33 protein-coding genes, 1 other RNA gene, 9 pseudogenes and 1 riboswitch (1 of these 44 running past the window's edge) are annotated in these 43876 nt (G+C 67.4%); of the genes and pseudogenes, 25 read left to right on the top strand and 18 right to left on the bottom strand.

Annotation, left to right across the window (positions count from 1 at the left end):
- Together OR16_RS23840 and cobA are read left to right on the top strand one after the other, a co-directional pair.
- Positions 1–437, top strand: a 437-nt coding sequence (locus OR16_RS23840) for an elongation factor 1-alpha C-terminal domain-related protein (RefSeq protein ID WP_006160617.1), incomplete at its 5' end; no start/stop codon positions are given.
- 47 nt (positions 438–484) lie between these two features.
- Positions 485–1255 carry a uroporphyrinogen-III C-methyltransferase gene (cobA, locus tag OR16_RS23835; protein WP_006160615.1) on the top strand — a complete coding sequence of 257 codons (771 nt, stop codon included), beginning with the start codon at positions 485–487 and terminating at the stop codon, positions 1253–1255.
- A 42-nt stretch (positions 1256–1297) separates the two neighbouring features.
- Here the strand turns inward: cobA and OR16_RS23830 are convergent, their stop codons facing one another.
- The 3 genes and pseudogenes from OR16_RS23830 to lptF form a co-directional block, all read right to left on the bottom strand.
- On the bottom strand, positions 1298–1696 hold the full coding sequence (locus OR16_RS23830; RefSeq protein WP_006160613.1) for a sirohydrochlorin chelatase: 399 nt from the start codon (positions 1694–1696) through the stop codon (positions 1298–1300).
- 53 nt (positions 1697–1749) lie between these two features.
- Positions 1750–2904, bottom strand: coding sequence for an LPS export ABC transporter permease LptG (gene lptG / locus OR16_RS23825; RefSeq protein WP_043420833.1), 1155 nt, complete (start codon positions 2902–2904; stop codon positions 1750–1752).
- Positions 2901–4026: pseudogene (gene lptF / locus OR16_RS23820) on the bottom strand (LPS export ABC transporter permease LptF). Before lptF ends, lptG begins: the two are co-directional and overlap by 4 nt.
- A gap of 139 nt (positions 4027–4165) precedes the next feature.
- On the opposite strand from lptF, the gene OR16_RS23815 reads away from it, so the two are divergent.
- From OR16_RS23815 to OR16_RS23805, 3 genes are all read left to right on the top strand, one after another.
- A complete protein-coding gene (locus OR16_RS23815; RefSeq protein WP_006160610.1) occupies positions 4166–5719 on the top strand; it encodes a leucyl aminopeptidase in 1554 nt (517 codons plus the stop codon).
- Positions 5720–5805: 86 nt separating this feature from the next.
- Positions 5806–6267 (top strand): DNA polymerase III subunit chi, encoded by a 462-nt coding sequence (locus OR16_RS23810; RefSeq protein WP_006160609.1) that lies wholly within the window; start codon positions 5806–5808, stop codon positions 6265–6267.
- Positions 6264–6851 carry a hypothetical protein gene (locus OR16_RS23805; RefSeq protein WP_006160608.1) on the top strand — a complete coding sequence of 196 codons (588 nt, stop codon included), beginning with the start codon at positions 6264–6266 and terminating at the stop codon, positions 6849–6851. The genes OR16_RS23810 and OR16_RS23805 overlap by 4 nt, the downstream gene beginning before the upstream one ends.
- 83 nt (positions 6852–6934) lie before the next feature.
- Here OR16_RS23805 and ilvD read toward each other — a convergent pair whose 3' ends face one another.
- Positions 6935–8608, bottom strand: coding sequence for a dihydroxy-acid dehydratase (gene ilvD, locus OR16_RS23800; protein WP_006160607.1), 1674 nt, complete (start codon positions 8606–8608; stop codon positions 6935–6937).
- Between the two features lie 165 nt (positions 8609–8773).
- Between ilvD and OR16_RS23795 the strand changes: the two genes are divergently transcribed.
- The 8 genes and pseudogenes from OR16_RS23795 (at position 8774) to OR16_RS23760 (ending at position 17386) form a co-directional block, all read left to right on the top strand.
- A complete protein-coding gene (locus tag OR16_RS23795) occupies positions 8774–9793 on the top strand; it encodes a LysR family transcriptional regulator (RefSeq protein ID WP_006160606.1) in 1020 nt (339 codons plus the stop codon).
- A gap of 68 nt (positions 9794–9861) precedes the next feature.
- A pseudogene (gene lgt, locus OR16_RS23790) lies at positions 9862–10637 on the top strand (prolipoprotein diacylglyceryl transferase).
- 23 nt (positions 10638–10660) lie between these two features.
- Positions 10661–11374 carry an HAD family hydrolase gene (locus tag OR16_RS23785; protein WP_006160601.1) on the top strand — a complete coding sequence of 238 codons (714 nt, stop codon included), beginning with the start codon at positions 10661–10663 and terminating at the stop codon, positions 11372–11374.
- A gap of 213 nt (positions 11375–11587) precedes the next feature.
- Entirely contained in the window at positions 11588–12328 is a 741-nt protein-coding gene (locus tag OR16_RS23780) for a GntR family transcriptional regulator (protein ID WP_006160600.1), read from the top strand.
- Between the two features lie 27 nt (positions 12329–12355).
- Positions 12356–13810, top strand: coding sequence for a malonyl-CoA decarboxylase domain-containing protein (locus tag OR16_RS23775; protein ID WP_006160599.1), 1455 nt, complete (start codon positions 12356–12358; stop codon positions 13808–13810).
- A 101-nt stretch (positions 13811–13911) separates the two neighbouring features.
- Positions 13912–14931 (top strand): annotated as a pseudogene (locus OR16_RS23770) (Bug family tripartite tricarboxylate transporter substrate binding protein).
- 52 nt (positions 14932–14983) lie between these two features.
- Positions 14984–15766 carry an enoyl-CoA hydratase/isomerase family protein gene (locus OR16_RS23765; protein ID WP_006160597.1) on the top strand — a complete coding sequence of 261 codons (783 nt, stop codon included), beginning with the start codon at positions 14984–14986 and terminating at the stop codon, positions 15764–15766.
- 110 nt (positions 15767–15876) lie between these two features.
- A pseudogene (locus tag OR16_RS23760) lies at positions 15877–17386 on the top strand (malonate--CoA ligase).
- A gap of 125 nt (positions 17387–17511) precedes the next feature.
- Here the strand turns inward: OR16_RS23760 and OR16_RS23755 are convergent.
- The 6 genes from OR16_RS23755 to OR16_RS23735 all read right to left on the bottom strand — a co-directional run bounded on the left by OR16_RS23755 (position 17512) and on the right by OR16_RS23735 (position 21101).
- Positions 17512–18213: an SIMPL domain-containing protein gene (locus OR16_RS23755; protein WP_006160595.1), complete on the bottom strand. Its 702-nt coding sequence runs from the start codon at positions 18211–18213 to the stop codon at positions 17512–17514.
- A gap of 107 nt (positions 18214–18320) precedes the next feature.
- Positions 18321–19133, bottom strand: coding sequence for a sulfite exporter TauE/SafE family protein (locus OR16_RS23750; protein WP_006160591.1), 813 nt, complete (start codon positions 19131–19133; stop codon positions 18321–18323).
- Positions 19134–19217: 84 nt separating this feature from the next.
- Positions 19218–19712 carry an EVE domain-containing protein gene (locus OR16_RS23745; protein ID WP_006160589.1) on the bottom strand — a complete coding sequence of 165 codons (495 nt, stop codon included), beginning with the start codon at positions 19710–19712 and terminating at the stop codon, positions 19218–19220.
- 185 nt (positions 19713–19897) lie between these two features.
- Positions 19898–20108: non-coding RNA, 6S RNA (ssrS, locus tag OR16_RS40525), on the bottom strand.
- 313 nt (positions 20109–20421) lie between these two features.
- Positions 20422–20763, bottom strand: a complete 342-nt coding sequence (locus OR16_RS23740; RefSeq protein WP_006160587.1) for a cell division protein ZapA — start codon at positions 20761–20763, stop codon at positions 20422–20424.
- Positions 20760–21101, bottom strand: coding sequence for a hypothetical protein (locus tag OR16_RS23735; protein ID WP_006160586.1), 342 nt, complete (start codon positions 21099–21101; stop codon positions 20760–20762). Before OR16_RS23735 ends, OR16_RS23740 begins: the two co-directional genes overlap by 4 nt.
- A 208-nt stretch (positions 21102–21309) precedes the next feature.
- Positions 21310–21506, top strand: a riboswitch (cobalamin riboswitch).
- Between the two features lie 98 nt (positions 21507–21604).
- Here OR16_RS23735 and OR16_RS23730 point away from each other — a divergent pair.
- From OR16_RS23730 to cobC, 7 genes and pseudogenes are all read left to right on the top strand, one after another.
- Positions 21605–23545: a TonB-dependent receptor plug domain-containing protein gene (locus OR16_RS23730; protein WP_043420830.1), complete on the top strand. Its 1941-nt coding sequence runs from the start codon at positions 21605–21607 to the stop codon at positions 23543–23545.
- Between the two features lie 15 nt (positions 23546–23560).
- On the top strand, positions 23561–24559 hold the full coding sequence (locus OR16_RS23725) for a FecCD family ABC transporter permease (protein WP_006160584.1): 999 nt from the start codon (positions 23561–23563) through the stop codon (positions 24557–24559).
- A gap of 5 nt (positions 24560–24564) precedes the next feature.
- Positions 24565–25398: an ABC transporter ATP-binding protein gene (locus tag OR16_RS23720; protein WP_006160582.1), complete on the top strand. Its 834-nt coding sequence runs from the start codon at positions 24565–24567 to the stop codon at positions 25396–25398.
- Positions 25395–26022, top strand: a pseudogene (gene cobO / locus OR16_RS23715) (cob(I)yrinic acid a,c-diamide adenosyltransferase). Before OR16_RS23720 ends, cobO begins: the two are co-directional and overlap by 4 nt.
- Before the next feature lie 72 nt (positions 26023–26094).
- Positions 26095–27044, top strand: a pseudogene (locus OR16_RS41745) (nicotinate-nucleotide--dimethylbenzimidazole phosphoribosyltransferase).
- 40 nt (positions 27045–27084) lie between these two features.
- Positions 27085–27849, top strand: coding sequence for an adenosylcobinamide-GDP ribazoletransferase (locus OR16_RS23710; protein WP_043420842.1), 765 nt, complete (start codon positions 27085–27087; stop codon positions 27847–27849).
- Complete coding sequence (gene cobC, locus OR16_RS23705) at positions 27834–28409, top strand: alpha-ribazole phosphatase (protein WP_006160581.1); 576 nt, start codon at positions 27834–27836, stop codon at positions 28407–28409. The genes OR16_RS23710 and cobC overlap by 16 nt, the downstream gene beginning before the upstream one ends.
- Positions 28410–28420: 11 nt before the next feature.
- Here cobC and OR16_RS23700 read toward each other — a convergent pair whose 3' ends face one another.
- The 4 genes and pseudogenes from OR16_RS23700 to OR16_RS46245 form a co-directional block, all read right to left on the bottom strand.
- The gene (locus OR16_RS23700; RefSeq protein WP_006160579.1) at positions 28421–29329 is read right to left on the bottom strand and encodes a cobalamin-binding protein; all 909 of its coding nucleotides are present in this window, start codon (positions 29327–29329) and stop codon (positions 28421–28423) included.
- Positions 29330–29350: 21 nt separating this feature from the next.
- Entirely contained in the window at positions 29351–30403 is a 1053-nt protein-coding gene (gene cobD, locus OR16_RS23695) for a threonine-phosphate decarboxylase CobD (protein ID WP_006160577.1), read from the bottom strand.
- Positions 30400–31407, bottom strand: coding sequence for an adenosylcobinamide-phosphate synthase CbiB (gene cbiB, locus OR16_RS23690; RefSeq protein WP_006160575.1), 1008 nt, complete (start codon positions 31405–31407; stop codon positions 30400–30402). Before cbiB ends, cobD begins: the two co-directional genes overlap by 4 nt.
- A pseudogene (locus OR16_RS46245) lies at positions 31407–31520 on the bottom strand (bifunctional adenosylcobinamide kinase/adenosylcobinamide-phosphate guanylyltransferase); the annotation flags it as partial. The gene cbiB and the pseudogene OR16_RS46245, both read right to left, overlap by 1 nt.
- Before the next feature lie 301 nt (positions 31521–31821).
- Between OR16_RS46245 and OR16_RS23680 the strand changes: the two are divergent.
- Positions 31822–33272: pseudogene (locus OR16_RS23680) on the top strand (cobyric acid synthase).
- A 157-nt stretch (positions 33273–33429) separates the two neighbouring features.
- Positions 33430–34080 carry a ParA family protein gene (locus OR16_RS23675; RefSeq protein WP_006160572.1) on the top strand — a complete coding sequence of 217 codons (651 nt, stop codon included), beginning with the start codon at positions 33430–33432 and terminating at the stop codon, positions 34078–34080.
- Here the strand turns inward: OR16_RS23675 and OR16_RS23670 are convergent.
- Entirely contained in the window at positions 34061–34612 is a 552-nt protein-coding gene (locus OR16_RS23670; RefSeq protein WP_043420840.1) for a GNAT family N-acetyltransferase, read from the bottom strand. The genes OR16_RS23675 and OR16_RS23670 overlap by 20 nt on opposite strands.
- 224 nt (positions 34613–34836) lie before the next feature.
- Between OR16_RS23670 and OR16_RS41740 the strand changes: the two are divergent.
- Positions 34837–36009 (top strand): annotated as a pseudogene (locus OR16_RS41740) (PepSY-associated TM helix domain-containing protein); the annotation flags it as partial.
- A 203-nt stretch (positions 36010–36212) separates the two neighbouring features.
- Here OR16_RS41740 and panC read toward each other — a convergent pair.
- The 3 genes from panC to OR16_RS23645 all read right to left on the bottom strand — a co-directional run bounded on the left by panC (position 36213) and on the right by OR16_RS23645 (position 38315).
- Positions 36213–37061: a pantoate--beta-alanine ligase gene (panC, locus tag OR16_RS23655; protein ID WP_006160569.1), complete on the bottom strand. Its 849-nt coding sequence runs from the start codon at positions 37059–37061 to the stop codon at positions 36213–36215.
- 137 nt (positions 37062–37198) lie between these two features.
- The gene (locus OR16_RS23650) at positions 37199–38080 is read right to left on the bottom strand and encodes a segregation and condensation protein A (protein ID WP_006160568.1); all 882 of its coding nucleotides are present in this window, start codon (positions 38078–38080) and stop codon (positions 37199–37201) included.
- A gap of 46 nt (positions 38081–38126) precedes the next feature.
- Positions 38127–38315: a DUF3460 family protein gene (locus tag OR16_RS23645; RefSeq protein ID WP_006160566.1), complete on the bottom strand. Its 189-nt coding sequence runs from the start codon at positions 38313–38315 to the stop codon at positions 38127–38129.
- Between the two features lie 243 nt (positions 38316–38558).
- On the opposite strand from OR16_RS23645, the gene OR16_RS23640 reads away from it, so the two are divergent.
- Both OR16_RS23640 and OR16_RS23635 read left to right on the top strand, forming a co-directional pair.
- Complete coding sequence (locus OR16_RS23640; RefSeq protein WP_006160564.1) at positions 38559–40415, top strand: autotransporter assembly complex protein TamA; 1857 nt, start codon at positions 38559–38561, stop codon at positions 40413–40415.
- Positions 40416–40491: 76 nt separating this feature from the next.
- Positions 40492–43876, top strand: partial view of a translocation/assembly module TamB domain-containing protein gene (locus OR16_RS23635; protein ID WP_043420821.1) — the 5' portion only. Its footprint extends 794 nt past the window's final position; the window shows 3385 of its 4179 coding nt (coding positions 1–3385); its start codon is at positions 40492–40494; the stop codon falls past the right edge of the window.

The following is a 43876-nucleotide window of genomic DNA, read 5'->3' as shown; positions in this document are numbered from 1 at the left end:
CCAACGGCGTGGCCGAATCGGCCAGCGTGGGCGAGACGGTGACCGTGCGCCTGTCGGAAGACGTGGATGTGTCACGCGGTGATATGTTCGTGGCTGCCGACGCGGACAGCGTGTCGGCCAAGAAATTGACCGCCGACCTGTGCTGGTTCGACGATGAATCGCTCAATCCGGCCCGCAAGTACGTGCTCAAGCACACCACGGCCAGCGTGTTCGCGCGCGTGTCGTCGGTGGATCGCGTGCTGGACGTGCATACGCTGCTGCATGAGACCGACCGCCACGAGATCGGCCTGAACGATATCGGCTCGGTGCAGATTTCGCTGCAAAAGCCCATCGTCTGCGACAACTATGGCGACAACCCGGCGACCGGCGCTTTCGTGCTGATCGACGAAGCCACCAACCACACCGTGGCCGCTGGCATGATCCGTGCATTCGCCTGAGGCGAGTGCATAGACAAAACGATCAAGTGAGCGCGAAGGAGCAAGGCATGGGCAAGGTCTATCTGATCGGCGCGGGTCCCGGCGCCGCGGACCTCATTACGGTGCGCGGTGCACGGCTTTTGGGCGAAGCCCAGGTGGTGCTGCACGATGCGCTGGTCTCGCCCGAGATGCTGGCATGGTGTCCGCAGGCGCAGCTGATCGAGGTCGGCAAGCGCTGCGGCCAGCGTTCCACCGCGCAACTGTTCATCAACCGCCAGATCGTGGATCAGGCCAGCAAGTTCGAGCGCGTGGTGCGCTTGAAGGGCGGGGATCCGATGCTGTTCGGCCGCGCCGACGAGGAGCTGCAGGCGCTGGAAGAGGCCGGCATCGAGTACGAGATCGTGCCGGGCATCACCGCCGCGCTGGCGGCCGCTTCCGCGATCCGCAAGCCGCTCACCAAGCGCGGCGTGTCGCGCAGCGTGGCCTTTGCGACCCAGTCCAAGGCGGCTGACACGATCGATGTGGAGGCCGATGTCAAGGCCGATACGGTGGTGTATTACATGGGCCGCGACCAGGCGGCATCCATCGCCGCGCAGTTGATCGCGCACGGCAAGCCGGCTTCGACGCCCGCCTGGGTGGTTGAGGCCGCTACCTCGGCGCACCAGCGCAGCCGCCAGTTCACGCTGCGCCAGATGGCGGCGGGCGAGGCGGCGGCCTGGATCAATCCGGTCCATCCCAGCCTGCTGATGATTGGCGAAGCGCTGGCTTCGCGGGCAAGCGAGGTGGTGCCGCAGGATGCGCAGGGCGACGTTTCATACGCGGAAATTCGCGCGGCCTGAAGCACTGGCGTGCCAAAGAAAAAACTTTGGGCGTTGCGTGCGTCAAGGTCTGGTGCCGGTCAACGTGCCCGCGCAGTAAGCCGCAATCGCATCCAGCACGCTGTCATCCTCGCCCACCGCCGCCGCGCAGCGGATCGTCACGCCCGGAAGCTTGCCCCGGCAGTCGTCCAGCAAGGCCGGCAGGTCCCGCCGCAGATGCCCGCCCTGGCCAAAGAACACCGGCACCACATTGATATCAGTAATGCCGCCGGCAGCCAGCTCTGCCAGCGCATCCGGCAGCGAGGGCGCCATCAGTTCCAGGAAGGCCAGGCGCACCGCGCAATCCGGCAGCGCAGCCGCCAGCTTGGCATGCAGCCGGTCAAATGGCTCGCGCCAGCGCGCATCGCGCGCGCCATGGCCGAACAGCACCATGGCTTGGCGGGGCAGGGAGGTCATGGTCATGTTCAGGCCTTAAATCCACCTTGGTGTCGCCTTATTGTCGCCTTGGTGCCGCCTTAATGCCGGTCCACCCAGCGCAACGCGCCAAGCGCCACCAGCAGGTACAGCGTGCCGGGGATCAGCGCCGAGACGATCGGCGGCCAGGTATGCAGCAGCCCCACGTGCGAGAACAGCGTGTTGGACAAGTGGAAGGAGAGCCCCAGCATGATGCCGCCGAACACCTTCACGCCCACCGCGCCGGCCCGCGCGTGCAGGTAGGCGAAGGGCAGGGCCAGCGCCACCATCACGAACAGGGTCAGCGGATAGATCACTTTCTTCCAGAAGGCGATCTCGTAGCGCTGGGTATCCTGCTTGTTGTCGCGGAGGTGGCGGATATAGCGGAACAGGTCCACCGTGGACATCCGCTCCGGCTCCACCAGCAGCACCGACAGGATCTGCGGCGTCAGCTCGGAGCGCATGACCATGGTGGGCACGCTGCGCTGCTCACCGCGGAAGGCCGGTGCCAGGGCGTCCGCATTGCCCGGTGCGCCCGTTGGCAGCTCCAGGAAGTGGGTCTCGGTCACGCCGGTGAGCTGCCAGGACTGGCCGCCCTGGTAGCGGCCTTCCTTGGCCACGCGGATCACGCTCAGGCGGTATTGTGCGTCGAACTCATAAATGGTGACGCCGGTGATGCTCTGGTCGGGCCGCAGGCCGGCCACGTTGACGAAGCGCGTGACCTCATGGCCCAGGGAGGCATCGCGGTCGCGGTCCTTGACCCATACGCCGGAGCGAAAGCCGGCGGAAACCGTGGCGCCCAGCGCTTCGAGCTTGACCTTCTGCGCGTACTGCTCGGCCTTGGGGCCGATGAACTCGCCGAAGATGAACGTGGCAATGGCCAGCGGAATCGCCAGCTTGAACAGCGAGAACAGCGCCTGGCGGGTATTCAGGCCCGCCACCCGGAAAATGGTGTACTCGGACTGGCTGGCCAGTTGCGAGAACACATAGATGGCGCTGATCAGCACGGCGATCGGCAGCACCTCATAGATGCGGGTGGGCGCCTGCAGGATGACGTGGAAGAACGCCACCAGCGAGGTGTAGCGGCCGGCCACGCTCTCCAGCTCGCTGAGCATGTCGAAAAACACGAACAGCGCCAGCACCGCAAACAGGATAAAGGCGAACACGCCGTAGATCAGCCGCCCGAAATAGCGCTCATAGACGCGCAATACCGTCATGCCTGGCTCCCCCGGTTGCGGCCCTTGCGGGGCAGGCCGAACACAGCGCGCCAGCCACCCAGGCTGCGGTTCTGGCGGTAGCGGAACAGCAGCACCGCGCCCAGCAGGGCGATCAGGTGGAATGGCCACCAGGCCATCGAGAACGGGATGGAGCCGGAGCGCACCCAGGCCTGGGAGAGATTGATCACGTTACTGTAGGTCAGGTAGATCAGCACCGCGAAGACCAGGGGCGTGTAGCGGCCCAGGCGCGGGTTGACGTAGGCAAGCGGGATGGCGATCAGCACAAAGTTGAAGGCCAGCAGGGGCAGCGACAGGCGCCACAGCAACTCGCCCAGGTTCTCGTTGGTGGGGCTGCGCAGCAGGTCGATGGTGTCGCGGCTCTTGGTCGGCAGGTTGGCCTCCGACTCAGGTGGTTTGTTGTCCACCTTGACCGCGTACTGGTCGAACTCGACGATGCGGTAGTCGATCTTGCCGGGCGTGCCGGCATAGCGGCGGCCGTTCTCCATCACCACCATGCGGTCGCCGTTGGGCATGGTCCGGAACTGGCCCTGGTGGGCCAGCGCCACGCCGATCTTGTCGGCCTCGGCATTGGCCACAAAGACATTGCGCGCATGCTTCATGTCGGCGTCGATGCCTTCGATGAACAGCACGTAGTTGCCCTTGGCCGGCTCGATGAAGCGGCCGGCGGCAATCATGGACAGCACGCCGCGCTGCTCGAAGCGGTCGCGGAACAGGGCGCTTTGCTGGTTGGCCCACGGCCATGCGAACATGCCCAGCAGCAGCGACATGATGATGAAGGGCGCGGCAAACTGCAGCACCGGCTTGACCAGGTCGCGCAGCGAGATGCCGGCCGAGAACCACACCACCATCTCCGAGTCCTTGTACCAGCGCGTGAGCACGATCAGGTCGGAGGATGAACAGGGTGGCGGACAGCAGGATCGACAGGTAGCCAATGGTGGCCAGGCCGATCAGCATCAGGACGTCATTGGGGCTGGCCTGGCCATTGGCGGCCATGCCGAGAATACGGATTACGAGCGAGGTCAGCATGAAGGTCAGCATGACCAGGAACACCGCGCCAGCGGTGTAGGCGAGCTCGCGACGCAAGGCTTGTTGAAAGATCATGCGGAGTCGGTTCCGGGCTGCCGGCCGGCGCGGGCGATGTCGGTGCCGCGGTGCCTGCTAGCAAGCATAGCGGACCAGCGGCAGCAAATCGCGGATAATAGGAGCTTTCGTGGTGGACGAGCCCCTGGAAGGAAGCGCGATGGAATTTAGCACAAAAGCCTTGGATTGGAGCAAAGCGGGCCAAAATGGTTTCCTGGCAACCAAGACCGATTGTCTGGTGGTGGGCCTGTTTGAGGGACAGAGCCTGGCCGGTGTGGCCAAGGCACTCGACGTAGCAACCAAGGGTTTGGTTTCCCGGCTCGTCAAGCTGGGCGATTTCGAAGGCAAGCGCGGTACCCAGCTGATGCTGCACGAAGTGGCCGGCGTGGGCGCCGCCCGCGTGCTGCTGGTGGGCTTTGGCAAGGAAGCGGAGTTCGGCGACAAGGCGTTCGCCGAGGCCGTGCGCACCGCGCTGCGTGCCTTGTCCGCCACGCGCGCCGCCAATGTGCTGTGGTGCCTCGCCCAGCAGCAGGCGCCCCAGCAGGCCGGCAACGCCCGTGACCTGTCCTGGCGCCTGATCAGCACCGTGACGTTGATCCGCGAAGCCGGCTACCGCCTGCTGGAGCGCCATCCCGGCCTCAAGCGCGCCAACGCGAAGGGCAACGGCGCGGACAATCTCCCTGGCCTGCGCAAGGTGGTGCTGACGGTGGACGCGGTGGACGCCAAGGCAGCCGCCCAGGCCGTGGTCCGTGGCGCGGCCATTGCCAGCGGCATGGAGCTGACCAAGGATCTGGGCAACCTGCCGTCCAACGTCTGCACGCCTACCTACCTGGCCAATACCGCGCGCGGCATCGCCAAGCGCCACAAGCTCAAGGTGGAAGTGCTCGGCCGCAAGCAGCTCGAAGCCCTCAAGATGGGCGCCTTCCTGGCGGTCACCAAGGGCGCGATCGAGCCGCCCCAGTTCATCGTGCTGCGCTACGACGGCGCCTCGGCCAAGCAGGCGCCGGTGGTGCTGGTGGGCAAGGGCATCACCTTCGATACTGGCGGCATCTCGCTCAAGCCTGGCGAAGGCATGGACGAGATGAAGTACGACATGTGCGGCGCCGCCTCGGTGCTGGGCACGCTGCAGGCGGTGGCCGAGATGGGCCTCAAGCTGAACGTGATCGCGGTGGTCCCCACCTGCGAGAACATGCCGTCCGGCAACGCCACCAAGCCCGGCGACGTGGTCACCAGCATGTCCGGCCAGACCATCGAGATCCTCAACACCGATGCCGAAGGCCGCCTGGTCCTGTGCGACGCGCTGACCTATGTGGAGCGCTTCAAGCCGGCCGCCGTGGTCGACGTAGCCACCCTGACCGGCGCCTGCATCATTGCGCTGGGCCACGTCAACAGCGGCCTGTACGCTCGCAACGACGGCCTCGCGGACCAGCTGCTGCAGGCCGGCCGCAAGGCCATGGACACCGCCTGGCGCATGCCGCTGGACGATGACTACCAGGACCAGCTCAAGTCCAACTTTGCCGATATGGCCAATATCGGTGGCCGCCCGGCCGGCAGCGTGACCGCCGCCTGCTTCCTGGCGCGCTATACCGAGAAGTACGACTGGGCCCACCTGGACATCGCCGGCACCGCCTGGAAGAGTGGCGCCGCCAAGGGCGCCACCGGCCGCCCGGTGCCCCTGCTGGCGCAGTTCCTGATGGACCGCGCCGCCGCCTGATGCTGCGCGCGAGCCGGCGCCGCCTTCTGGCGCCGGCTCGCCTTGCACCGGGTCCCGCCTAGTATTCACAGGACTGGCTTTTACCCATGACGCGTATCGATTTTCACAGCAACGTGCCGGACAAGCTCGGCTACGCTTGCCGGCTGATCCGCAAGGCGTACGGCGCCGGCCAGAAACTGGTGGTGCATGGCGCGCCGGAACAGCTGGCGCAGCTCGATGCGCGCTTGTGGACGTTCTCCGCGCTGGATTTCCTGCCGCATTGCGGCGTGGACAGCCCGAACGCCGAGGTGACGCCGATTGTGCTGGCGGCCACGCTGGACCAGGCCCCGCACCATCAGTTGCTGATCAATCTCAGCGCTGAGCCGCCGGCGCAGTTCGCGAGCTTTGAGCGCATGATCGAGGTGGTCGGCAGCGACGCCGACGACCGTGCCGCCGGGCGCGAACGCTTTCGCCTGTATCGCGAGCGCGGCTATCCGCTGGCGCACCACGATATCGCCCAGGCAGGCCAGGCAGGCCAGGCAACACAGGGTAAGGGGGATGCCGCATGACCGAACGCACCACCTCGCGGGTGATCCCGCGCATCGGGCCCAACGACAGCATTCCGCTGCTGACGGAGGTGATCGACCTGCCCACCGACGGCGCCAGGCAACCGGCGCCGGATGCGCCAAGGGCGCCGCAGACGGTGGCGTGGTCGGACGCCGGCGCCAGCAGCCCCAGCCATGCCCAGCCCGCCCATGACATGACCTGGCCCGGCCCGGTCACCCATGTCGTCATGCCCCGGGAGACCGGCGAAGGCATGGCCGCTCCCGAGATTCCCGCTCTGCACTCGCCAGCCCCGTCCACCCAGGACGGCGCCTACTCGGCTTCCCATGCCACGCACCACCCCAGCCCGCCGCCCAGCCCGGAAGAGCTGCGCGCGGTGCGCAGCGAGCTGCTGACCCGCGTGATGATGCGGTTTCGCACCGAATGGCCGCAGGTGGTGGAGGCCCATACCGAGGCCACGCTGCAGTCGCGCCTGGCCCCGCTGACCGCGCAGCTGGCGGCGGAACTGACGCAGGCGATGGAGGCCCGGCTGGTGGAATGGCTGGACGCCACGCTCGAAGAGATCGAGCGCGACCCGGGCGGGATGTGAGGAAAATCCACCGCACCATAAAAAATGCCCGCGATCGCTCGCGGGCATTTTCACTTTGACGATAGGGCTTAACGCGCCAATCCTCAGTCCGTCACAGCGCCCTTGCTGGCGGTCGATGCCAGCTTGGCGAACTTGGCCAGCACGCCACGGGTGTAGCGCGGTGCCGGCTGCTTCCAGGCGGCGCGGCGCTTGGCCAGCTCTTCTTCGCTCACGTTGAGTTCCAGCAGCAGCTTGTGCGCGTCGATGGTGACCGAGTCGCCTTCCTGCACCAGCGCGATGTTGCCGCCCACGTGCGCTTCCGGTGCGACGTGGCCGACCACCATGCCCCAGGTGCCGCCCGAGAAGCGGCCATCGGTGATGAAGCCGACCGACTCGCCCAGGCCCTTGCCGATGATGGCCGAGGTGGGGGCCAGCATTTCAGGCATGCCGGGGCCGCCCTTGGGGCCCAGGTAGCGCAGCACCAGGATGTCGCCGGCGTTGATCTTGTCGGCCAGGATGGCGTCCATGGCGCTTTGCTCGTCCTCGAACACGCGGGCCGGGCCGGTGATGACCGGGTTCTTCAGGCCGGTGATCTTGGCGACGGCGCCTTCCGGTGCCAGGTTTCCCTTCAGGATGGCCAGGTGGCCTTCCTTGTAGAGCGCCTTTTCGATCGGCATGATCACGTCCTGGTCGGCGCGCGGGGTGTCCGGCACGTTTTCCAGTTCCTCGGCCAGGGTGCGGCCGGTGATGGTCAGGCAGTCGCCGTGCATCAGGCCTGCCTTGAGCAGGATCTTCATGACCTGGGGAATGCCGCCCGCGCGGTGCAGGTCGGTGGCCACGTACTGGCCCGACGGCTTCAGGTTGCAGATCACCGGCACCTGGCGGCGGATACGCTCGAAGTCGTCGATGGTCCATTCCACTTCGGCCGAGTGGGCGATCGCCAGGTAGTGCAGCACGGCGTTGGTGGAGCCGCCGGTGGCCATGATCAGCGAGACCGCGTTCTCGATGGACTTGCGCGTGATGATGTCGCGCGGCTTGATGTCCTTCTTGATCGCCTCGACCAGCACGCGTGCCGATTCGGCGGCGCTGTCGACCTTTTCCTGGTCCGGGTTGGCCATGGTCGACGAGTACAGCAGCGACATGCCCAGTGCCTCGAACGAGGAGCTCATGGTGTTGGCGGTGTACATGCCGCCGCACGAGCCCGACGACGGGCAGGCGTTCTTCTCAACGCCTTCGAAGTCTTCCTGGCTCAGGCGCCCGGCGGTGAACTCGCCCACGGCCTCGAACGACGACACGATGGTCAGGTCCTTGCCCTTCCAGTTGCCCGGCTTGATGGTGCCGCCGTACACATAGATGCCCGGCACGTTGGTGCGCGCCAGCGCGATCATGCCGCCCGGCATGTTCTTGTCGCAGCCGCCGATCACGACCACGCCATCCATCCACTGGCCCTGGGCCGCGGTCTCGATACAGTCGGCGATGACTTCGCGGGAGATCAGCGAGTACTTCATGCCTTCGGTGCCCATCGACATGCCGTCCGAGATGGTCGGGGTGCCGAAGATCTGCGGGTTGGCGTCGGAGGCCTTGACGGCGGCAACCGCCGCGTCGGCCAGGCGTTGCAGGCCGGAGTTGCACGGCGTGATGGTGGAGTGGCCGTTGGCGATGCCCACCATCGGCTTGTCGAAGTCTTCCTTCTTGTAGCCCAGCGCGTAGTACATCGAGCGGTTGGGGGAGCGCGCCACGCCTTGCGTGATGTGCTGCGAGCGTTTGTTGTATGCCATGGGAATCTCCGGGGGAAGTGTGCCGGCTTGCGCGGGGCGCCTCAGGGGTTCCGAGGACCGGGCAGGCTCTTGCCATGTTGTGGACGAGAGCATGCCGCTTGCCTTTTATCGTGTCAAATATATTATTCAACCTTTATTGAGTCGAAAAACATATCAGGAGTCCCCGTGGACCTGCGTCAGTTGCGCTACTTCGTTACGGTGGCGGAGGAGTTGCATTTTGGCCGCGCCGCACGGCGCCTGGCCATGACGCAGCCGCCGCTGTCCCAGCAGATCCAGGCGCTGGAGGAGGAGATCGGCGTCCAGCTGTTCGCCCGCACGCGGCGCTCGGTGGCGCTCACCCCGGCCGGCCAGCAGTGGCTGCCGGAGGTGCGCCGCGTGCTGGCGGACGCCGCCGCGCTGCCGGGCCTGGCCCAGCGGCTGGCGCGCGGGGAGGCTGGCACGTTGTCGCTGGCCTTTGTCAGCACGGCCGACTACGGCATCCTGCCCGATCTGCTGCGGCGCTTCCGGGCCAGGCATCCCAATGTGCAGCTGCAGCTGCGCGAGGCCACAAGCGATATCCAGCTGGAGGCCCTGATCGACGGCGGCATCGACGCCGGGCTGGTGATCCGCCCGCAATTGCCGGCCATGCCGCATGGCGTTGCCTACCTGCCGCTGGTGCGCGAGCCGCTGGTGCTGGCCGTGCCGGAAGGCTGGCGCCCGGACGGCGCGGCGGCGCAGGAGGGTGTTTCGCTAAAAGATGCGGCGCACGAGCCGCTTATTATCTTTCCCCGGCGAAGCGCGCCAGCGTTTTATGACATCATTACGGGCTGTTACGCGCGCGAAGGCCTCACACCGGTGATCGCCCAGGAGGCCATCCAGATGCAGACCATTGTCAGCCTGGTATCCGCCGGCATGGGGGTGGCGCTGGTGCCGGCCTCGCTGTGCAACCTTCGCCGTACCGGTGTGTCCTACCTGCCGTTGCGCGATGCCGGGCCCGATATCGAAACCGGCCTGGTGTGGCGGGAGGCTGGTGCCGACAGTGTGAGCCCCGTGCTGCGATCGTTTATCGAGATCGCCGGCGCGCTGGCCTCTGCCATGACGCTGACGCAAAAGGCTGGCATAAAGCCGGGCACGGAGTCCGGCACTGAGTCTGGTACTGAGTCTGGCATTGTCGCTGCGGCAAGGCACCTGACGGACGCAGCCTGAACCCTGATGCCGCGCCGGACGCCAAGTTGCCCGCGCGCGGCCTCCTTACAACCCTAACCACGGCAAACATGCTGATTCATCCCCAATTCGATCCGGTTGCGATTCATCTCGGCCCGCTTGCCATCCGCTGGTACGGGCTGATGTACCTCGCCGGGTTCATCATGTTCCTGTGGTTCGGCCGCCTGCGCATCCGCCAGCCGCATATCGCGGCCCAGGGCTGGACGGTCAAGGACCTGGACGACATGCTGTTCTTCGGCGTGCTGGGCGTGATCCTGGGCGGGCGGCTGGGCTATGTGTTCTTCTACAAGGCCGATTACTACCTGAGCCATCCGCTTGAGATCTTCAAGGTGTGGGAGGGCGGCATGGCCTTTCACGGCGGCTTCCTGGGCGTGATCGTGGCGATGTGGCTGTTCGGCAAGCTGCGCGGGCGGCACTGGATGGAGGTCACCGACTTCATCGCGCCGATGATCCCCTGCGGGCTGGCGGCCGGGCGCATCGGCAACTTCATCAACGGCGAGCTGTGGGGCCGCCCCACCGACCTGCCGTGGGGCATGATCTTCCCGCAGGCCGGCGACAACATTCCCCGCCATCCATCCCAGCTCTATCAGTTTGCCGGCGAAGGCGTGGCGCTGTTCATCATCCTGTGGCTGTTCGCCAGGAAGCCGCGCCCCATGGGCGCGGTCTCGGGCGTGTTCCTGATCGGCTACGGCGGTTCATCCTGGGCCTGCTGGCACTGAACTTCTCCATGGGCCAGTGGCTGAGCCTGCCGATGATCCTGGCTGGCATCGCCATGGTGGTTTGGGCCAACCGTCACGGACAGACCGCGCAGGCCCCGGTCCGTTGAAGCTGGCGCGGATGACCCCGCGGATGACCCCGCAGATGACCCCGCAGGTGAGCCCGTTTTCCGCTGCCATCTTCGATATGGATGGCCTGCTGATCGATTCCGAGCGCGCCATCATGCAAGCCTGGATCGGCGCCGCGCGCGAGATCGGCATCACGCTGGCGGCCAGCGACTACGTGCAGGTCATCGGCAAGGCCAGGCCGGAGTCCGATGCCTTCCTGGTTGCCCTGCTTGGCGGTGAGCATGCCTTCCGCCAGGTGCAGGCGCTGGCCGGTGCGCAACTGCATGCGCCGGCCAGCGGGCCCCGGTTTCCGCTCAAGCCCGGCGCAAAGGAATTGCTGTCGGTGCTGAGTGGCGCGGGCATTCCCTGCGCGGTGGCATCGTCATCCTGCGTCGAGGAGATCCAGGACCGGCTCGGGCGCGTGGGCGTGCTGGATTTCTTTTCTTCGGTCTCGGGTGGTGACGAGGTGCGGCGCGGCAAGCCGGACCCGGCGCTGTACCAGCTTGCCGCTGAGCGCCTCGGCGTGGCGCCGCAGGCGTGCCTGGCCTTCGAGGACAGCGAGAACGGCGCAACGGCCGCTAGCCGCTCGGGTGCGCAGGTGGTGGTGGTGCCCGATATCAAGCCGCCTTCGCCGGTCGTGACCGGATTCAGTTTCCGGGTACTGGGCACGTTGCATGAGGCCATTGCGCACGTGCCGCACTGGTTCGGCATCCACGCGGCAAGGGGTTTGGCGGGCTAGGACGCACGCGGGATCTCTCGCGGCCACGTAAAGTGTCGTATAGGTACCTTTTAGCCGTAGTGGCGCATGCCGTGCATGCGGCTGTGCAACATCGAATTGTCTTGTCATCCGGTCGCCGTTATTCATAATTATGAATTATTGGGCCTGGCAAGACACATTTCACCGTGCCGCAAGCCACCCCGATGCCATTGCATTCTTCCGCCCGGAGGCACCATGCGCATCATCCAGCAGGCCCTGTACCTCGAAGTCGCGGAGCGCCTGCGCGCCATGATCGACGAGCACGCGCTGATGCCCGGCGCCTGGATCGACGAGGCCACGGTGGCCGAGTCGATGGGGATCTCGCGCACGCCGATGCGCGAGGCGCTCAAGGTGCTGGTCTCCGAAGGACTGGTGCGGCTCGAGCCGCGCCGCGGCTGTTTCGTCAACGCCTTGTCCGAGCAGGATCTCGACGAGATCTTCCCGCTGATGGCGCTGCTGGAAGGCCGCTGCGCCTATGAGGCGGCGCGCAACGCCACCGCCGAGGACCTCGATGCGCTCGAAAGCCTGCACGCCGACCTGGCCCGGTATGCGCAGGCCGGCAATATCGATGCCTACTACGAAACCAATTACCAGATCCATGAAGCCATCCAGCGGCTCGCCGGCAACCGCTGGCTGTCCGGCCTGATCAGCGACTTGCGCAAGGTGCTGCGGCTGTCGCGCCACAAGAGCCTGAAGCTGCCGGGCCGCATCCGCGAATCCTGCGCCGAGCACTTGTCGGTGTTCTCCGCGCTCAAGGCGCATGACCCGGAAGGCGCCGAGACCCTGATGAAGACGCACTTGCTGCGCCAGCGCGGCGCGCTCAGGGCACTGGACGCCGCCGAGGTTGCCGAGGCTGACGATAGCGGTGGCGATCCCATCCCCAAAGCACAGCCCGGCCGCCTGCAACTGGCCGGTAAATCACCCGTTGATCGATAGCGGCCAACCGAAGCGCACAGAGCAGGTATGTCCATGGATTCCCTCAGCAATAGCGAACAGAAAGTCAGCGCGCCCCTGAGCGGCTTGGAGCCGTCGGCGCAATCCCTGTTGTCCCGCTTTGGCCGGTGGTGGGGCCGCAAGGGCGATGACCGCGCCAAGCCGAATACGGGTGCCGATGCCAAGGCGGACGCCAAGGCCGTGGCGCTGCCGGTGCGCGTGCTGCGCCGGCAGCGCGAGCAACTGCGTCAATGCTTCGATGCGCGCCTGACCGACAGCGCCGCCAATACCGCAGCGCAAACCTGGCGGGCCGAATACGAAGCCGCGGGCGATGATGCACGCCAGGCCATGCTCGGCGTGCTGGCGGAAGTCGCGGCCAGCGGCGGCGCGGAATCGGATGACGACGTCAAGGAGGGCAAGCCGCCCAAATCCGCGCCGGGGCTTGCGCAGGCCATGTCCAACGCGCGCATCCGTTTCTTCAAGCGGCTGGCGGCGCTGCACGGGCAGGAGGGCGCGAGTGTTTGCGGCCTGCATTTCCTGATCGGCCTGCGTGCGGACATGTTGCGCTGGCACAAGCGCGTGCCGGGCCTGCGCCCGCTCGACGACGACCTGGAGGCGCTGTTCTCCAACTGGTTCGACGTGGGCCTGCTGGAACTGCAGCCCATCACCTGGGACTCGCCCGCGTCGCTGCTGGAAAAACTGATCCGCTACGAGGCGGTGCACGAGATCGCGTCCTGGGCGGACCTGCGCAACCGGCTCGATTCCGATCGCCGCTGCTATGCCTTCTTCCACCCGCGCATGCCGCGCGAGCCGCTGATCTTTGTCGAGGTGGCCTTCGTGCCCGAGATGGCCGCCAACGTCCACGCGCTGCTGGACGAAGCCGCGCCGCTGGAGGACCTGCGCCGCGTGAAGTGGGCGATCTTCTATTCCATCTCCAATACGCAGCCAGGCCTGCGCGGCGTGAGCTTCGGCAACTTCTTGCTCAAGCGCGTGATCGGGGTATTGCAGCGCGAGTTTCCCAAGCTCAAGCAGTTCGCCACGCTCTCGCCCATTCCCGGGTTCGCTGACTGGCTGCGCAAGCGCGACGGCGAGTCGGTGGCCAAGGTGCTGGGCGGCAAGCGCTTGGCGCGCTGGAGCGAGCGCAACGGCACGCCACCTGCCGACGGCGCTGGATGGCTGGCTGCGCTGCCGCCCGACTCGGACGACGCGACGGTGCGCGATACCGCGCTGACGCTGGCGGCGCACTACCTGGTGCGCGAGCGCCAGCAGGCGCTGCCGGCCGATCCGGTGGCGCGTTTCCACCTGGGCAATGGTGCCTGCGTGGAGCGCCTGAACTGGGCCGCCGACCTGTCGCGCAAGGGGCGCGCGCAGTCGTGCGGGATGATGGTGAATTATCTTTACGTGCCCGAGGCGCTAGATGACAATCTGGTGCGCCTTGGCAACGGATCCCCGCGCATGAGCCGCGCGGTGAGCAAGCTGCTGTAACCCTGGTCAGGTAAAAGACAAGGCCGCGGGCCGCGTTCGCGGGCCATTCCAGCAGTTCTTCGTTTTGACTTTCCACAGCAGAAGAGAGAGGAGACAGCGTCATGAATCGTCGTCAGTTTCAACTGGCAGGGCTGGCTTGCGCACTAGGCGCGGGTTTGGGTGCGCTAGCCCCGGTGGCGCAGGCCGACACCTGGCCGTCCAAGCCCATCACCGTGATCGTGCCGTTCCCGGCCGGCGGTGGCACCGATGCCTTTGCCCGCCCGCTGACCGCGCAGCTTTCCAAGCAGCTCGGCAAGCAGTTCGTGATCGACAACCGCGGCGGCGCCGGCGGCACAACCGCGGCGGCGCCGGCGGCACCGTGGGTGCGAGCATCGCGGCCAAGGGCGCGCCGGATGGCTATACGGTTTTCATTGGCGGCGCGCACCATGCCATCGCGCCGTCGTTCTACAAGAAGCTCGACTACGACATCGAGAAGGATTTCATCCCCATCACGGTGATCGCGCAGCCGCCGCAGGTGATCGTGGTGAACCCGGCCAAGGTCACCGCCAACACGCTGGGCGAGCTGATCGCCTATGCCAAGAAGAACCCCGGCAAGCTGAACTATGCCTCGGCCGGTAATGGCTCTTCCCACCATCTGGCAGGCGAGCTGTTCAAGCTGCAGACCAAGACCTTCATCACGCATATTCCCTACAAGGGGTTACAAGGGGGCGGGCCCCGCGCTGTCCGACCTGATCGCGGGCCAGGTGGACATGGATTTCGACGGTCTCGGCTCCTCGGCCCAGCACATCCGCGCCGGCCGCATCAAGGCGCTGGCGGTGGCGTCGACCAAGCGCTCGGCCGCGTTCCCGAATGTGCCCACCGCCGCCGAGGCTGGGGTGCCTAACTACGAAGTCTCCACCTGGTACGCGATGTGGGTGCCCAAGGGCACGCCCAAGGACATCGTCGACAGGCTCTACACCGAAGTGGAGAAGGCGCTGAACACGCCCGAGATGAAGCAGATCTGGATCGCCAACGGCTCCGACACGCCGGCTTTCACGCAAGAGCAGTTCGCGCAGTTCCAGCGCGCCGAGATCAAGCGCTGGGCCACGGTGGTGCAGCAGTCCGGCGCCAAGATCGATTGATGGAGGAGAGCCGCATGGTTTCCGATGTTTCCCACCGGTGTGGAGCGCAGGCATGAGCGGCACGGTGGCGTTCGCGCGTGAGGGCGACGTGGCCACGGTCACGCTGTCCCACGCGGGCAAGCTCAATGCCATCTCCGTGGCGATGTGGCGTGCGCTGGCGCAGGGCTTTGCGGCGTTGTCCGCCGATCCCTCGCTGCGCTGCGTGGTGGTGCGCGGCGCCGATGGCAACTTTGCCGCCGGCGCCGACATTGCCGAGTTTCCCGAGGAGCGGGGCGGCGCCGCCGCGCTGCGCAGCTACCACGAGGCGGTGATTGGCCCTGCGCTGGCCGCCATCGCGGGCTGCCTGCATCCGACGCTGGCCATGATCGAAGGGGTTTGCGTGGGCGGCGGGCTGGAGATTGCCTGCCATTGCGACCTGCGCATCGCCGCCGACGACAGCCGCTTCGGCGTGCCGATCAACCGGCTCGGCTTTCCCATGGCGCCCGGCGAGCTGACCGGGCTGCTGGCCCTGGCGGGCCGCGCCGTGACGCTGGAGATCCTGCTGGAGGGCAGGGTGTTCGACGCTGCCGAGGCGCGCGAGAAAGGGCTGCTGACGCGCGTGGTGCCGGCAGCGGCACTCGGCGAGGAAGTCGCCGCGGCCGTGAAGCGCATCGTGGCTGGCGCGCCGCTGGCCGCCCGCATCAACAAGGAGAGCATCCGCCGCCTGGCGCCGGCGCCCGCGCCGCTCACCGCGGCGGAGCTCGACGCGCATTTCCGCTACGGCGACAGCGCCGACCATGCCGAAGGCGTGGCGGCATTCCTTGCGCGCCGGCCGCCGCGCTTTAGCGGGCAATAGCACTGGCCTTAGCACTGGCAATCGCATTAGGTATCATTGCCGGCTATCGATCGGATTGCCCGTGCGGATTGCCCATGCTGTTGCCGATTCCGTTTTTTATCTTCCGCAATATGAACGCCAACCTGTTCGCCCTATTCGAATCCCGCTTCCCGGCGGACCGCAGCGCCTGCTGCATTGAAACCCACGACGGCCTCTACTACAGCTGGGACGACCTGGACCGCGCCACCGCCAAGATGGCCAACCTGCTGGCCGCGCTCAAGCTGCCCGAGGGCGCGCGCGTGGCGGTGCAGGTGGAAAAATCGCCGGAGGCGCTGTTCCTGTACCTCGCCACGCTGCGCGCGGGCTACATCTACCTGCCGCTCAATACCGCCTACCAGGAAGCCGAGATCGACTACTTTGTCGGCAACGCGGAGCCGGCGGTGGTGGTATGCAGCAGCGCCAATTTCGGCTGGGTGTCCAAGGTGGCGTTCCGCCACGGCACCAAGCACGTGTTCACGCTGGACGACGACCGCTCCGGCTCGCTGCTGTCCCGCGCCGCTGCGCAACCGGATCACTTCACCACGGTGGCGCGCGGCGCCGACGAGCTCGCCGCCATTCTCTACACCTCGGGCACCACGGGCCGCAGCAAGGGCGCCATGCTCACGCACGGCAACCTGGCCTCCAACGCCAAGACGCTGCACGCGTACTGGGGCTGGCGCAGCGACGACGTGCTGCTGCACATGCTGCCGATCTTCCACGTGCATGGCCTGTTCGTCGCGTCGCACGGCGCGCTCCTGGCCGGCGCCAAGATGATCTGGGCGCCCAAGCTCGACATGGCGCAGATCCTCAAGTTCCTGCCGCGCTGCACCGTGATGATGGGCGTGCCCACGGGTGCAGGAGCCGCGCTTTGACGACGACACCTGCCGCCGCATGCGCCCGGAAACCTTCGATGCCTTCCGCGAGCGCACCGGCCACACCATCCTGGAGCGCTACGGCATGAGCGAGACCGTGATGCTGGTCTCCAACCCGTACGAAGCGCAGGACGGCGAGCGCATCGGCGGCACCGTCGGCAAGGCATTGCCGGGTGTGTCGGTGCGCGTGGTCGATGGCGACGGCAAGCCTTGCGCGGCCGGCGAGATCGGCAATGTGGAAGTGCGCGGCCCGAACGTGTTCAAGGGCTACTGGCGCATGCCGGAGAAGACGCAGGAAGAGTTCACCGCCGATGGCTGGTTCAAGACCGGCGACGTGGGCCGCTTTGGCGGTGCCATCGTGAGCCAGGTGGGCGAGCGCAAGGTGCCCGACGACTACCTGACCATCGTCGGCCGCAGCAAGGACCTGATCATCTCCGGTGGCTACAACGTCTACCCCAAGGAGATCGAGAGCTTTATCGACGAGATGCCGGGCGTGGCGGAGAGCGCCGTGATCGGCGTGCCGCATGCCGATTTTGGCGAGGCGGTGGTGGCGGTGGTGGTTGGCAAGCCCGGTGCCTCGCTGGATGCGCTGAGCCTGATCGGCGGGCTCAAGGGTCGCATTGCCAATTTCAAGGTGCCCAAGCGCGTGCACCTGGTCGACGAACTGCCGCGCAACACCATGGGCAAGGTGCAGAAGAACGTGCTGCGCCAGCAATTTGGGGAGCTGTAGGCACCGCCGCTCGTTGATGGCTTATGCGTCATGAACAAGGCCCCTGCCGCTTGCGTGGCAGGGGCCTTGTTCTTGTGCCTTGTGCTTGCTGTCTTCTGCTTCTTGCCTGTGGCGTCGGGCAGCGCTTATTTCAGCATCTGCACCGAGCCGTTCACCGTCACGGTGACCTGGGCCTTGCCGCCCTCGACCGGCACCGGCGCGGAATCGGCCATCATGGCCTTGGCCGCGTACATGCGCGGCATCGGTTGCACCGCACCTACCTCGCCCACCTGCACTTCGCGGATGGTGTAGCTGCCGTAGCCGAACAGCTTGGTGGTGGCCTGCGCCTTGTCGCGGAACGAGGCCACGGCCTGTTCGGTCAGCTTGGTCTCGGCCGCCATGCGGGCTTCGCGCGAGAGCGAGAAGCTGATGTTCTGCACCTGCATCTGGCTGGCGAGTTGCCCGGCCAGCTTGGACACGGCCGTGAAATCGCGCGATTCCAGAATCACCTCGGCGCGGCCGCGCCAGGTGCTGATGCGCCCGTTCTTGTCGTTGGACGGATAGATGGTGAAGCCGCCCGATTGCGCCTGCACACCGTTGGTACGCTTGGCCTGTGCAATCACATCCGCCGTCTTGGCCGACAGCGCCGAGGAGATCGCGCCCGGCTCCGCGCCTTCCTGCTCGGCGGCGAGTGTCAGGTGGACCACGTCGGTCGGCACCTCGGTGGCGGCCTGGGCGGACAGCGACAGCACGCCGGCGGGCGCCGGCTCGTGGGTCGGGCCGCCGCCCTGGGCGGAGGCAACCATGGCGGTGGTACCGAGCAGCGTGGCGGCAAGCAGATGTTTCATTGGATTCTCCCTTTCAAGACGATGGGTATCAGACGCGCCGCCCAGGTGATCGTTCCGCTACGTTGCGCGCGGCCTTGTATCTACTTGTATCCGCGGCACCTGCCGCCTCAGAACGCGTGCCAGGCCTTCCACAGCATATAGGCCGACAGACTGAACAGCAGGCAGGCGAAGACCTTCTTCAGTTGCCCGACATCCATCCGGTGCGCGGTGCGCGCGCCCAGCGGCGCGGTCAGCACGCTGGCAACCGCGATCACCGCCAGCGCCGGCAGGTAAATGTAGCCGAGCGAGCCGGCTGGCAGCCCGGTCTGGCCCAGCCCGCTCCACACATAGCCGATCACACTCGCCACCGCGATGGGAAACCCGAGTGCGGCCGAGGTGGCCACGGCATTGTGGATGGGCACGTTGCACCAGGTCATGAACGGCACCGAGACAAAGCCGCCGCCCGCACCCACCAGGCTGGACAGGAAGCCAATCACGCCGCCGGCGCCCAGCATGCCGGGCGTGCCCGGCAGTTGCCGGTGCGGCGCGGGCTTGCGGTTGCGCAACATCTGCCACGCGGAAAAGCCCACGAACACGGCGAAGAGCAGCGACAGCCAGCTGGTCTTGAGCGCCGCGAACACCTTTCCGCCGCCGATCATGCCGCCAATCAGGATGCCGGGCGCCAGCGCGAACACCAGCTTCCAGCGCACCATGCCGCGCTTGTGGTGGGCGCGTACCGAGGACAGCGAAGTAAACAGGATGGTTGCCATGGAGGTGGCGATGGCCATATGGACGATGGCCTCAAGAGGGAAGGCCAGGGCGGTAAACAGCAGCGTGAGGAAGGGCACCATCAGCATGCCGCCGCCTACCCCAAGCAAGCCGGCGCAAAAGCCGGTAAAGGCGCCGAGCAGCAGCAGCCCGGGAATCAGGGAAAAGCTCATGACGCGGAATCGACCTTGTTGGCGTTGTAGTTATGTTATCGGCAGCCATTGTGTCATGCCGCTACTGTGACCGTCGGTGCCAGGCTAGCGCATCAGCCGCGTGGTGATGAAACGCCATTCGGCCGGGGTCACCGGCGTGATCGACAACCGGTTGCCGCGGCGTAGCACGACCATGTCGGCCAGTTCGTCATGCGCGCGCAGGTCGGCCAGCGAAATCAGCGGGCCCTTGCCGATAAAGCGCACATCAACCAGCATCCAGCGCGGTGCCTCGGGCTTGGCGGCGGCGTCGTAGTAATCGCTGTTCGGGTCGAACTGGGTGGGATCTGGGTAGGCGTGTGAGCTGACCTCGGCCAGGCCGGCAATGCCGGGCTGGGGGCAGGAGGAGTGATAGAACAGCACGCCGTCGCCGATCTGCATGCCGTCGCGCATGAAGTTGCGGGCCTGGTAGTTGCGCACGCCGGTCCATGGCAAGGTGCCGCGTTCGGCCAGCGTATCGATGCTGGCCTCGTCGGGTTCCGACTTCATCAGCCAGTACTGGCGGGCGCGCGCGGCGGCATTGGCTTGCGTGGATCGGCTCATGGGCGGGCAGGGCGGGCGTGACGTTGGCGACAGCGATATGTTGCAGCAAGCACGGCCAAAAGAAAACCGTCTGGCGGATGTGGGCCGTGGCGCAAAAACAGAGGGAGGGGGCACTGCAGAGGCAACGCAGGTTGGCCCGCGCCACAAAAGGAAAAGGCGGTGGTTGAATAACCACCGCCTTTAGAGGGGTCCCCGCCTCGGCCGCTGGATCGGCATCCTGAACCCAAGTGAGGTTCAGAGTGGCTGCGGAAGCCGCATTTCGGGTACATCACCGATTCAGGGAGTCCAGACTGCAACTATGAACCATGCGACGCGCTCGCCCACACGGCATAATCCCGCACCAACAAATGCTTATCGGTTCAAGGAATATGATCCTGACGAACCAGGCAGGGAAACTGTCAAACGTCTGACCTTTTTGCACTGCCAAACGCATACTGCTTTGGCATGGCTGTCAGACGTTTGCCGTTTCTAACTTGGATGGGATGAAAACGGCGGTCAGGCGCGATAACCCGACCTAAGGTGCCGCCACGATGTGGCTTGGTGCGGCTTGGCTCCACTATACACCGCGAGGCTTTCCATACCAAGCCCGTCTTTGCGTGTCGTTACATTTTGCTGACGCGCGCGGCATGTGGGGCACATCGGGCCGAAATCGCGAACGTAGCGCCGCCCACCTGTGCCGTGCGGTACACCGCCGGCGCAGGGCAGGGCATCAGTTGCGCGGCACGGGCGAATTGGTGCCCACATGCGCGTACTGGCGCAGGGCTTCATCCGCGCGTTCGTTCAACTCGCGAATGCGCGCACGCACCGCATCAACGGGAATGGCGCCATCGTCTTGCTGCTTGCGCTTGAGCGAGAGCAGGTCCGAGGCGATGCTGATCGCGGCCATCACGGCAACGCGTTCCACGCCCTTGGCCGATACCCCGCCCTTGAGCCGGGTCATCTGGTCGTCTACCAGTGCCACGGCTTCCAGCAGCGCGGCCTCGTTGTCGGGGGCGATGGCGAACCGGTAGGACTGGCCGGCAATGTTCACTTCGACTTGCTTATTGCTCATGCGTTTTCTCCGGTTGCCTTCTGTTCGGCGCGGCTGGCCGCCTCGCCCTCGCCGAGCCTGGCCGCCTCGCCCTCGCCGAGCAGGTCGAGCTGGCGGGCGTCGCTGGCGGTGGGCAGCTTGTCCAGGATCGACTGGATGCGCAGCTGCGCTTCCTCGATCTTGATATTGAGCAGCTCGCGGTCGGCGGCCATGGCTTCGCGGTCGCCGCGCAGCTGGCCGGTTTCGGCCTGCAGGCGTTCGATCTCCTCCCGCAGCCGCTGGTTCTCCGCCGCCAGGGTATCGGCATGGTGCAGCACACGCCCGATCTTGGCGGCGAGTTGTTCGAGTTCGGTGAGCATAGAGCCTGTCATATCTAGGGTCTCGGGTTTTGGGATTTTAGCCCAAGCGCTATCGTGCGGACGGCGAATGCAGACGTGTGTGACCGGGCCTGCGAGCCGAAGTTGCATGCATCGTCGTTTAACGGCATCCGTGGCGGCGGCTTTATGCCTGTTTCCAGGCGCTTTCCCGCTGTTTTGCCGCGGCATTGACGCTTGCCTCGAAACTGCCTACACTCGCGCACGTTCCAGGTGCTCGTAATCCTATTCACTACAGGGTTGCAGTTCAACGGGAAACAGGGAGCCAGCCGCCGCCGCCAGGGCAGGGCCGAGCCAACCTGTGCTGCCCCCGCAACGGCCCCGCAACGGTAAGCGACCGTGATCGCTGGTGTCGTCAGCCCGGATACCGGCCTGAACGAGAGTGCGCCGCCCTCCGCTGCTTTTTGCCGCGCAAGCCAGCGGCGCGCTTCGTCGCCAGACGGTCCGCGGGGGAACGGACCAGGCAGCTCTCTCCCATAATCCGCATCATGCGCTCATCGTCTTACAAGTCGAGCCGTCCGGCATTGCCGGCGCGCCACAAGACCGCCCCTGTTTTTGTCTCCCGACACGTCTGCGCCACGCCTGTCGCCTTGCTGGCCCTGCTCGCCGTGTGCGTGCCCGGTGCCGCCGTGGCCCAGGCCAGCGAGGCTGCCGCCGTGCAGCCGGCCGCCGACGCGCAGCTCGCGCCGGTGGTGGTCAGCGCCAACCGCACACCCCAGCCGATTACCGAGGCATTGCCGCACACGACGGTGGTGACCCAGCAGGACATCATCAACTCGCAGGCGATCGACCTGCGCTCGCTGCTGCGCACGCAGGCCGGCGTGGAGTTTGCCGCCAACGGTGGCCTGGGTGCCAATACCAGCCTGTTCATGCGCGGGGCCAACTCGAATCAGACGCTGATCCTGATTGACGGCGTGCGGATCTCGGCGGCCAGCAGCGGCACGGCCCAGCTCTCGAACATCCTGCCCGACCAGATCGACCATATCGAAATCGTGCGCGGCAACGTTTCCGCGCTGTATGGCTCGGATGCGATCGGCGGCGTGGTGCAGATCTTCACCAAGAGCGGCGCGGGCCAGGCCCCGGCGGCCAACGCGCAGATCGAGTATGGCAGCAACAATACGCGCCAGGGCACGGTGGGCTACGGCGGCCAGATCGGCGACACGTCGTTCAATATCACCGGCTCGGCCATCAAGACCGACGGCTTCTCGGCCATCAACACCAAGCAGCAGCCCAAGGCCAACCCCAACGACAACCCCTACGACAACAAGAGCGTATCGGGCCAGGTCAAGCATCGCTTCACCAGCGACTGGGACGCCGGCGTCACCGCCTACTATTCGAAGAGCAAGCTCTCCTACGACAGCACGGTGGGCAAGCCCACCGATGTCTGGTGGATGAACAGCGAGCTGTACACCGTATCCGCTTTTGTCAACGGCAAGATCACACGGGACTGGAGCACGCACTTCAAGGTGGCTCAGAGCGAGGATCGCAGCGAGAACACCAAGAACGGCCTGTTCGACAGCCGCTTCAATACACGTAACCGCCAGTACACCTGGCAGAACGAATACGCGCTGGCGCCCGCGCACACCTTGCTGTTCGGTACCGAATACCTGCAGCAGGAGTTCGATTCCAGCACCTATACCGCGCCCAACCGCAACGTGACCTCGGTGTTTGGCGGCTACGACGGGCGCCTTGGCAAGCATCAGTTGCAGCTCAACGTGCGCAACGACCATTACTCGGATTTCGGCAGCCAGGCCAGCTACTTCGCCGGCTATGGCTATAACCTGACCAACGCGTTCAAGCTGATCGCCAACGCCAGCAACGCCTTCCGCGCGCCGACGTTCAACGAGCTGTACTACCCGGGCTATGGCCAGCCCGGCATCAAGCCCGAGCGTGCCAAGTCGGTCGAACTGGGCGCGCAGTACAACACGGACGCCGCCGGCCTGCTGCGCGTGACCGTGTTCGAGACCCGCTATGACAACCTGATCACCGCGGCGCTGCAGCCCAATGGCTTGTTCCTGGCGCAGAATGTCAACAAGGCCAAGGTGCAAGGCATCGAAGCCTCGTGGCGCGCCAAGCTGATGGGCACCGACGTGGGCGCCAGCATCACCTTCCAGAACCCGGTGGACGAGCAGAGCAATACGCAGTTGCTGCGCCGCGCGCGCCGCCATGCCGCCTTCGACGTGGGCCGCCAGTTTGGCGACTTCCGCCTGGGCGGCGAGTGGATCATCTCCTCGACGCGCATGGATAGCGGCTCGCGCACGCTGGGCGGATACGGTATCGTCAACCTCAATGCCCGCTATAACATCGACAAGCAATGGTTCGTGGCCGCCCGTGTGGAAAACCTGTTCGACAAGAACTACCAGCTCGCCTATCCCTACAACACGCAGGGACGCGCCGGCTTTGTCACGCTCGGCTGGCGCCAGAAATGATGGTGGTTGCCTGACATGCGCCGCGCGCTAGCCGTCTGGCTGATGCTTGCCGCCGCCGGCGTGGCGGTGTTCCTGCTGTCGCTGGCGGTGGGCAGCGTGCCGCTGTCGGGCGCGCAGGTCTGGCAGGCGCTGTCCGGCGGCGCCGACGATACCGCCGGCGCCATCGTGCGTGAACTGCGCCTGCCCCGCGCGGCCGCGGCGTTCGCTTGCGGCGGCCTGCTGGCCCTGACCGGCGCGCTGATGCAGGTGCTGCTGCGCAACCCGCTGGCCGAGCCCTATGTGCTTGGCGTGTCGGGTGGCGCGGCCACGGGCGCGCTCACCGCCATGCTGATGATGTGGCCACTGTGGACGGTGCAGGCCGGCGCGGCCGGCGGCGCGCTGTTCTCGATGGTGCTGGTGGCCACGCTGGCGCGGCGCGACCTGCTGCATCCGCAGGTGCAGGGCGGCCATCATGAGGCCGGCTCGCGCCTGCTGCTGACCGGCGTGATCCTGGCCGCCGGCTGGGGCGCGCTCATTACCCTGATCCTCAGCGTGGCGCCCGAGGCCCGCTTGCGCGGCATGCTGTTCTGGCTGACCGGCGACCTGGGCGGCACCGCCAGCTACGGGCTCGCGCTGGGTGCGCTGGCGCTGGCCGTGCTGCTGGCGATGCCGCTGGCGCGCTCGCTCAATGCCATGCTGCTGGGCGAGACCGTGGCGCAGGCGCTGGGCGTGCGCGTTGGCGCGGTGCGCATGTCGGTGTTCGTGCTGGCCTCGCTGGCGATCGCGGTGGCCATCACCTCGGCCGGCTCGATCGGCTTTGTCGGGCTGGTGGTGCCGCACCTGGTGCGCCTTGCCTGGGGCAACGACCAGCGCCTGATGTTGCCTGCCTCGGCCTTGCTGGGCGGCACCTTGCTGATGGCCGCCGACCTGGTGGCACGCACGGTGATTGCACCCGCGCAGTTGCCGGTGGGCGTGATCACAGCGCTGCTGGGCGTGCCGACCTTCCTCTTTCTACTGCTGCGCAGGCCGCGCTGATCACCATGCCGACCTGGAACGAACCCGTCACCGCATGTCCGTCGCTGGTGCTGCAGTCCCTGCAGTTGCGCGCCGGCACGCGCTCACTGCTCGATGGGCTGAGCTTGTCCATGCAGGCTGGCGAGCTGTGGTGCATCGTGGGCCCGAACGGCGTCGGCAAGTCCACGCTGATGTCGGTGCTGGCCGGGCTGCGCAAGCCGGACGGCGGCGTGGTGCTGCTCGACGGCCGCGCGCCGCTGGAGACCCCGCCCGCGGCCCTGGCATTGCGCCGCGCCTACCTGCCGCAGGCGGTGCACGACACGTTCTCGATGTCGGTGCGCGATGCCGTGGCGGTGGGCCGTCATCCGCATCTCTCCGGCTGGGGCTGGGCCGGCCGCGAAGACGACGCGGTGGTTGCGGCGGTGGTGCGCGAGATGGATCTCGATGCGCTGGCGGGGCGCGATGTGCTGACCCTGTCCGGCGGCGAGCGCCAGCGCGTCTCGCTGGCGGCCACGCTGGCGCAACAGGCGCCGCTGCTGCTGCTGGACGAACCGGCCGCCCACCTCGACCTGCGCCACCAGATCATGGTGCTGGAAACCCTGGCCCGGCTGGCGCGCGCCGGGCGCCATGCCATCGTGGTGATCCTGCACGACCTTAACCTGGCGCGGCGCTACGCGACCCATGCCCTGCTGCTGGCCGAGGACGGCCTCTGCCTGCATGGCCTGGCCGCGCAGGTCCTGACCCCCGCGCATTGCTCGCACGCGCTGCGCACGCCCATTGTCAGCGTCAGCGATGGCCGCCATACCGCGCTGATCGCCGACGGGACTCTCCCCCAAGAACACGACGACAAAGCAACATGACTGAGCCTCAAGCCAACGATCCCTCCACGAACGAAGACGCTGCCCGCGACGAGCGCCACAAGGCGCGCATGGCGCGCAAGAAGGATGTCGTGGATGCCAAGATCGCCGCCGCGCAGGACGAGCGCGGCGTGATCGTCATCACCACCGGCAACGGCAAGGGCAAGTCCAGCTCCGGCTTTGGCATGGTGGTGCGCGCGCTCGGCCACGGCATGCAGGCCGGCGTGGTGCAATTCATCAAGGGCGCGATTCCCAGCGGCGAGGAACTGTTCCTGCGGCGCTTCCCGGAGCAGTGCGCCTTCCATGTGATGGGCGAGGCCCCAGGACCGCGCGCGCGACGTGGCCAAGGCCCAGGCCGCGTGGGAGGTGGCGCGCTCGCTGCTGCGTGACCCGGCGATCGGGCTCGTGTTGCTGGACGAGCTCAATATCGCGCTCAAGCTGCATTACCTCGATGTCGACACCGTCATCGCCGACCTGCGCGCCCGCCCGCCGATGCAGCATGTGGTCATCACCGGCCGCGGCGCGCCGCCCGCGCTGATCGAGGCGGCCGACACCGTGACGGACATGACGCCGGTCAAGCATGCCTTTCAGCAAGGCATCAAGGCCCAGCGTGGCGTCGAGATGTAAAACGTCTATTCTTGTTCCAGCGAATCCGCACCAAGCAACCTCAAGAAACGTTAAGAAACTTCAAGAAACACCATGCAGTTACCCGCCATCGCCCCGCTCGACGCCGCCCTGCGCCCGGCCCTGCAAGCCGCCATCGATGCCAAGACCAAGCCGCTTGGCGCGCTCGGCCGGCTCGAAACCCTGGCCTTGCAGATCGGCCTGATCACCGGCAGCGGCACGCCTAGCCTCACGCGGCCCGCGGTGATCGTGTTCGCCGGCGACCACGGCGTGGCGGATGCCGGTGTGAGCGCCTATCCGGCCGAGGTCACTGCGCAGATGGTGCTCAACTTCCTGGCCGGGGGCGCGGCCATCAATGTGTTCTCGCGCCTGCACGGGCTGGCGCTGGAAGTGGTGGACGCGGGCGTGCGCGCGCCGCTGCCGTCCGCGCCCGGGCTGGTCAACTGCCGCATCGCCGCGGGCACGCGCAACTTCGCCATCGAGCGCGCCATGAGCGCGGAGCAGGTGCAGGCGGCGCTCACCGCCGGCATGGCGCGCGTGCTGCGCCACGCCCAGCAGGGCAGCAATGTGATCGGTTTTGGCGAGATGGGCATTGCCAATACCTCGTCGGCCGCTTGCCTGGTGAGCCGGCTTACCGGTACGCCCATCGACGATTGCATCGGCCGCGGCACCGGCCTGGACGACGCAGGCCTCGCGCGCAAGCGCGCGGTGCTGGCGCAGGCGCTGGCGCTGCATGCGGACGCGGTGGCGCCGCTCGAGGCTTTATCGCCTCGGCCGCGCTGCTGGTGGCGCAGCGCCTCGCGCCCGAGGTGCTGGAATACTGCGTGTTCTCGCATTGCTCGCACGAGCACGGCCACCGGCGTTTGCTGGAGCATTTCGGCGCCGAGCCGCTGCTGGCGCTGGACCTGCGCCTGGGCGAAGGCACCGGCGCCGCGCTGGCCTATCCGCTGGTCGCATCGGCCGCGGCCTTCCTGCGCGAGATGGCCACCTTTGGCGCGGCCGGCGTCAGCACCGCGTCGGCGTAGACCGCGGCACGCCTCTGCTACCTGGCCCAACGCACCCGCCATGCTCGATGAACTTCGCTACTTCCTGACCGCCGTCGGCTACTTCACGCGGGTGCCGGTGCCGCGTTGGGTTGGCTTTGCGCCGCACTACCTGAACGCGGCGGCGCGTTACTTTCCGCTGGTGGGGCTGCTGGTCGGCGCGCTGGGCGCGCTGGCCAGCGTGGGGGCGCTGCAGTGGTGGACACCGGGCGTGGCCTTGCTGCTGGGCATGGCCGTGACGCTGCTGGCCACCGGCGCTTTTCACGAGGACGGCCTGGCCGATTGCGTCGATGCCTTTGGCGGCGGCTACCGCCCCGAGGACGTGCTGCGCATCATGCACGACTCGCGCATCGGGGCATTCGGCGCCATTGCGCTGGTGGTGGCATTGCTGCTGAAGTGGCAGTTGCTGGTGGCGATTGCCGCGCGTAGCGGCATCGTGGAATTGCTGCTGGTGCTGGTGGCCGCGCATGCGGCCAGCCGCGCCATGGCCGTGAGCTATCTTGCCACGCTCGACTATGTGCGTGCCGAGGGCAAGGCCAAGCCGGTGGCGCAGCGGCTGTCCGGCATCGGGCTGGTGTTCACGCTGCTTTGCGGCGGCTTGCCGCTGTTGCTGGTGTCGCCGCTGTTTGCCGCTGTGGTGGTGGTGGCGCTGGTGGTGCTGCGTTTTCTGCTGGGGCGTTACTTCGTGCGCCGCATTGGCGGTTACACCGGCGATTGCCTCGGCATGGCGCAGCAACTGGCAGAACTGTTGATCTATCTTGTGGCGGCGGCATGGACCTGGTCCTGATCCGTCACGCCACGCCTGAGGTTGCACCGGGCCTTTGCTACGGCGCGCTTGACCTGCCGTTGGCACAACCGGTTTTGCCCGAGCCTGCTCGCATGTTGCTGGCGCTCGACGGCCTCGCGCCGCAGCGCATTGTTTGCAGCACGATGGCGCGGGCTCGCGCCACGGCCGATCTGCTGGCGCGGGATCTGGGAGTGGTGCCCGAAGCCGATGCCCGCCTGCGCGAGCTTGATTTTGGCCGTTGGGAAGGCCTGGCATGGGACGCCGTGCCGCGCGCCGAGCTGGATGCGTGGGCTGCGGATATGCTGCATGCGCGGCCTCATGGGGGCGAGACTGTGGCGCAGGCGATGGCGCGCGTGGTGGCTTGGGCCGATACCTTGCCGGCGGACGCGCCAGACCGGCTGTGGGTGGTCGCCCATGCTGGCCCGATGCGCATGCTGGCCGCGCACTGGCTTGGGGTGCCGCTGGCCACCACGCTGGGATGGGACCTGGGCTATGGCGCGAGTTGCCGGTTCACGCTAGGTGGTGCCATGCCGCGCTTGCGCTGGTGGAACCGGGCCTAGTCATTCCAATTCTATTGCGCCGGCCGTTTGCGCCGCGCGTTGTCCAGATCCTTGCACACGACTTCCGCGCCTTGGGCGATGCGTGGGCCTGCCCGGTTGACCAGGTCGCCGTCGATGGCGTAGAGATTGCCGCGCGCCACCGCAGTGACCTGTTTCCAGCGTTCCCACATGGCGAAGTCCGGCAGCGGCCGGTCGGAGCGGGTTGCGCCCATGCTGGCGGTCATCATGACTTCCGGGTTGCCGGCCACCACGGATTCCACCGAGACCGTCGGCACCAGCAGCGCCTCGTTGGCGAACAGGTTGCGGCCGCCGCATAGCGCAAGCACGTCGCTGATCAGGTGCTGGCCGCTGAGCGTCATCAGCGGTTGTTGCCAGACCTGGTAGAACACGGTCACCGGCGGGCGCGCCGCATAGGTCTGCCGCAGTTTGTCGATCTGCTGGCGGAAACCGGTGGCGGCGCTGTTGGCGGTGGGCTCGGTGCCGAGCAGCACGCCCATTCGCTCGATATTGCTGGGGATGCCTTCGAGCTTGCGCGGCTCGCTGTAGAACAGCGGGAGGCCGAGCGCGCGCAGGCGGTCGGTTTGCTTTTGCGCATTGCCGTGGCGCCACACCACGATCAGGTCGGGCTTGAGCGCGGCGATGCGTTCGAGATCCAGCGCCTTGTTGTCGCCGACCCGCGGGATGTCGCGGGCTTGCGGCGGATAGTCGCTGTAGCTTACGGTGCCAACGATGCGCGAGCCGCCGCCGGCGGCGTAGAGCATTTCGGTGACGTGTGGCGCGAGCGAGATCACGCGCCGCGCGGGCTGGTCCAGGGTGACGGTCTGGCCGGCGTCATCGACCACCGAAACGGCGGCGCCGGCATTGCCGCAAAGGCCGCTGCCCAGCAGCGTGGTGAGGGCCAGCAGGGCACGGGCGGTCATCGGGGTAGGCATCATCGCGGTTCAGTGGGAAAGGGGGCTTGTGTCGGCGTGCAGGGTTGCCAGCGCATGGGCCAGCGCCGCGTCGAGCCGTTGCCAGGCGGATTCCTGCGCTGGCGGCAAACCCAGGCGCAGGCTCGGCAAACCGCCAGGGATGCCCGCCGGCGCGTCGAACAGCCGCGTCCAGACGCCTTGGCGCGCGAGCGCTTCGTGCAGGCGCGCGGCATCGGCATGCGGCACCCAGCTGAACAGGGGGCGGCCCACGGGCGTCAGGCCGTGCTTGCGCAGCAGGGTCGCAAGCCGGATGCCGGCCTGCTGCAAACGGTCGCGCGTGGCGGCCTGCCAGGCGCGGTCGGCCAGGGCTATACGCGCCACCGCACGCGCCGGGCCGGCCACGGTCCAGTGGCCGAGTTGCTTGGCCAGTGCTGCCAGCAACGCGGGCTCGGCCAGCACAAAGCCGCAGCGCACGCCAGCCAGGCCGTAGAACTTGCCCAGCGAGCGCAGCACCACCAGGCCCGGGCGATCCGCCTGCGCGGCGAGCGAGCGCTCGGGCGTGCAATCCATGAAGGCTTCGTCGAGCAGCAGCGTGCCGCCGCGTGCGGCGAGATCCGCGTGCCATGTGCGCAGCGTGGCTTGCGCGAGCGTGCGCCCGGTCGGGTTATTCGGGTTCACCACCACCAGGTGGTCGAGCTGCGCGGCCAGGTGCGCACGGGCGAAATCCGTCTCCGCGAGGGGCACTACCTCGTGCCCCGCGCGCGCAAAGGCGGGTGCGTATTCGCTGTATCCCTGCACCGCCACGCCGACGCGCCCGGGCTTGAGCAATGGTGGCAAGGCGCGGATGGCGGCCTGCGAGCCGGCCACCGGCAGGGTGCGCGGCGCGCCGTAGGCTTGCGCGGCCAGTTCGGCCAGGCCGTCGTCATCTTGCGGCAGCCGCTGCCATGCGTCGGCGGGCAGGGCGGGCACGGGATAGCCGTCCGGGTTGATGCCGGTGGACAGGTCGAGCCAGTCCTCGACCGGACGGCCATGGCGGCGCACGGCGGCGAGCAGGTCGCCGCCGTGGCGGATCGGAGTACTCATGCGATGCCGTAGTGAAGCAGGGCGGCGCTGGCGCCGGCGGCAGCCAGCCATAGCCACAGCGTGCGTTGAACAAGGCGCAGGCAGGCGTGCACATCGGCCGCGCCGGGTGTGCGCCCCATGCCCAGCGGCGGGCGCTCTTCCCACTGCCCGTGATAGCGGGCGGGGCCGCCCAGCGCCACGCCGACGGCGCCCGCGCCGGCGGCCATGACCGGGCCCGCATTGGGACTGGACCATGCCGGCGCCTGCGCGCGCCAGCAGCGCAGCGCCTGGGCGGTGCGCCCGAGCAGCGCGTACGAGAGCGCGGTCAGGCGCGCGGGCGCCAGGTTGAGCACGTCGTCAAGCCGCGCGGCGGCCCAGCCGAAATACAGCAGGCGAGGGGTGCGGTAGCCCCACATGGCGTCCAGCGTGTTAGCCAGGCGATAGGCGATCACGGCCGGGGCGCCGCCCACCAGGAACCAGAACAAGGCGCCGAAGATAGCGTCGTTGCCGTTCTCCAGCGCGGACTCGCAAGCGGCGCGGGCCAGCGCTTCGGCATCCGCGTCGGCGGTGTCGCGCGAGACGATGCGTGCCGTGAGCTGGCGCGCCTCGGCAAGCTTGCCTTGCGCGAGCGCCGTGGCGATCGGCGCGATATGCTGGGCCAGGCTGCGCGCGCCCAGCGCCGCGTAGAGGGCCAGCGCCTGCAGCAGCCACGCCAGCACCGCGCTGATTTGCGCGGCGACGTGTACCAGCAGGGCGGCCAGCGCGGCCGGCACCAGCACCATCAGCACCCAGGCCGCCAGGCCGGTCAGCCGCTGGCGCAGCGGCGCGCCGCCACGGTTCAGGCGGCGCTCAAGCGCTGCCGCGATGTGGCCGAAACCCACCAGCGGATGCCAGCGGCGCGGCTCGCCCAGCCATTGGTCCAGCAACACGCCGGCCACGGCAGCGGCCACGCAGGCGGGCCAGGTGAATGCGGGAAACGGGGGGAACGGCCACCACAACTGGACCGACGACAGCGAAGGAAACATCACGCCGGGCCGGCGCCTTTCACGCTCACGGGAATGCCGGCCACCAGCAGGCGCACGCGATCCGCGGCGGCGGCCAGCTTCTGGTTCAGGCGGCCCAGCTCATCGACATAAAACCAGCACCAGCGTGAGCTGGCGCGCGCGGCCGGGACGGCAGCGGCGTGCGGCGCGGCCGCGGCCTGGGAAGAGCGCTCGCTGGCCGGCGCATGGCCGGATGCGCTGACGGGTTCGGTGGCGGTGGCGGAAGCGTTGGCCGGGGTCATCCGGGTATTGTAGCGGGCGCATCCATGGATCGCACGCTCGCGATGGCCCGCGCGCAGGGCTATCGCGGGGCGCCGATGCGATAATCCCACGATGCAAAAAAACTTCTCCGAAGCCGCCGGCGCGGCACTGCCGGGTGGCTTGCGCGGTACTTTGATGGTGCAGGGCACGACCTCCGACGCGGGCAAGAGCACGCTGGTGGCGGGCCTGTGCCGGGTGCTGGCGCGCGCCGGCGTGCGCGTGGTCCCGTTCAAGCCGCAGAACATGGCGCTCAACAGCGCGGTCACCGCGGACGGTGGCGAGATCGGGCGGGCCCAGGCCCTGCAGGCCGCCGCCGCGGGGCTGGCCCCGCATACCGATATGAACCCGGTGCTGCTCAAGCCCAGCAGCGATACCGGCGCGCAGATCATCATCCACGGCCAGGCGCGGCTGGACCTGGACGCGCGTGCCTATCACGCCTACAAGCCGGTAGCGATGCAGGCGGTGCTGGCCTCGCACCAGCGCCTGTCCAGCGCCTACGAGGTGGTCATGGTGGAAGGCGCCGGCAGCCCGGCGGAGATCAACCTGCGCGACCGCGACATCGCCAACATGGGCTTTGCCGAAGCGGTCGACTGCCCGGTAGTGCTGGTGGCCGACATCGACCGCGGCGGCGTGTTCGCCCACCTGGTGGGCACGCTCGATTGCCTGTCGGAATCGGAACGCGCGCGCATCAAGGGCTTCATCATCAACCGTTTCCGCGGCGATATCGCGCTGCTGCAGCCCGGGCTGGACTGGCTGGAGGCGCGCACCGGCAAGCCCGTGCGGGCGTGCTGCCCTACCTGCACGGCCTGCACCTGGATGCCGAGGACGCTATCATCGGCGCGCAGGGCGCCAAGCGGGGCGAACTGCTGCGCGTGATCGTGCCGGTGCTGCCGCGCATTTCCAATCACACGGATTTCGATGCGCTGCGCGCGCATCCGCAGGTGGACCTGCGCTTTATCGGCCCCGGCATGCCGATCCCGCCGGCCGACCTGATCGTGCTGCCGGGCAGCAAGAGCGTGCGCGCCGACCTGGCCTTCCTGCGCGCCAATGGCTGGGAGCCGGCCTTGCTGCGGCACTTGCGTTATGGCGGCAAGGTGATCGGCATTTGCGGCGGCATGCAGATGTTGGGCCGGCGCGTGGATGACCCGGCCGGCAACGAGGGCAAGGCGGGCAGCAGCGAAGGTTTTGGCCTGCTCGACTATGACACCGTGCTGGCGCCGCACAAGCAGTTGCGCGTGGTGAGCGGCCGGCTGCGGCTGGCGGGCGCCACCGAGGCCGCCGTGCAAGGCTACGAGATCCATATGGGCGTGACCACCGGCCCCGCGCTGGCGCGCCCGGCGCTATGGCTGGAAGGCGAGCGCCCGGATGGCGCGCAATCGGAGGACGGGCAGGTGCTGGCCTCCTACGTGCATGGCTTGTTCGACCAGCCGCAGGCTTGCGGCGCGCTGCTGCGCTGGGCCGGGCTGGCGCGGGCGGAGGGCGTCGACCTGGCCGCGCTGCGCGAGGCTTCGCTGGAGCGCCTGGCCGACACGCTCGTCGCGCACCTGGACATGGAGACCTTGCTGGCGCCCCTGCAGGCGTCATAGCAGGGTCAATCAGGGTCATAGCCAGCCCAGCCGCCCGCCGCGGCAACTGCTAAACTCGCAGGCGGGCCCGCTCCGCCAGAGTCCGGCAGCGACCAATGGCAGGGCCATGGCGGAACCCGGCGCGGCGCGGCCATGAAAAGCCATTGCGGAGACAACCATGCCCGTAGTTGTGATCGCCAATCCCAAGGGTGGCGTAGGCAAGACCACGCTGGCCACCAACCTGGCTGGCTATTTCGCCCGCGCCGGCCACGCCGTGATGCTGGGCGACACGGACCGGCAGCAATCCTCGCGAGCCTGGCTGGGTTTGCGCCCGGCCTCGGCGCCCGTCATCCGTACCTGGGACATCAGCGCCAACCAGATTGCGCGCCCGCCCAAAGGCACCACCCATGTGGTGCTGGATACCCCGGCCGGCCTGCATGGCTGGCGCTTCAACGATGTGATGAAACTGGCCCATCGCGTGGTGGTGCCGCTGCAGCCGTCCCTGTTCGATATCCTCGCCACCCAGGATTTCCTCACCCGGCTCGCCGACGACAAACGTGTGCGCCACGGGGAGGTGGAGGTGGGCGTGATCGGCATGCGGGTCGACCTGCGCACCCGCGCGGCCGAGCAGCTGCAGCGCTTTGTCGCGGGGCTGGGGCTGCCGGTGCTTGGCTTCCTGCGCGATACCCAAAACTACGTGCAGCTGGCCGCGCACGGCCTGACGCTATGGGATGTGGCACCGTCACGCGTGGCGCGGGACTGGGAGCAGTGGCAGCCGATCATCGGCTGGCTGGAGCAGCCGGCGCTGGCTAAACGGCCAGCCGCTTGAGCAGGGCGGCGACCGACGGCCAGCTCACCCGGCGCACCGCCACGATGAGATCTGCGCCGGGAAACTTGTCGTCGAACACCTCGCTTTCATTGCCGTCCAGGCGCCGGTAGAACTCGCGCGCCTGGGTGTTGCCGTCCAGCACATAGAGAAAGAGGGGCTGCCCGGGCCAGCCGCCGGCGGCACGCTGCGCGCAATGCGCGAAGAGGCGCTTGCCAAGCCCTAGCCCGTGCCATCCTGGCATCACATGCAGGTTGTCCAGATACACGCCATATTGCGGCTCGGCCTCGGGTTGCAGGCAGGCAAAGCCGGCCGGCGTGCCGTCTACGCGCGCGAGTGTGACTTCCAACTGCCCCTGCGCGCCATCCACCAGGCGAGCCTGCCAGGCTTGCGCGCGCTGCGCCGGTACTTCCCGCGCCAGGTAGTCCGCCGGCAGCAGGCCGCGGTAGGCATGGCGCCAGCTTCGCGTGTGCAGGTCGGCAATGAGCGCCGCATCGTGCGGGCCGGCAGGTAGCAAGTCGATCGTATGGATCATCTTCAAGGGGGAGTCTGGTGCCGGCAATGGGCGCGATCGATATTCTGCCGCAATCCAGGCGTGCCCCGCCACGGTCTCGCACCAGTCGCGCATTGGCGAGTCCCGCCTGTTAGAATCGCGAATCTTTCGCATTCTCATCTTGGTGTGTGGCGCATTCGTCCCACGCCGGCATGGGGTCCGAAAACACCAGCTTCCGCAACCCCCAAATCTGCTTCCCGCCTCCCATGGTCACCGGCCGCCTGCGCGTTGTTTTCGTCAAGATCCACCTGTACATCGGCCTGTGGCTGGGCTTGCTCTTTGTCATGCTGGGGCTGACCGGCACCGTCATCGCCTGGCGCGACGAACTGGATGCCCTGCTCAACCCGGCGTTGCTGACGGCGTCGGCCGAAGTATCCATGCCGGTTGCGCCGGCTACGGTGCAGGCGGTCACCGACCGCCTGCAGGCTGACCCGCACTATGGCCGCCCCACCTTGCTGATGCTGCCGTCCGCGCCACATGAGGTGTTTATCGCCTGGTACCCGCTCAAGGGCACGCCCAATGCCGGGCGCTCGCGCCAGGTGATGGTCGATCCCGCCACATTGACGGTCAAGGGCGAGCGGGTCTGGGGCGAGCCCGGCCTGTCGCGCCCGTTGCTGCTGCCTACCTTGTTCCAGTTGCACCACTACCTGCTCTCTGGCGAGACGGGCCGCACGATCCTGGGCATCACCGGGATGCTGTTACTGATCCTGGTGATCGGCGGGGTTGTGCTGTGGTGGCCCAAGCTCAAGCCGCGCGCGGTGCTCAATGCGTTTCGCGTCAGCCATGGCGGCTCGTGGTCGCGCTTTAATTATTCGCTGCATCGTACGGCTGGCATCTTTGCGGCGCCGGTGCTGGCAACGATGGCGTTCTCCGGCTGGTACCTGGATCTGCCCAAGTGGGTGACGCCGATCGTGGCCAGCGTGATGACCGTGTCGCCGCCCGGCAAGCCGGCGTCGGCAGCAGCGCCCGCGGGCACGCCGCTGCTAGGCGTGGCGCAGGCGGTGAGCACGGCGCAGGCGCTTCATCCTGCGGCGCTGGCGACGCGGGTCAGCTTTCCGCGTAAGGCGGGGGATCCGTTTGAGGTGCGGCTGCGCCAGCCTGGCGAGGTCCGCCAGGGCAGCGGGGCTACGCGGCTTTGGCTGGATGCCCATACCGGCAAGCGGCTCGGGGTTCGCGATCCGATGGATGCGCCGGCGGGGGATACGTTTCTTAACTGGATGTATCCGTTGCATACCGGGGAAGCGTTCGGATTGGCGGGGCGGGCGTTTATTTCGGTGTTCGGGGTGGTGCCGCTGATGTTTGCTGTTACCGGGGTTTTGATCTGGTGGAAGCGTAGGCCGGGGCATCGGCGGCATGTGGTGCGGACGATGGAGAGGGCTAAGGGGGTTAAGGCTGAGGTGGTGCGGGAGGAGGTGGTTGAGATACGGCCTTGGCACACCTTGACGGCTCGCTTCGCATCGCGCTTGGGTGATTTCCGCCTGGGGCGGGAATCACGGCTACGCCGAATCGTATTGGTGGCGCGGTGCGAGTTTGCTCACATGGGTGACATTTTTCGGCCTGGAGCGTCCAGGCCTCGGTCTCGTCAGATTTCCAGGTTGTCGATGAGTCGCGTCGCGCCTAGCTTTGCTGCGGTCAGGATGACCAGCGGTTCGCCGGCTACGTATTCTTCCCGGGTGGGGGCTTGCAGATCCACGCGCTTGCGGATGGCTATGTAGTCGGGTTGCCAGCCGCGGGCTTGCAGGGCGGCCTTGGCGCCGGCTTCGATGGCGGCCAGGTCCGCGCTGGCGCTGTTGGCGGCCAGGACGGTGTCGCGTACTTCGTGCAGTGTCTTGTAGAGGACCGGGGCTTCGGTGCGCTCGTCGGGCGTCAGGTAGCGGTTGCGCGAGGACAGGGCCAGGCCGTCTTCGGCGCGCACGGTTTCGGCGGGGATGATGTCGATCGGCAGCGCAAACTGGTGGACCATGCGGCGCACGATCATCAGTTGCTGGTAGTCCTTCTTGCCGAATACGGCCACGCGCGGCTGCGCGCACGACAGGAGCTTCATCACTACCGTGCACACGCCCTTGAAGAAGCCGGGACGGAACTCGCCTTCCAGGATGTCGCCCAGGTCATGCGGGGGCTCCACGCGGTATTCTTGCGGCTCCGGGTACATGTCGCGCTCGGTGGGCGCAAACAGCACATAGACGCCTTCCTTTTGCAGCTTCTCGATGTCGTCCTGCAGCGTGCGCGGGTATTTGTCGAAATCCTCATTGGGACCGAACTGCAGCCGGTTGACGAAGATCGACGCGACCACCGGGTCACCGTGCTGGCGCGCCAGGCGCATCAGCGACAGGTGGCCTTCGTGCAGGTTGCCCATGGTCGGCACGAACGCCGCCCGGTTCTGCCCGCGCAACTGGTCCCGCAACTCGTGAATGGAGGAGATGACTTTCATGAAGTTGGTGTGCTGGTCGTGGTAGGAATGCCCTGGCGCGGCGTGCGCCGGGAGGCCGGTCCGGTGCTCTATGTGGCGCCGATTGTCGGCGGATTGTAGAACATGTGGCCCGAGGTGGGCGGCGCTATCGGTGCGGCTTAGCTGGGAATGTACGCCAATCGCACATAAATCGGTGCGAAGGGTTCGGCCTGGGTGATCTCGACCAGGGCCTCGCGCGATAGCTCGAGCATCGCGATGAAGTTGACCACCACCACCGGCACGCCCTTGCCGGAACGCACCGCATCTTCGAAGAGCTCGCTGAACTCCATGAAGCGGGCATGCTGCAGGCGGCGCAGGATGTGGCTCATGTGCTCGCGCACGGACAATTCCTCGCGCGAGATCTTGTGGTGCTGGTTGAGCTTGGCGCGCTTGATCACGTCGGCCCAGGCCGCCTGCAGGTCCACGACTTCCACATCGGGGAAGCGCGGCGCAATGCTCTGCTCGATATAGACCTGCGAGTGCAGGAAATCGCGCCCGAGCTGCGGCACCTGGTCGATGCGCATGGCCGCCAGCTTCATCTGCTCGTACTCGAGCAGGCGGCGCACCAGTTCGGCGCGGGGATCGTCTTCTTCGTCGTCGCTGTCGGACTTTTTCACCGGCAGCAGCATGCGTGACTTGATCTCGATCAGCATGGCGGCCATCAGCAGGTACTCGGCGGCCAGCTCAAGATTGCTCTTGCGGATCTGCTCGATATACGTGAGGTACTGGCGCGTCACTTGCGCCATCGGGATATCGAGGACGTTGAAGTTCTGCTTGCGGATCAGGTAGAGCAACAGATCCAGCGGCCCTTCGAACGCTTCCAGGAAGATTTCCAGCGCATCCGGCGGGATGTACAGGTCCTGCGGCAGCTTGAACAGGGGCTCGCCGTACAGGCGCGCGAACGCCATGCCGTCGACGGCGGACGGCGTGGAGTCCTGCTCGGCCGTCACGCTCGGCAGCTCGATCGCCGGCTTCAGCTTGTCCTGCTCGCTCTGGTTCATCTAGGGGCGGGCGCTCGGGTGGGGCGGTGGGGCGGCGGGTAAGGCTTTAGTCCAGCGAGTAGACGTAAGGCTTTTGCGCCACGCGCGAGGCGTCGGCACGGGCACGTTCTTCGAGGTTGATCGGGCTCTTGTCCCACAGCAGGGCGCGGCCCTGGCGTTGTTCCGCTTCCAGGGAAGGGCGCTCGTCCTTGAGCGACTTCAGGAACTGGGTGATATCCGATTCGTAGGCAGCCATGGCGGGAAGCAGGGTGAAATTAACAAACAGCGGGGATTTTACCGTATCGGCGGGCCTGGTAACGGGATTGCGCGTGATTCCGCCGTTTCCATCCTGCGCCCCGGCCTTCGGCGATGGGCGTAGTGACGGTTGCGGCGGTCTTTTTCGCGGCGCCAGACAGGACGGCCGCGCGGGTGTGGTCAAATATCGACTTTGCGTGACGTGCATCTATCGATGAGGATGGACCCAGGGAACCCGTGCACCATGGCCGCCGGCCTTGCCGCCCCTGCCGGCGGACTGCTGGCAGCGCCGGCCGTGCTGCGCCGCCTGGTGCGCCCGTTGCTGGCAGCCTTGGCGCTATCCGCGGGGCCCGCTGCCGCCGCTTATAAAGTCGAGGTGGACGCACCCAAGCCGATCAAGGAAATCCTGCAGGACCACCTGGACCTGTCGCGCTACCGCACCCGCGACGATATTTCGCCCGACCAGTTCAACTACATGGTCGAGACCGTGGGCGAGCAGGTCCGCCAGTTCACTTCCACCGAAGGTTATTTCGATCCGCAGACCACCACCAAGGTGGATGGAAGCGGCGACGAACGCACCGTGCACGTCACGGTGGAACTGGGTGCGCGCACGGTGATTCGCGCCGTCGACGTCAGCGTGACCGGCCCGGCCGCCAGCCTGTCCCCAGAGCAGATCGCCGAAATCAAGGCCAAGTGGGACTTGCCGGTGGATGCGCCGTTTCGCCAGGCGGACTGGGACAAGGCCAAGGAAGACGCGTTGGTGGCGCTGCAGAGCCATACCTACTACGGCGCCCGCCTGACCGGCTCGCAAGCCCGCATCGAGCCGGATGAGCACGCGGCGGACCTGAGCGCGCGCTTTGCCAGCGGCCCGGCCTACAGCTTGGGGCCGCTGATGATCAGCGGGCTGCGGCGCTATCCCGAGCAGATCATCCGCAATGTCAATCCGTTGTACGAGGGCGAGCCGTACCGCGTGGAGCGCTTGCTGGAGTTCCAGCGCGCGATCCAGAACCAGCCGTACTTCTCCAATGTGCAGATCGACCTTGGCGAGCAGGAAACGACGGAGGACGGCAAGATCACCGACACCCATCCGGAGCGGGGCGCCGAGCCCAAGGTCGACATGCAGGCCGACAAGGTCACCGTGCCGGTGTACGTCCGGGTGCGGGAGTATCCCGTCAATCGGCTGTCGTCTGGCGTGGGCTATACCACCGATACCGGCGCCCAGGTCGAAGGCCGGTACTCTTACTACAACCTGTTCAACCGCGCCTGGGTGTTCGACTCGCAAGCGCGCATCGAGCAAAAGCGCCAGTACGCGTTCGGCGAGATCGCGATGCCGCCGGACAGCAAGACATACCGCAATAGTGCTTACGCCAGCTACGAGCGCACCATCGACCTCGAAAGCACCGACCTGACCAGCCTGCGCACCGGCCTGAAGCGGTCCCGCTCGCGCGAGAAGTACGACACCACCATCTCGGTCGACTATTACTACGACAACCTGCAGCCCTTCGGCGAGCCGAACCAGCTTAGCCGGGCGCTGGTGCCAGCCTTTGCCTGGACGCGGCGCGACGTGGACAACCCGGTGTTCCCGCGCCGCGGCAACGTCATCAGCACGCAGGTGGGCGTGGCCGCCAAGCACATGCTGAGCGACGAAACCTTCTTCCGCATGTATGGGCGTATCCGCCAGTACATGCCCGTGGGCAAGCGCGACCTGGTGGTGGCCAGGCTGGAGCTCGGCGCGGATATCACCAACGGCGACGTCACCAAGGTCCCCGCTTCGCTGCGTTTTCGGGCGGGCGGCACGGATTCGATCCGGGGCTACGGCTACCAGTCGATCGGTACCCGCAACGGCGCCAGCGTGCTGCCGGCCAAGTACCTCGGCACAGCGAGCCTGGAGTACCAGTACTGGTTCCTGCATGACTGGGGCGCCGCGATCTTCTGGGACGTGGGCACGGCCACCGACAACCTGACGGGCGTCAAGCTCTACAACGGCGTGGGCATCGGCGCGCGCTGGCGCAGCCCGGTCGGGCCGGTGCAGCTCGACGTGGGCTACGGCATCCAGGAAAAGCAGTTCCGCCCGCATATCTCGCTGGGAGTCGCGTTCTGATGATGGTTCTGACGACGATGCGGCCCGGCCGCCAGTACGGCGGCCTCTATCCACGCAGTCGCAGGGTATTTGCCGCATGAGCATTCCCGACATGCCTCCGGTTCCCGCCCCCGGCGATGTCCCGCCCGGGCCGGCGCGGCCTCGCCGCATGCGCTTCGGGCGCTGGCTGGCGTGGTGCGTCGTGGTGCTGCTGGCGCTGGTGCTGGCGGTGGTTGCGGCGGCGGTGCAGGCCTTGCACACGGAGGCCGGCACGCGGCAACTGTGGTCGCTGGCCACGCGCCTGTCCGCAGGCGCTTTGTCAGGCAAGCTGGAAGGCGGCACGGTGGCACGCGGCCTGCGGTTGCGCGATGTGGTATTTGCCAGTGGCGAGACACGGGTGACGGTCGACCGTGTCGACGGCAGTTGGGCGTTTAGCTGGTCGCCGACCCGCTTGCATGTCAGCGCGCTGCGCGTGGGCGCCGTCACGCTGCGCTTGCCGCCGTCGCAGCCTGACAGCGCGCCCGCCACCTTGCCCAAATCGCTCGACCTGCCGTTGGCGGTGGACGTGGATACACTCACGCTGGATCGCCTGACCTTGCTGCAGGGGCCGCCGGCCACGCCTAGCGAGACGGTGCTTAGCGACCTGGCGGGCTCGCTGCATTCCGACGGGCAACGCCACCGCGTCAGCGTGGAACGGCTGGTCACGCCGTACGGCAAGCTGGCCGCCAATGCGCAGGTCGCCGGCCAAGCGCCATTTGCGCTGAACGGCGCCGCGCTGCTCGAGGGCAGCTGGCAGAAGGAATCCTTCAGCATCAGCGCCAATGTGCGCGGCTCGCTTGCCGCCCTGCGCGTGCAAGCCGAGGCCAGCGGCGATCGCCTGCGCGGCCGTGCCGAGGCGGACCTGACGCCGTTCGGCAAGGTGCCGTTCACCCATGTGCTGGTCAATGGCGAGCACATCAATCCGCGCTTGTTCAGCCCCTCGGCGCCGCGTGCCGATCTCTCCGTGCAGGCCGAGTTGCGCCCGGCGGATGGCGCGGCTACGCCGGTGCCGGCCGCAGCGGCCAGTGCCCCGGCGGCACCGCCGGCATCGGCAGCGGCAGCGGCAGTTGCAACGCCGGCCTCCGCGCCCGCTGCCAAGCCCGGCAGCGCCCACGACAGCGCGCCCCTGCGCGTGGCGGGCGATGTGCGCATCGTCAACCACGAAGCCGGCAAGGTCGACGCCGAGCGCCTGCCGGTGGAATCGGTGCATGCGCATGTCGAGCTTAGCGAGGCGGCGCAGATGGTGCGCGACCTGCAAGTAGCGCTGGCTGGCGGCGGCGAGATCCGTGGCGGCGGCGCGCTGCGCGATGGCCGCGGCGGCTTCGACCTCGACGTGCGCAACCTCGACCCGCAGGCCCTCTATGGCAGCCTGAAGCGCGTGCGCCTGTCCGGGCCGGTGAGCTTGCGGATGGAGCCCGGCCGCCAGAGCGTGGCGCTGGACCTGGCCGGCGGCGAGTACAAGCTCTTTGCCGATGCGCATCTGGATGGCGAGGCGGTGACGCTGAGCTCGCTGCGCGCCGGCATCGGCGCGGGCACGCTGATCGCCGACGGCAAGCTGTCGCTGAAGGACACGCAGCCCTTCAGCTTCAAGGGCAAGCTGACCAATTTCGACCCGGCGCGCGTGGCTGAAGTAGCGCCGGGCCGCATCAATGCCGAGTTCAGCACCAGCGGCACGCTTGCGCCGGAGCCGCGCGTGGCACTGGACTTCGCGGTGCGCGATAGTGTGTATGCGGGGCTGCCGATGCGTGGCGAGGGCAAGCTGCGCCTGGCCGGGGAGCGCTTGCTGCCAAGCCAGGCCACGCTGGAGATGGCCGGCAACCAGGCCCAGCTCAACGGCAGCTTTGGCGCGCGCGGCGACCGCCTGAAGCTGCGCGTGGACGCGCCGCAGCTCGATCGGCTCAAGCTCGGCGTGGCCGGGGTGCTAAAGCTCGACGCGGACATCACCGGCACGCTGGCGCGGCCCGAGATCGTGGCCAGCTATGGCGCCCAGTCGCTGGTGGTGGGCCCGCACCACCTGGCCAGCGCCAGCGGCAGCGCCGAGTTGCGCGGGGGGCTGAACGGCACGCTCGCGCTGAAACTGAACGCCCGCGACTATCGCGGCCCGGTCGCTACGCTGCGCACGTTCGACGCCACGCTCAGCGGTACCCAGGCCAGCCATACCTTTGACCTGAAGGCGGCCGGCGCGCTGCACGACAAGCCGATGCAACTGGACTTGTCAGGGCAGGGCGCCTGGCAAGGGGCGGCCGGCTGGAAGGGCACCATCCGTACCCTGGAGGAGCGCGGCACGGTCAACGTGCGGCTGGCGGCGCCGACGCAGCTGATGGTGGCGGACCAGCGCGTGCGCCTCGGCGCGGCCAGCCTGCAGTTCGAGCGCGCACGCGTGACTGTGGAGAGCTTCGATTTCGACCACGGCCGCATCCGTACCCAGGGCAACCTCGATGGCCTGCAGGTGGCCAACGTGCTGCGCCTGGCCGAGGCCTTGACCGGCGATGCGCCGCCGGTGCGCTCGGACCTGGTGCTGGACGGCCGCTGGAACATCACGCTGGCCGAGTCCGCCTCTGGCTTTGCCGAGCTGCGCCGGCGCAGCGGCGACGTCTCGGTGAGCGCCGGCGGGGCGTACACCGCGCTGGGCCTGGGCGAAACCGCGCTGCGCGCCGAGTTTGCCGGCAGCCGCGTCAACCTGAAAGGCGGCATCGAAGCCGCAAGGGTCGGCAAGGTGGTGGTAGACGCGTCCGCCGGGCTGATCCAGGAACAGGGCCTGATGACGGTGACGCCGGCTTCCACGCTGGCGGGCAAGGTTTCGCTGGATGTGCCGAAGATCAAGTCGCTGGAGGCGCTGAGCGGCCCGCAATACGCGTTCGATGGCAAGCTGGCGGCAGTCCTGCAACTGGCGGGCAGCGTCGGGCAGCCCCTGGTGACCGGCAATATCGACGGCACTGGCATCGCCATCACGCTCTACGACCAGGGTATCCGGCTGACCGATGGCATCGTGCACGTGGTGCTCGACCAGAACACCATCGAACTCAAGCAGGTGGAGTTCCGCGGCGGCGACGGCAAGATCGTTGCCACCGGCAATGTGAAGCTGGGCGACACCGATCCCAACCTGACGGGCAAGATCGTGGCCGACAAGCTCCAGCTCTTTGCCAGCCCCGAGCGCACGCTGATCATTTCCGGCGATGCCAGCATCGCCAACGAGGACCGCCAGATCGTGATCCGCGGCAAGTTCCGCGTGGATCGCGGCTTGTTCGACCTGCCCAAGGCCGGCGCCCCGGAGTTGGGCGACGACGTGGTGGTGGTGCGCCGCCGCGACCAGCGTGAGATCAAGACCGCCGCCACGCCGGTGCCGGAGGCCAAGCCGGCCAGCCGCTTCAGCCCGCTGATCGACCTCACGCTCGACCTCGGCGACAATTTCCGCTTCCGCGGGGCTGGCGCGGACCTGCGCC

The sequence above is a fragment of the Cupriavidus basilensis OR16 genome (genome assembly GCF_000243095.1).
GTDB classification, from domain to species: domain Bacteria; phylum Pseudomonadota; class Gammaproteobacteria; order Burkholderiales; family Burkholderiaceae; genus Cupriavidus; species Cupriavidus basilensis_D.
The sequence above is the reverse complement of the archived record's forward strand: the minus strand, read 5'-3'. Positions and strand labels throughout refer to the sequence as shown.

What these genes read in the sequence shown, in the direction of transcription:
- OR16_RS23815 (WP_006160610.1), top strand. Translation starts at nt 4,166, where the DNA reads ATGGAATTTAGCACAAAAGCCTTGGATTGGAGCAAAGCGGGCCAAAAT.
- OR16_RS23805 (WP_006160608.1), top strand. Translation starts at nt 6,264, where the DNA reads ATGACCGAACGCACCACCTCGCGGGTGATCCCGCGCATCGGGCCCAAC.
- OR16_RS23640 (WP_006160564.1), top strand. Translation starts at nt 38,559, where the DNA reads ATGGCCGCCGGCCTTGCCGCCCCTGCCGGCGGACTGCTGGCAGCGCCG.
- OR16_RS23750 (WP_006160591.1), bottom strand. Translation starts at nt 19,133, where the DNA reads ATGAGCTTTTCCCTGATTCCCGGGCTGCTGCTGCTCGGCGCCTTTACC.
- OR16_RS23650 (WP_006160568.1), bottom strand. Translation starts at nt 38,080, where the DNA reads ATGAACCAGAGCGAGCAGGACAAGCTGAAGCCGGCGATCGAGCTGCCG.
- cobC (WP_006160581.1), top strand. Translation starts at nt 27,834, where the DNA reads ATGGACCTGGTCCTGATCCGTCACGCCACGCCTGAGGTTGCACCGGGC.
- OR16_RS23745 (WP_006160589.1), bottom strand. Translation starts at nt 19,712, where the DNA reads ATGAGCCGATCCACGCAAGCCAATGCCGCCGCGCGCGCCCGCCAGTAC.
- OR16_RS23675 (WP_006160572.1), top strand. Translation starts at nt 33,430, where the DNA reads ATGCCCGTAGTTGTGATCGCCAATCCCAAGGGTGGCGTAGGCAAGACC.
- OR16_RS23700 (WP_006160579.1), bottom strand. Translation starts at nt 29,329, where the DNA reads ATGACCGCCCGTGCCCTGCTGGCCCTCACCACGCTGCTGGGCAGCGGC.
- cobD (WP_006160577.1), bottom strand. Translation starts at nt 30,403, where the DNA reads ATGAGTACTCCGATCCGCCACGGCGGCGACCTGCTCGCCGCCGTGCGC.
- OR16_RS23710 (WP_043420842.1), top strand. Translation starts at nt 27,085, where the DNA reads ATGCTCGATGAACTTCGCTACTTCCTGACCGCCGTCGGCTACTTCACG.
- lptG (WP_043420833.1), bottom strand. Translation starts at nt 2,904, where the DNA reads ATGACGGTATTGCGCGTCTATGAGCGCTATTTCGGGCGGCTGATCTAC.
- OR16_RS23730 (WP_043420830.1), top strand. Translation starts at nt 21,605, where the DNA reads ATGCGCTCATCGTCTTACAAGTCGAGCCGTCCGGCATTGCCGGCGCGC.
- OR16_RS23670 (WP_043420840.1), bottom strand. Translation starts at nt 34,612, where the DNA reads ATGATCCATACGATCGACTTGCTACCTGCCGGCCCGCACGATGCGGCG.
- OR16_RS23735 (WP_006160586.1), bottom strand. Translation starts at nt 21,101, where the DNA reads ATGCTCACCGAACTCGAACAACTCGCCGCCAAGATCGGGCGTGTGCTG.
- OR16_RS23765 (WP_006160597.1), top strand. Translation starts at nt 14,984, where the DNA reads ATGAGCGGCACGGTGGCGTTCGCGCGTGAGGGCGACGTGGCCACGGTC.
- OR16_RS23775 (WP_006160599.1), top strand. Translation starts at nt 12,356, where the DNA reads ATGTCCATGGATTCCCTCAGCAATAGCGAACAGAAAGTCAGCGCGCCC.
- OR16_RS23740 (WP_006160587.1), bottom strand. Translation starts at nt 20,763, where the DNA reads ATGAGCAATAAGCAAGTCGAAGTGAACATTGCCGGCCAGTCCTACCGG.
- OR16_RS23645 (WP_006160566.1), bottom strand. Translation starts at nt 38,315, where the DNA reads ATGGCTGCCTACGAATCGGATATCACCCAGTTCCTGAAGTCGCTCAAG.
- cobA (WP_006160615.1), top strand. Translation starts at nt 485, where the DNA reads ATGGGCAAGGTCTATCTGATCGGCGCGGGTCCCGGCGCCGCGGACCTC.
- OR16_RS23785 (WP_006160601.1), top strand. Translation starts at nt 10,661, where the DNA reads ATGACCCCGCAGATGACCCCGCAGGTGAGCCCGTTTTCCGCTGCCATC.
- OR16_RS23830 (WP_006160613.1), bottom strand. Translation starts at nt 1,696, where the DNA reads ATGACCATGACCTCCCTGCCCCGCCAAGCCATGGTGCTGTTCGGCCAT.
- panC (WP_006160569.1), bottom strand. Translation starts at nt 37,061, where the DNA reads ATGAAAGTCATCTCCTCCATTCACGAGTTGCGGGACCAGTTGCGCGGG.
- cbiB (WP_006160575.1), bottom strand. Translation starts at nt 31,407, where the DNA reads ATGTTTCCTTCGCTGTCGTCGGTCCAGTTGTGGTGGCCGTTCCCCCCG.
- OR16_RS23780 (WP_006160600.1), top strand. Translation starts at nt 11,588, where the DNA reads ATGCGCATCATCCAGCAGGCCCTGTACCTCGAAGTCGCGGAGCGCCTG.
- OR16_RS23810 (WP_006160609.1), top strand. Translation starts at nt 5,806, where the DNA reads ATGACGCGTATCGATTTTCACAGCAACGTGCCGGACAAGCTCGGCTAC.
- OR16_RS23725 (WP_006160584.1), top strand. Translation starts at nt 23,561, where the DNA reads ATGCGCCGCGCGCTAGCCGTCTGGCTGATGCTTGCCGCCGCCGGCGTG.
- OR16_RS23720 (WP_006160582.1), top strand. Translation starts at nt 24,565, where the DNA reads ATGCCGACCTGGAACGAACCCGTCACCGCATGTCCGTCGCTGGTGCTG.
- OR16_RS23755 (WP_006160595.1), bottom strand. Translation starts at nt 18,213, where the DNA reads ATGAAACATCTGCTTGCCGCCACGCTGCTCGGTACCACCGCCATGGTT.
- ilvD (WP_006160607.1), bottom strand. Translation starts at nt 8,608, where the DNA reads ATGGCATACAACAAACGCTCGCAGCACATCACGCAAGGCGTGGCGCGC.